Source organism: Nocardioides sp. NPDC004968, from assembly GCF_040608935.1.
Classification (GTDB): Bacteria; Actinomycetota; Actinomycetes; order Propionibacteriales; family Nocardioidaceae; genus Nocardioides.
Genome location: NZ_JBEXJF010000016.1, coordinates 1 through 56,374 on the forward strand (window position 1 = coordinate 1; position 56,374 = coordinate 56,374).

At 68.6% G+C, this 56,374-nt stretch carries 54 protein-coding genes (1 of these 54 cut by a window edge); 18 read left to right on the top strand and 36 right to left on the bottom strand.

Translation table 11 applies throughout. The annotated features are described in order from the left end of the window. Nucleotides 1-118: 118 nt before the first annotated feature. Nucleotides 119-1,633: a hypothetical protein gene (locus ABZU72_RS16200; RefSeq protein WP_355019864.1), complete on the bottom strand. Its 1,515-nt coding sequence runs from the start codon at nucleotides 1,631-1,633 to the stop codon at nucleotides 119-121. 132 nt (nucleotides 1,634-1,765) lie between these two features. On the opposite strand from ABZU72_RS16200, the gene ABZU72_RS16205 reads away from it, so the two are divergent. Next, a complete protein-coding gene (locus tag ABZU72_RS16205; RefSeq protein WP_355019865.1) occupies nucleotides 1,766-2,434 on the top strand; it encodes a DUF305 domain-containing protein in 669 nt (222 codons plus the stop codon). Between the two features lie 19 nt (nucleotides 2,435-2,453). Continuing rightward, entirely contained in the window at nucleotides 2,454-3,203 is a 750-nt protein-coding gene (locus ABZU72_RS16210; protein ID WP_355019866.1) for a GH25 family lysozyme, read from the top strand. Between the two features lie 83 nt (nucleotides 3,204-3,286). Here ABZU72_RS16210 and groL read toward each other — a convergent pair whose 3' ends face one another. The 3 genes from groL to ABZU72_RS16225 form a co-directional block, all read right to left on the bottom strand. After that, nucleotides 3,287-4,906: a chaperonin GroEL gene (gene groL, locus ABZU72_RS16215; RefSeq protein WP_355019867.1), complete on the bottom strand. Its 1,620-nt coding sequence runs from the start codon at nucleotides 4,904-4,906 to the stop codon at nucleotides 3,287-3,289. Between the two features lie 92 nt (nucleotides 4,907-4,998). Further along, nucleotides 4,999-5,292 (bottom strand): co-chaperone GroES, encoded by a 294-nt coding sequence (groES, locus tag ABZU72_RS16220; protein WP_008362423.1) that lies wholly within the window; start codon nucleotides 5,290-5,292, stop codon nucleotides 4,999-5,001. Between the two features lie 187 nt (nucleotides 5,293-5,479). Further along, the gene (locus ABZU72_RS16225) at nucleotides 5,480-6,256 is read right to left on the bottom strand and encodes a hypothetical protein (RefSeq protein WP_355019868.1); all 777 of its coding nucleotides are present in this window, start codon (nucleotides 6,254-6,256) and stop codon (nucleotides 5,480-5,482) included. Between the two features lie 81 nt (nucleotides 6,257-6,337). Between ABZU72_RS16225 and ABZU72_RS16230 the strand changes: the two genes are divergently transcribed. Further along, nucleotides 6,338-7,495 (top strand): class I SAM-dependent methyltransferase, encoded by a 1,158-nt coding sequence (locus ABZU72_RS16230; RefSeq protein ID WP_355019869.1) that lies wholly within the window; start codon nucleotides 6,338-6,340, stop codon nucleotides 7,493-7,495. Between the two features lie 28 nt (nucleotides 7,496-7,523). On the opposite strand, the gene tsaD is transcribed toward ABZU72_RS16230, so the two are convergent. The 10 genes from tsaD to glmS form a co-directional block, all read right to left on the bottom strand. Then, complete coding sequence (tsaD, locus tag ABZU72_RS16235; protein WP_355019870.1) at nucleotides 7,524-8,570, bottom strand: tRNA (adenosine(37)-N6)-threonylcarbamoyltransferase complex transferase subunit TsaD; 1,047 nt, start codon at nucleotides 8,568-8,570, stop codon at nucleotides 7,524-7,526. A 177-nt stretch (nucleotides 8,571-8,747) separates the two neighbouring features. Continuing rightward, a complete protein-coding gene (locus ABZU72_RS16240) occupies nucleotides 8,748-9,281 on the bottom strand; it encodes a hypothetical protein (protein WP_355019871.1) in 534 nt (177 codons plus the stop codon). A 74-nt stretch (nucleotides 9,282-9,355) separates the two neighbouring features. Beyond that, nucleotides 9,356-9,802 (bottom strand): ribosomal protein S18-alanine N-acetyltransferase, encoded by a 447-nt coding sequence (gene rimI, locus ABZU72_RS16245; RefSeq protein ID WP_355019872.1) that lies wholly within the window; start codon nucleotides 9,800-9,802, stop codon nucleotides 9,356-9,358. After that, a complete protein-coding gene (gene tsaB / locus ABZU72_RS16250; protein WP_355019873.1) occupies nucleotides 9,799-10,449 on the bottom strand; it encodes a tRNA (adenosine(37)-N6)-threonylcarbamoyltransferase complex dimerization subunit type 1 TsaB in 651 nt (216 codons plus the stop codon). Before tsaB ends, rimI begins: the two co-directional genes overlap by 4 nt. 10 nt (nucleotides 10,450-10,459) lie before the next feature. Then, nucleotides 10,460-11,404 (bottom strand): tRNA (adenosine(37)-N6)-threonylcarbamoyltransferase complex ATPase subunit type 1 TsaE, encoded by a 945-nt coding sequence (gene tsaE / locus ABZU72_RS16255; RefSeq protein WP_355019874.1) that lies wholly within the window; start codon nucleotides 11,402-11,404, stop codon nucleotides 10,460-10,462. Further along, nucleotides 11,401-12,498 (bottom strand): alpha/beta hydrolase, encoded by a 1,098-nt coding sequence (locus ABZU72_RS16260; RefSeq protein ID WP_355019875.1) that lies wholly within the window; start codon nucleotides 12,496-12,498, stop codon nucleotides 11,401-11,403. The genes tsaE and ABZU72_RS16260 overlap by 4 nt, the downstream gene beginning before the upstream one ends. Then, a complete protein-coding gene (alr, locus tag ABZU72_RS16265; protein ID WP_355019876.1) occupies nucleotides 12,495-13,682 on the bottom strand; it encodes an alanine racemase in 1,188 nt (395 codons plus the stop codon). The genes ABZU72_RS16260 and alr overlap by 4 nt, the downstream gene beginning before the upstream one ends. Before the next feature lie 20 nt (nucleotides 13,683-13,702). Then, nucleotides 13,703-15,058 carry an NAD(P)H-hydrate epimerase gene (locus ABZU72_RS16270; protein WP_355019877.1) on the bottom strand — a complete coding sequence of 452 codons (1,356 nt, stop codon included), beginning with the start codon at nucleotides 15,056-15,058 and terminating at the stop codon, nucleotides 13,703-13,705. A 112-nt stretch (nucleotides 15,059-15,170) separates the two neighbouring features. After that, nucleotides 15,171-15,524 (bottom strand): holo-ACP synthase, encoded by a 354-nt coding sequence (locus ABZU72_RS16275; RefSeq protein WP_091051775.1) that lies wholly within the window; start codon nucleotides 15,522-15,524, stop codon nucleotides 15,171-15,173. 13 nt (nucleotides 15,525-15,537) lie between these two features. Next, a complete protein-coding gene (glmS, locus tag ABZU72_RS16280; RefSeq protein WP_355019878.1) occupies nucleotides 15,538-17,382 on the bottom strand; it encodes a glutamine--fructose-6-phosphate transaminase (isomerizing) in 1,845 nt (614 codons plus the stop codon). 70 nt (nucleotides 17,383-17,452) lie between these two features. On the opposite strand from glmS, the gene coaA reads away from it, so the two are divergent. Then, a complete protein-coding gene (coaA, locus tag ABZU72_RS16285; RefSeq protein WP_355019879.1) occupies nucleotides 17,453-18,418 on the top strand; it encodes a type I pantothenate kinase in 966 nt (321 codons plus the stop codon). Nucleotides 18,419-18,540: 122 nt separating this feature from the next. Here coaA and glmM read toward each other — a convergent pair whose 3' ends face one another. The 5 genes from glmM to ABZU72_RS16310 all read right to left on the bottom strand — a co-directional run bounded on the left by glmM (nucleotide 18,541) and on the right by ABZU72_RS16310 (nucleotide 23,011). Further along, nucleotides 18,541-19,896, bottom strand: coding sequence for a phosphoglucosamine mutase (gene glmM / locus ABZU72_RS16290; protein ID WP_355019880.1), 1,356 nt, complete (start codon nucleotides 19,894-19,896; stop codon nucleotides 18,541-18,543). 104 nt (nucleotides 19,897-20,000) lie between these two features. Next, nucleotides 20,001-20,501, bottom strand: a complete 501-nt coding sequence (rpsI, locus tag ABZU72_RS16295; RefSeq protein WP_183541754.1) for a 30S ribosomal protein S9 — start codon at nucleotides 20,499-20,501, stop codon at nucleotides 20,001-20,003. A gap of 14 nt (nucleotides 20,502-20,515) precedes the next feature. Next, the gene (rplM, locus tag ABZU72_RS16300; RefSeq protein WP_355019881.1) at nucleotides 20,516-20,959 is read right to left on the bottom strand and encodes a 50S ribosomal protein L13; all 444 of its coding nucleotides are present in this window, start codon (nucleotides 20,957-20,959) and stop codon (nucleotides 20,516-20,518) included. Between the two features lie 430 nt (nucleotides 20,960-21,389). Beyond that, on the bottom strand, nucleotides 21,390-21,611 hold the full coding sequence (locus tag ABZU72_RS16305; RefSeq protein WP_355019882.1) for a hypothetical protein: 222 nt from the start codon (nucleotides 21,609-21,611) through the stop codon (nucleotides 21,390-21,392). Beyond that, nucleotides 21,608-23,011 (bottom strand): hypothetical protein, encoded by a 1,404-nt coding sequence (locus tag ABZU72_RS16310; protein WP_355019883.1) that lies wholly within the window; start codon nucleotides 23,009-23,011, stop codon nucleotides 21,608-21,610. The genes ABZU72_RS16305 and ABZU72_RS16310 overlap by 4 nt, the downstream gene beginning before the upstream one ends. Nucleotides 23,012-23,249: 238 nt before the next feature. Between ABZU72_RS16310 and rocD the strand changes: the two genes are divergently transcribed. Beyond that, nucleotides 23,250-24,488: an ornithine--oxo-acid transaminase gene (gene rocD / locus ABZU72_RS16315; protein WP_355019884.1), complete on the top strand. Its 1,239-nt coding sequence runs from the start codon at nucleotides 23,250-23,252 to the stop codon at nucleotides 24,486-24,488. Between the two features lie 106 nt (nucleotides 24,489-24,594). On the opposite strand, the gene ABZU72_RS16320 is transcribed toward rocD, so the two are convergent. The 5 genes from ABZU72_RS16320 to ABZU72_RS16340 form a co-directional block, all read right to left on the bottom strand. Further along, nucleotides 24,595-25,665, bottom strand: coding sequence for a nitrate- and nitrite sensing domain-containing protein (locus ABZU72_RS16320; protein WP_355019885.1), 1,071 nt, complete (start codon nucleotides 25,663-25,665; stop codon nucleotides 24,595-24,597). After that, nucleotides 25,662-26,186: a SigE family RNA polymerase sigma factor gene (locus ABZU72_RS16325; protein ID WP_355019886.1), complete on the bottom strand. Its 525-nt coding sequence runs from the start codon at nucleotides 26,184-26,186 to the stop codon at nucleotides 25,662-25,664. The genes ABZU72_RS16320 and ABZU72_RS16325 overlap by 4 nt, the downstream gene beginning before the upstream one ends. A gap of 72 nt (nucleotides 26,187-26,258) precedes the next feature. After that, entirely contained in the window at nucleotides 26,259-27,515 is a 1,257-nt protein-coding gene (locus ABZU72_RS16330) for a hypothetical protein (RefSeq protein ID WP_355019887.1), read from the bottom strand. After that, nucleotides 27,515-28,111, bottom strand: coding sequence for an RNA polymerase sigma factor (locus ABZU72_RS16335; RefSeq protein WP_355019888.1), 597 nt, complete (start codon nucleotides 28,109-28,111; stop codon nucleotides 27,515-27,517). Before ABZU72_RS16335 ends, ABZU72_RS16330 begins: the two co-directional genes overlap by 1 nt. Before the next feature lie 149 nt (nucleotides 28,112-28,260). Further along, on the bottom strand, nucleotides 28,261-28,851 hold the full coding sequence (locus tag ABZU72_RS16340; protein WP_355019889.1) for a TetR/AcrR family transcriptional regulator: 591 nt from the start codon (nucleotides 28,849-28,851) through the stop codon (nucleotides 28,261-28,263). Between the two features lie 48 nt (nucleotides 28,852-28,899). Here ABZU72_RS16340 and ABZU72_RS16345 point away from each other — a divergent pair, with 48 nt between their 5' ends. The 3 genes from ABZU72_RS16345 to ABZU72_RS16355 are packed head-to-tail and all read left to right on the top strand — an operon-like array spanning nucleotide 28,900 to nucleotide 31,789. After that, nucleotides 28,900-30,414, top strand: a complete 1,515-nt coding sequence (locus ABZU72_RS16345) for an NAD(P)/FAD-dependent oxidoreductase (protein ID WP_355019890.1) — start codon at nucleotides 28,900-28,902, stop codon at nucleotides 30,412-30,414. Continuing rightward, on the top strand, nucleotides 30,411-31,247 hold the full coding sequence (locus ABZU72_RS16350; protein ID WP_355019891.1) for an SDR family NAD(P)-dependent oxidoreductase: 837 nt from the start codon (nucleotides 30,411-30,413) through the stop codon (nucleotides 31,245-31,247). The genes ABZU72_RS16345 and ABZU72_RS16350 overlap by 4 nt, the downstream gene beginning before the upstream one ends. Before the next feature lie 17 nt (nucleotides 31,248-31,264). Continuing rightward, nucleotides 31,265-31,789, top strand: coding sequence for a DUF402 domain-containing protein (locus tag ABZU72_RS16355; RefSeq protein WP_355019892.1), 525 nt, complete (start codon nucleotides 31,265-31,267; stop codon nucleotides 31,787-31,789). Here the strand turns inward: ABZU72_RS16355 and ABZU72_RS16360 are convergent. Further along, nucleotides 31,784-33,124 (bottom strand): threonine/serine exporter family protein, encoded by a 1,341-nt coding sequence (locus ABZU72_RS16360; RefSeq protein WP_355019893.1) that lies wholly within the window; start codon nucleotides 33,122-33,124, stop codon nucleotides 31,784-31,786. The two genes, ABZU72_RS16355 and ABZU72_RS16360, sit on opposite strands and share 6 nt — an antisense overlap. Nucleotides 33,125-33,206: 82 nt before the next feature. Between ABZU72_RS16360 and ABZU72_RS16365 the strand changes: the two genes are divergently transcribed. After that, complete coding sequence (locus tag ABZU72_RS16365) at nucleotides 33,207-34,334, top strand: glutamate--cysteine ligase (RefSeq protein ID WP_355019894.1); 1,128 nt, start codon at nucleotides 33,207-33,209, stop codon at nucleotides 34,332-34,334. Here the strand turns inward: ABZU72_RS16365 and ABZU72_RS16370 are convergent. Genes ABZU72_RS16370 through ABZU72_RS16385 form a run of 4 tightly spaced genes read right to left on the bottom strand, consistent with a single transcriptional unit; the run spans nucleotide 34,331 to nucleotide 37,989 of the window. Continuing rightward, nucleotides 34,331-35,446 carry an FUSC family protein gene (locus tag ABZU72_RS16370; protein WP_355019895.1) on the bottom strand — a complete coding sequence of 372 codons (1,116 nt, stop codon included), beginning with the start codon at nucleotides 35,444-35,446 and terminating at the stop codon, nucleotides 34,331-34,333. The two genes, ABZU72_RS16365 and ABZU72_RS16370, sit on opposite strands and share 4 nt — an antisense overlap. Nucleotides 35,447-35,478: 32 nt before the next feature. Continuing rightward, nucleotides 35,479-36,129, bottom strand: a complete 651-nt coding sequence (locus tag ABZU72_RS16375) for an HNH endonuclease family protein (RefSeq protein WP_355019896.1) — start codon at nucleotides 36,127-36,129, stop codon at nucleotides 35,479-35,481. Nucleotides 36,130-36,179: 50 nt separating this feature from the next. Continuing rightward, on the bottom strand, nucleotides 36,180-37,427 hold the full coding sequence (locus ABZU72_RS16380; protein ID WP_355019897.1) for a site-specific DNA-methyltransferase: 1,248 nt from the start codon (nucleotides 37,425-37,427) through the stop codon (nucleotides 36,180-36,182). Between the two features lie 10 nt (nucleotides 37,428-37,437). Beyond that, nucleotides 37,438-37,989 (bottom strand): hypothetical protein, encoded by a 552-nt coding sequence (locus ABZU72_RS16385; RefSeq protein ID WP_355019898.1) that lies wholly within the window; start codon nucleotides 37,987-37,989, stop codon nucleotides 37,438-37,440. Between the two features lie 77 nt (nucleotides 37,990-38,066). Between ABZU72_RS16385 and ABZU72_RS16390 the strand changes: the two genes are divergently transcribed. Beyond that, entirely contained in the window at nucleotides 38,067-38,642 is a 576-nt protein-coding gene (locus ABZU72_RS16390; protein WP_355019899.1) for a mismatch-specific DNA-glycosylase, read from the top strand. Between the two features lie 4 nt (nucleotides 38,643-38,646). On the opposite strand, the gene ABZU72_RS16395 is transcribed toward ABZU72_RS16390, so the two are convergent. Together ABZU72_RS16395 and ABZU72_RS16400 are read right to left on the bottom strand one after the other, a co-directional pair. Next, nucleotides 38,647-39,804 carry a hypothetical protein gene (locus ABZU72_RS16395; RefSeq protein WP_355019900.1) on the bottom strand — a complete coding sequence of 386 codons (1,158 nt, stop codon included), beginning with the start codon at nucleotides 39,802-39,804 and terminating at the stop codon, nucleotides 38,647-38,649. Between the two features lie 139 nt (nucleotides 39,805-39,943). Then, nucleotides 39,944-43,990 carry a carboxypeptidase regulatory-like domain-containing protein gene (locus ABZU72_RS16400; protein WP_355019901.1) on the bottom strand — a complete coding sequence of 1,349 codons (4,047 nt, stop codon included), beginning with the start codon at nucleotides 43,988-43,990 and terminating at the stop codon, nucleotides 39,944-39,946. 330 nt (nucleotides 43,991-44,320) lie between these two features. Here ABZU72_RS16400 and ABZU72_RS16405 point away from each other — a divergent pair, with 330 nt between their 5' ends. From ABZU72_RS16405 to ABZU72_RS16415, 3 genes are all read left to right on the top strand, one after another. Further along, nucleotides 44,321-46,159, top strand: coding sequence for a hypothetical protein (locus tag ABZU72_RS16405; protein WP_355019902.1), 1,839 nt, complete (start codon nucleotides 44,321-44,323; stop codon nucleotides 46,157-46,159). A gap of 108 nt (nucleotides 46,160-46,267) precedes the next feature. After that, complete coding sequence (locus ABZU72_RS16410; RefSeq protein WP_355019903.1) at nucleotides 46,268-47,029, top strand: DUF2975 domain-containing protein; 762 nt, start codon at nucleotides 46,268-46,270, stop codon at nucleotides 47,027-47,029. Next, nucleotides 47,029-47,265, top strand: a complete 237-nt coding sequence (locus ABZU72_RS16415) for a helix-turn-helix transcriptional regulator (protein WP_350663721.1) — start codon at nucleotides 47,029-47,031, stop codon at nucleotides 47,263-47,265. The genes ABZU72_RS16410 and ABZU72_RS16415 overlap by 1 nt, the downstream gene beginning before the upstream one ends. Before the next feature lie 6 nt (nucleotides 47,266-47,271). On the opposite strand, the gene ABZU72_RS16420 is transcribed toward ABZU72_RS16415, so the two are convergent. Next, nucleotides 47,272-47,811 (bottom strand): TOPRIM nucleotidyl transferase/hydrolase domain-containing protein, encoded by a 540-nt coding sequence (locus ABZU72_RS16420; RefSeq protein WP_355019904.1) that lies wholly within the window; start codon nucleotides 47,809-47,811, stop codon nucleotides 47,272-47,274. 74 nt (nucleotides 47,812-47,885) lie between these two features. Between ABZU72_RS16420 and ABZU72_RS16425 the strand changes: the two genes are divergently transcribed. Both ABZU72_RS16425 and ABZU72_RS16430 read left to right on the top strand, forming a co-directional pair. Further along, on the top strand, nucleotides 47,886-48,635 hold the full coding sequence (locus ABZU72_RS16425) for a helix-turn-helix transcriptional regulator (protein ID WP_355019905.1): 750 nt from the start codon (nucleotides 47,886-47,888) through the stop codon (nucleotides 48,633-48,635). After that, complete coding sequence (locus tag ABZU72_RS16430; protein ID WP_355019906.1) at nucleotides 48,632-49,414, top strand: hypothetical protein; 783 nt, start codon at nucleotides 48,632-48,634, stop codon at nucleotides 49,412-49,414. Before ABZU72_RS16425 ends, ABZU72_RS16430 begins: the two co-directional genes overlap by 4 nt. Nucleotides 49,415-49,417: 3 nt before the next feature. Here the strand turns inward: ABZU72_RS16430 and ABZU72_RS16435 are convergent, their stop codons facing one another. The 3 genes from ABZU72_RS16435 to ABZU72_RS16445 form a co-directional block, all read right to left on the bottom strand. Further along, nucleotides 49,418-50,029, bottom strand: a complete 612-nt coding sequence (locus ABZU72_RS16435; protein WP_355019907.1) for a nucleoside/nucleotide kinase family protein — start codon at nucleotides 50,027-50,029, stop codon at nucleotides 49,418-49,420. Nucleotides 50,030-50,192: 163 nt separating this feature from the next. Next, a complete protein-coding gene (locus ABZU72_RS16440; protein WP_355019908.1) occupies nucleotides 50,193-51,728 on the bottom strand; it encodes an alpha-N-arabinofuranosidase in 1,536 nt (511 codons plus the stop codon). Nucleotides 51,729-51,981: 253 nt separating this feature from the next. Beyond that, complete coding sequence (locus ABZU72_RS16445; protein WP_355019909.1) at nucleotides 51,982-53,004, bottom strand: LacI family DNA-binding transcriptional regulator; 1,023 nt, start codon at nucleotides 53,002-53,004, stop codon at nucleotides 51,982-51,984. 137 nt (nucleotides 53,005-53,141) lie between these two features. On the opposite strand from ABZU72_RS16445, the gene ABZU72_RS16450 reads away from it, so the two are divergent. After that, nucleotides 53,142-53,393, top strand: a complete 252-nt coding sequence (locus ABZU72_RS16450) for a helix-turn-helix transcriptional regulator (RefSeq protein WP_355019910.1) — start codon at nucleotides 53,142-53,144, stop codon at nucleotides 53,391-53,393. Beyond that, a complete protein-coding gene (locus ABZU72_RS16455) occupies nucleotides 53,393-54,418 on the top strand; it encodes a YDG/SRA domain-containing protein (RefSeq protein ID WP_355019911.1) in 1,026 nt (341 codons plus the stop codon). The genes ABZU72_RS16450 and ABZU72_RS16455 overlap by 1 nt, the downstream gene beginning before the upstream one ends. A gap of 113 nt (nucleotides 54,419-54,531) precedes the next feature. Here ABZU72_RS16455 and ABZU72_RS16460 read toward each other — a convergent pair whose 3' ends face one another. Then, on the bottom strand, nucleotides 54,532-55,203 hold the full coding sequence (locus ABZU72_RS16460) for a helix-turn-helix domain-containing protein (RefSeq protein WP_355019912.1): 672 nt from the start codon (nucleotides 55,201-55,203) through the stop codon (nucleotides 54,532-54,534). Between the two features lie 360 nt (nucleotides 55,204-55,563). Here ABZU72_RS16460 and ABZU72_RS16465 point away from each other — a divergent pair, with 360 nt between their 5' ends. After that, a protein-coding gene (locus ABZU72_RS16465; RefSeq protein WP_355019913.1) for a DUF5919 domain-containing protein crosses the window boundary here: on the top strand, nucleotides 55,564-56,374 show its 5' portion. The gene runs 68 nt beyond the window's last position; 811 of the gene's 879 nt are visible here — the first part of the coding sequence; it begins with the start codon at nucleotides 55,564-55,566; the stop codon falls past the right edge of the window.

Sequence of the window (56,374 nt, forward strand, 5' to 3'; positions counted from 1 at the left end):
GCCGGAGAGGTCGGACCTGACCTCGGCAGCAAGCGAAGGAGCGACGGCGATGGCGCATTTCGTAGGTCTGGACTTGTCGGTGCAATCCCGCCCCGGGATGCGCCGACTCGGCGATCACTCAGTAGGAGGGCTGAGCCTGGACGTTCAGCTCATCGAACCTGACCCGCTTCGCCGAGGCGACCCGGGGGTCGCGCAGGTCGAAGACGTCGAAGCCGCGCTGGATCTCGTTGGAGTAGATGTAGCCGTTGTAGTAGTAGGTCGACCAGGGTCCGGCGATCGTCGAGGTGTCCTCGAACGGACCACGGTCGAACCAGGCGATCTCCTTCGGGTTGGCCGAGTCGGTGAAGTCGTAGACCGACACACCGCCCTGATACCAGGCCTGGACCATGATGTCCTTGCCCTTGACCGGGATCAGCGAGCCGTTGTGGGCGACGCAGTTCTCGGTGTTGGACTGGGTGCGCGGGATCTTGTAGTAGGACTTGAAGACGAGCTGGCCGCCCTCGATGTCGTAGATGCCGTTGGCGCCCTTCTCCATTCCGGTCTCCGGGTTGCAGGTCGGCGCACCGCCGCCGCCGAGCTCATCGGTGAAGACGACCTTGGTGCCGGTGTTGTTGAAGGTGGCCGAGTGCCAGAACGCGAAGTTCGCGGTGTCGGTGACCTGCTCGGTCACCACCGGGTTCTCGCGGTCGGAGATGTCCATCAGGATGCCGTCGCCCATGCAGGCGCCGGCGGCGATGTCCTTGGACGGGTAGGTGGTGATGTCGTGGCAGCCGGCGGTGTTGGTGTATCCGCCGTCGGGGAACAGCACCGGCTCGTTGACCACCGCAGCGCGCTCAGGCGCCCGCTTGGGGATCTTGACGATGCTGATCTTGTCGTGCGGAGGCTGGCAGTCGGGGTACTCCGCACGCGGACCGTAGGAGGAGACGTACGCGTAGACGTCCCTCCCGTTCTTGCTCGGTGCCAGCGAGTGGGTGTGGGAGCCGCACTTGGTCTCGACCGCCGCGACGTACTCCGGGTCTCTCGGGTTGCTGATGTCGAAGACGCGGATGCCTTCCCACGACTCCTTGATCGCGGCCGACTGCGCCACGTTGTCGCAGGTGTTGTTGCTGCGGCTGGAGTCGACGGAGAGGACCAGCAGGTCGTCGTAGACGGAGATGTCGTTCTGGGACCCGGGGCAGGCGTACTGCTTGACGAGCTTCGGCTTCTTCGGGTTCTTGATGTCGATGACGTTGAACCCGTTGTAGTTGCCCGCGAACGCGTAGTGCCCCTGGAAGGCGAGGTCGCTGTTGAGGGCGTTGGCGGGCGTGAAGGCACCCGACTTGGGGATGTTGGCGATCAGGTGCATGTTGGGTGTGCCGTCGGACTCGCCGGCGGGCACGACCGGATTGTTGGCGCCGAGGTTGGCGAGGTCGTTGCCGGCGACGCAGGCGGAGGCGAAGTTGTCACCGAGCTTGGTGATCGCCTGCTTCTCCTCGGCGGTGCAGCTCGTCTGGGCCTCGGGAGCCTCGGTGGTCTCGGTGCCGTGGGTGTGGGACTCGTCTGCGGAGGACGGGGCGGCGACGGCCAGCCCTCCTGCGACAACCATGACCACCGCGATGGGGGCCAGGTATTGGGTGGGTCGTCTAAGCCTCATGTTCGCAAGCCTTCCGAGTCGGCCGCCGTGGGGTGGCACGGGCAGGACCACTCAACTTTAGTAAAAGTCGTACACGAGAGGCAGGGAATATGAATAAATTGTTCACCTCTGCGGGATCTCGGAAGGAGACACGTGCGCGGTAGGCGGTTGGGTGTCATCACATCGGGTGTCGTGTTCGCGGCGATCTCGCTCGGCGGGTGCGGAGGTTCCTCGGACGACGCGCACGGCGAGCACGCAGGTCACTCGCCCAGCCCGGAGGCGGCCGCCCAGTCGGCCCCCGTGGTCCAGGGCGGAGCGCCGGGTGAGGCCGCGGCGACGATCTCCCCCTCAGCTGCTGCCACGGACCCGTGGACCCAGACCGATGCCGACTTCGTGACGATGATGATCCCGCACCACGCCCAGGCACTGGAGATGACCCGGCTGGCGCGCGAGCACGGCGTCCACCCCGAGGTCGTCTCTTTGGCCAAGCGCATCGAGTCGGCCCAGGGCCCCGAGATCGTGGCGATGAGTGGTTGGCTCAACACCCGCGGGCTGCGGGTGCCGCGTGCCTCTGACCCCGCACACACCATGGCCGGCATGCTCACGCCGGATCAGATGAGCGAGCTCGCTACGGCCCGTGGCGAGGAGTTCGACCGGCTCTTCCTGACCGGGATGATCCAGCACCACCAGGGCGCTCTGGAGATGGCCGAGCCGATGGCCTCCAAGGGCAGCGACGCACTGGCGCTCGAGATGGCGACGGACGTCGAGGCCACCCAGTCGGTCGAGATCGACATCATGGAGAAGCTGCTCGAAGAGCTGTGAGAACCGGTACGGTTCCGCGGTGCCCCTCGCCCCCGCCCGCCGTCGACGCGTGCTGATCGGCTCTGCCGTCGTCGTCTGCCTCGCCGTGATCATGACCGCGCTGGTCTACACCGGCGTCGTGATGCCGACCCGTCTGTTCGCGGCCAAGTACGACGTACGCGGCATCGATGTCTCCCACCACAACGGCACCGTCGACTGGCCCCGGGTCGCCGAGCAGGACATCGACTTCGCCTGGATCAAGGCGACCGAGGGCTCTGCGCACGTGGACACGCGTTTCGCCGCCAACTGGGCCGAGTCGCAGCGGGCCGGGATCGCGACGGGCGCCTACCACTTCATGAGCTTCGAGAGCCCGGGCGCCGACCAGGCGCACAACATGATCGCCACCGTGCCTCGCGTGGCCGGCACTCTCGCCCCGGTCGTCGACCTGGAGCCCTATGGCTCCTTCAAGGGGAACCTGCCGCCCGCCACCGAGGTCCGCGCCATCCTGGACCCTCTGCTCGCCAAGCTCGAGGCGCACTACGGCATCGCGCCGGTCATCTACACCACCCCGTCGGCCTACCGCGCCTACCTGGTCGACCTCTACCCCGACAACCCCATCTGGTTCCGCTCCGTTGCCTGGCCGCCCCGAGTCCCCGACGGACGCGACTGGACCGTGTGGCAGTACTCCAACCGCGACCGGCTCGACGGAGTCGGCAGCGCGGACGAGGCGTACGTCGATATGAACGTGCTCTCGGACGACGTCGATCTCGACTCGCTGATCGTTCGCTGAAATCGCCGAGTCGGCGCATCCTGACCCTCTCGCTCGCTTAGCTTCGCGAGGTACTGGTCAGGATGCGCCGACTCGGCTTTGAATCAGTGGCCGTGACCGTGGCCGTGACCGGCCGCGGGCGCCTCTTCCTCTTCCGGCTTGTCGACGACCAGGGTCTCGGTCGTGAGCAGCATGCCCGCGATCGAGGTGGCGTTGATCAGCGCGGAGCGGGTGACCTTGACGGGGTCGATGACGCCCTGGGCGACCAGGTCGCCGTACTCACCCGTGGCGGCGTTGAAGCCCTGGCCGACGCCGAGCTCGCGGACCTTGGTGGTGATGACGTAGCCGTTGTCGCCACCGTTCTCGGCGATCCAGCGCAGCGGCTCGTCGGCGGCCTTGCGGACGACGCGTACGCCGACCGCCTCGTCGCCCTCGAGGCCGAGGTCCTTCTCCAGGACGGAGACGGCGTGGATCAGCGCGGAGCCACCGCCGGCGACGATGCCCTCCTCGATGGCGGCGCGGGTCGCGGAGACAGCGTCCTCGATGCGGTGCTTCTTCTCCTTGAGCTCCACCTCGGTGTGAGCGCCGACCTTGATCACGCAGACGCCACCGGCGAGCTTGGCGAGGCGCTCCTGGAGCTTCTCGCGGTCCCAGTCGGAGTCGGTGCGCTCGATCTCGGACTTGATCTCGTTGACGCGACCCTCGACCGCGGCAGCGTCGCCGCCGCCTTCGACGATCGTGGTGTTGTCCTTCGTGACCGTGATCCGGCGAGCGGTGCCGAGCACCTCGAGGCCGACCTGGTCGAGCTTGAGGCCGACCTCCTCGGCGACGACCTGCGCGCCGGTGAGGATCGCGATGTCCTGCAGCATGGCCTTGCGGCGGTCACCGAACGCGGGCGCCTTGACGGCGGTCGCGTTGAAGGTGCCCTTGATCTTGTTCACGACCAGGGTCGAGAGGGCTTCGCCCTCGACGTCCTCGGCGATGATGAACAGCGGCTTGCCGGCAGCGATGACCTTCTCCAGCAGCGGCAGGAGCTCCTGGATGGAGCTGATCTTGCCCTGGACGAGCAGGATCAGCGGCTCGTCGATGACGGCCTCCATCCGCTCCTGGTCGGTCACGAAGTACTGAGAGATGTAGCCCTTGTCGAACTGCATACCCTCGGTGAACTCGAGCTCGGTGCCGGTGGTGTTGGACTCCTCGACGGTGATGACACCGTCCTTGCCCACCTTCGCGAAGGCCTCGGCGAGGATCTCGCCGATCTTCGCGTCGCGGGAGGAGATGGTGGCGACCGAGGCCATGTCGGACTCGTCGACGACCTCGCGGGCGGCGGCACGCAGGGCGTCGCCGACGGCGGCCGCGGCGGCGTCCATACCGCGCTTGAGGCTCATCGGGTTCGCACCGGCGGCAACCGCGCGCAGACCCTCGTGGACCATCGCCTGAGCGAGGACGGTCGCGGTGGTCGTACCGTCACCAGCGATGTCGTTGGTCTTGGTCGCAACCTCCTTGGTGAGCTGAGCACCAAGGTTCTCGAACGGGTCGTCCAGCTCGATCTCACGCGCGACGGTGACACCGTCGTTGGTGATGGTCGGAGCGCCCCACTTCTTGTCGAGGACGACGTAGCGGCCCTTGGGGCCCAGCGTCACCTTGACGGCGTTGGCGAGGGCGTCGACGCCACGCTCGAGGGCGCGGCGGGCGTTCTCGTCGAACTCCAGGATCTTCGGCATTAGTATTTACTCCCTAGTACGCAGAACGCGGCCGGGGCCCAGGACTTGATAAACCCCGTCGGCCCGGCCGCGTTGATGCGAGACGGATGACGTCAGGCGATGACCGCGAGGATGTCGCGAGCCGAGAGGATGAGGTACTCCTCGCCGGCGTACTTCACCTCGGTGCCGCCGTACTTGCTGTAGATGACCTTGTCGCCCACGGCGACGTCGAGCGGGACGCGGTTGCCCTTGTCGTCGATGCGACCCGGGCCGAGCGCCAGGACCTCGCCCTCCTGGGGCTTCTCCTTGGCGGTGTCCGGGATGACCAGACCGGAGGCGGTGGTCTGCTCGGCCTCGACGGCCTTGACGACGATCCGGTCCTCAAGAGGCTTGATGTTGACCGACACTGTGTCGACCTCCCCATTTCTTTTCTACGGAGTCAGACTTCGGTGGGTGTTGCTACGTCTGTGCTTGCGATCTGCCACGTACGCCGTCGCGGGGGTCGCACCTGGCTCGCAAGCGCTGGCACACTCAGGGGGAGAGTGCCAAAGCAGACGTTAGCACTCGACTGCAATGAGTGCCAGCAAGGCCGCTCTATCGACGCCTGTCGCTGCCCGGGAGCCTCACCAGGAGCGCGATCACGCCGGCGAGGAGACCGACGATGATGATGCCGCCGGCAACCACGAGCGATCGCAGATTCTCCTCGTCGCCCTCGTCCTCGAACTCCTTGACCGAAGTGATCTGGAGCTCTTCACCGTCGCTCAGCGCCGGCATCCGCGATGAGTCCTCGGGCAGCGCGGAGATCTCGACAGAGGGCTTCCGACTCGGCTTCTGCTCCTTCTCGGTCGCACTGGCCGACGGCGCGCGCTCCTTCTCGGGCTTCTTCGCCGCCCCCGCCTCATCGTCCTCTGCCGCGGCGCTCTGCTCCGCTTCGGCCTCAGCCGTCTGGCCCGCCTCGTCGTTCTCGCCCTGCCCGCCTTCGGCTTCCTCCTCTGCCTCGGACTCGTCCTCTTCCTCGGGCTCGTCCGACGAGGGGACCCGGGTGTACTCCACCGAGTAACCCTCGATCGGGCGCCCGTCGCTGTGCCAGACAACTGTGGTGCGTTGCGGCGTGGACAGGGTGCGCACCTCCGAGCTGCCTCGCCTGCCCCGGCCGTCCACGCAGTAGGACACGATCAGATAGCCCTCGGGCGCAGTCACCACGCTTGAGGAATCACCGTCAAGCTCGCGGTAATCGTCACCGCGCATGCAGTGACGCACCGGGGTCACCGTGTCAGCGGATGCGGGCGTGGCGAACAACAACGACAGCAGAGTCATGACGCCCGCGAGCGCCCAGAGGCTCACCAGAACTCGACGTGGGGGTCTACGCACCCGGCGGATCCTAGATCACAAACACCCGGTGGGGTAATGGAGTTTGCCCAGACCGGAAACCGGCCTGAGAGGATCGGATGCATGGATCTCGACGCCTTCTCCTGGTTGCTGACCGATGACGGGCAGCGGCTGCTGGCGCGGGCCACCGAGATGACGGGGTCGGCCCTGGCGGTGCAGACCGCCCTGCGCAAGGACGAGGCGGCCGAGCGCGTGGCCGTGGCGATGACCCAGGTCGACCTGCGCCGGAAGGCGGCCGCCAAGTTCGGAGACCTAGCGCCGAAGATGTACTTCACCCCCGACGGCCTCGAGCAGGCCACCCGCCTCGCCGTCGCCCACCACCGGGCGGCGCGGCTGCGTGCCTTCGACGCGGCGAGCGTTATCGACCTGGGCTGCGGGATCGGCGGTGACCTGATCGCCTCCTCGCGTGCCGGGCTCACCGCCGCCGGGGTCGACCACGATCCGGAGCGGGTCGCCGTCGCCCAGGCGAACCTCGACGCCCTCGGGCTGCCCGGTGCCGTCACCGTCGCCGACGCCACAGGTGTCGACCATTCCCCCTTCGACGTCGCGTACGCCGACCCGGCACGCCGCGGCGCCAAGGGCCGGGTCTTCTCCGCGGAGGGGTGGACGCCGCCGTGGTCGTGGGTCGAGACGCTCTTCGCGCGCGACGCGTGCGTGAAGGTCGCCCCCGGGATCCCGCACGATCTCGTACCCGACAAGGTCGAGGCCGAATGGGTCAGCGACCGCGGCGAGGTCAAGGAGGCCGCGCTGTGGTCGGGTTCGCTGGCCAGTACCCACCGCCGGGCCACCGTGATCGGCGAGCGCGGCCTGGCGACGCTCACTTCCGAGGACGATCCCGGTGCCGAGGTCGGCCCGGTCGCCGAGTTCCTCTACGAGCCCGACGGGGCCGTGATCCGCGCGGGGCTGGTCACCGCCGTCGCCGCCGGGGTGCAGGGCCACCTGATCGACGAGCACATCGCGTACGTCGCCTCCTCCGCCTCCTTCGAGACACCGTTCGCCCGCGGGTATCAGGTGCTCGAGGAGCTTCCCTACCGGGACAAGCAGCTCAAAGCGGCGCTGCGCGAGCGCGGGATCGGGAAGCTGACCATCAAGAAGCGCGGCGTACAGGTCGTCCCCGAGCAGCTCCGCAAGCGGCTCGCGCTGTCCGGCACCGAGGAGGCCACGATCGTGCTCACCCGTGTCGCCGGCGAGGGAACGTGTCTGTTGGTGCGGCCCTTCTGAGGGTGGTCTCGACAAGCTCGACCACCGGTTAGACCAGGACGGTTGTGATCGGCTGGGAGGAGTCCGCCGGGAGATCAAGCGCCGAAGGCGTACGTCCCCTGGCCACCATCTCCGCCCCCAGAGCCGCCACCATCGCTCCGTTGTCGGTGCACAGGCCCGGGCGCGGGACTCGGACACGGATGCCGAGCTTGGTGGCGCGCTCCTCGGCGAGCACCCGGAGCCTGCTGTTGGCCGCGACCCCGCCGCCGATGATGATGTCCTCGATGCCTTCTGAAGAGGCTGCGTCGAGCGCCTTGCTCACCAGGACGTCGACCACGGCCTCCTGGAAGCTGGCGGCCACATCGGCAACCGGGACGGGTTCGCCACTGCGCTCCTTGGCCTCGATCCAGCGGGCGACCGCGGTCTTGAGGCCGGAGAAGGAGAAGTCGAAGCGGTGACGCTCCAGGTCGCGGCGGCCGGTGAGCCCGCGAGGGAAGTCGATCGCGATCGAGCTGCCCGCAGTGGCGGTCCGGTCGATCACCGGGCCGCCCGGGAAGCCGAGGCCGAGCAGGCGGGCGACCTTGTCGAAGGCCTCGCCCGCGGCGTCGTCGATGGTCGCGCCCATCGGGTCGACACCCTCGGTGATGTCGGTGATTTTGAGCAGGCTGGAGTGGCCGCCGGAGACGAGCATGGCAACGCACGGCTCGGGAAGCGGCCCGTGCTGCAGCTGGTCGACCGCGACGTGCGAAGCCAGGTGGTTGACACCGTAGATCGGCTTGTCGAGGCCGAGGGCGAGTGCCTTGGCCGCCGCCACTCCGACCAACAGGGCACCCGCGAGGCCCGGTCCCGAGGTGACGGCGATCGCGTCGACGTCGTGGAGCTTGATGCCCGACTCCTCGCAGGCACGCTCGATCGTCGGCACCATCGCCTCCAGGTGCGCCCGGCTGGCGACCTCCGGCACGACCCCGCCGAACCGGGCATGCTCCTCGACGCTGCTCGCCACCGCGTCTGCCAGCAGAGTGTGCCCGCGCACCACCCCGATCCCCGTCTCATCGCACGACGTCTCGATCCCGAGCACTAGCGGTTCATCGGCCATAGGTGCATTCTGCCGTGTCACCGTCGAGTCTCCTTGAATCGGTCCGGTCGAGGCACTGGTCTCTCCGGTGAAAGAAAATTTTCTTTCACGCGCGGGGCCACGAACCAGAGGGGACGCTGCAGTCCGTCACCGCGTCGAGCGCAAGGGCACTTCTCCGTCGTGAAAGAAAGCTTTCTTTCACATGCGCCCAGCTTGGTTTCCAGGTACAACAGCGTCGGCCCACATCCGAGCAGCTTCATCGAGGTCCATGGGGGCGTGACCGTCGCAGATGCTCACCCAGAGCCCCCGAAGGACCACCGCCTCGCGCACGACGTCCGATCGCCGGATCGCGTGGCCGAGGATCAAGTGCAGCTCCCGCCAGGCCTCGGCGACCTGCTCCGCAACGGAGTCGTCGGAACGGCCGATCTCCTCGAATGCCAAGAGCGTCCTGATCGGGAGAAACTCATTGTCCCTGCACGGCATGAACCCTGCTGCGCCCCTGGCACCCGAGCGGTCACGCATGACGTCGAGGATGACGCCCAGATACGCTCCCGCCGCCCAAGCGAGCTTCCCTTTGCCACCGCCGAGCCATCGATGAACTGTCGGGACGCTGGCGCCCATCGTTTCACCGATCTGCTTCAGAGATGGCGTCCGCAGCCCGTGCAGGGCGATGGCACGTGCCAGCCCCAGACCGGCCTCCCGTGCGTTCGAATCTGTAGCGAACTGAACCATGGCGGCAGCAGATCATGGATCGGAAATCTCCGTCGAAAGTTATCCACAGCTGCCCGTAGACGACCGACCGGGACTCAGCCGAGCTCCATGGCCAGAACGATCCCAGTCGCACCGTCGCGGTAGTAGCGTTCGCGGCGGTCGATCTCGATGAATCCGGCCTGGTGGTAGAACTCGATGGCCCCGACGTTGCCCTCACGCACCTCGAGGAGGAGCCGCTCGGCTCCCTCGCTCCGAGCGAGGTCGATCGACGCAGCGAGGAGCGCCCCACCGATCCCGCGGCGGCGCTGCTCCTCGGCCGTCGCGATCCGCTGGAGCTCGGCGATCTCGTAGACGACGCTCACCAGCGCATGGCCGATGATCGTTCCCGCATCATCGACGGCGACAAGGATCCTGACAGTCGGCATCTTCCCGTCGATCGCCACCTGCAGGTACTCGGGCGTCCAGGCGTCGTCGGGGAACGCCTCAAGCTCGAGGGCAGCGATTGCGTCGACGTCGTCCGGGCCAGCCGGGCGTACGTTCACTGGGAAACCTTCTTCTGAACCTTCTTCTGGGCAGCCTGCTCCACCGCATCAGGCCTGCGCAGGTAGAGCGGCTCGGGATCCATCAGCTCGACCTGCTCCTCGGCGACCGCCCGGGCCAGCCAACCGGCGGACGGGCGTACCGGGCCGAGCGGCGTCGGGAACGCGTCGGGATAGAGCAACGCCCCCTCCCCGACGACCGGCGCCGAGGTGGCGACCTCGGCGGGGCGGGCGACGACAGGGCCCTCGAGGCGTACGCCGTCGGGGTCGTAGGAGGCCAGGTAGACCTCCTTGCGCCGCGCATCCGTGGCCACGAAGAAAGGCCCGCCGACCCCGGAGGCAACGGCCTCCACCGCCAGCACGTCCAGCGTGCAGGCCGCATAGACCGGGATCTCCAGCGCGAACCCGAGCGTCCGGGCGGTGACCAGCCCGACCCGCAGGCCGGTGAACGGCCCGGGGCCTGCGCCAACGGCGATGGCGGTCAGATCCTGGCGTACGATCCCGGCCTCCGTCAGGACGTCGGAGATCAGTGGCGCAAGCTGCTCACCATGCTTCATGGTGCGGTCGGAGACGACCTCGGCGACTACGTCGTCCCCATCGTGGAGCGCCACAGTCACTTGGGGCGTGGCGGTGTCAAAGGCGAGAAGCACAACTCACACCCTAGAGCGCGCTGAGGTCCACGCCGCGCCAGCGGGCCCCGACAGGGACGATCTCCACGCGTCGAGGATCCGCACCGTCGGGCGCCTCGACCAGATCCAACGGAGCCTCGTCTGCCTCGGCACGTACGATCCGGATTTCCAACCGGGACTCGGAGAGCCCCTCGGCCAGGCCCTCGCCCCACTCCACGACCGTCACCGCGTCGTCGAGATCGGTGTCCAGGTCGAGGTCGTCGAGCTCCTCGATCCCGCCGAGCCGATAGGCGTCGACGTGGACGAGCTCCGGGCCGCCGACGGTGGAGGGATGCACCCGGGCGATCACGAAGGTCGGCGAGGTGATCTCGCCGCGCACCCCGAGCCCAGCCCCGAGGCCCTTGGTGAAGGTGGTCTTGCCGGCGCCGAGGCCGCCGGAGAGGACGAGTACGTCACCGGCTGCGACCAGGCCGGCCACCCGCCGGCCGAGCTCGAACATGGCGTCGGCGTCGAGCGCCTCGACGACGTGCTCGTTCAGCGGACGATGAAGGCGCACAGCGGGAGACTCACGGGAGATCTCCCGAAACCCTTGCCGCACCCAGAACCGCAGCGTCTCCGGAAGCTCCTCGCGCGCGATCACCGCGAGATCGTCGAAACCCTCGGAGACCGCGACGCCGGCGGCGTACGTCACCATCTTGTGCGCCACCCCATGACCCTGCTGATCAGGCAGAACAGCGAAACGACGCAGCCACAGGGTCGAGTCCGCGGGATCCATGAGGACGGCCCCGACGCCGACCCCGTCCAATCGCGCCACCACTCCGCCGAAGCCGGAGAGGCGTTCCTTCATCGACCCCTCGGTCTCCCCGAGCGCATCCGCGGGCGGATCCAGCGGCGGGCGAGCGGAGAAGGCCGCCCGGACGATACCGAGCACCTCGGTCGCGGCCTCCGGCCCGACCCGCTCGAAGACGAGCGTCATGCCGAAGCCGCATCCCGGGTGGCCGAGGCGAGCAGCTGGTCGAGCTCGGCGTTGACCTGACCGTGCCGCTCGAGGATGACCATGTGGCCGGCCTTCTCACACTCGACCAACCGGGAGCCCGGGATGTAGGAGTGCAGCTTGCGGCTGTGGCCGATCGAGGTCAGCCGGTCGGCGGTGCCGCAGATGATCGTGGTCGGCACCCTGCCGAGCGTGGTGATCGACGCGAACTTGTCCAGCGCCCGGAAGCTCGGGAAGAACTCCGCGACGACCTCGAACGGCGTCTGAGAGAGGAGTCCGTCCACGAAGTCGACGTACGCCTCCGGCACCTCGTCCCCGAAGGCGAACACATCGGTGAAGACGGTCGCCACCGAGGCCCCCATCGCGCGGAACCGGTCGACGATCCCATGTCCCCTGGCCAGCGTCCGTATGGTGCGGTTGGCGATCCCGCCGGACAGCTTGGCCGGGAGCACCGGGATCAGCAGCCGGCTCGGGTCCAGTCCACCGGCGGTCGTCGAGATCAGGGCGGTGCCGATGATGCGGCCACCCTTGTCGTACGGCGCGAACAGCTCGGGGTGGTCCTCGGCGAGCGCGGCGATCGTCATCCCGCCCATCGAGTGGCCTACCAGGATCACCGGACCCTCCGGCACGACCGCGTCCAGCACCCGGAGCAGGTCGTCGCCGAGCTGATCGATGGTGGCGTTGCCGAGCGAGGAGCGGCCGCTGCGGCCGTGGCTGCGCTGGTCGTAGAAGACCGACCGCACCAGGCCCCGGTAGGCGGCGCGCTGGAAGTGCCAGCAGTCGAGGTTGAGGCAGTAGCCGTGCACGAAGACGAGCGTCACCCCGTTCGCCCCGCCGGGGTGCGAGTGAGCCGGGTCGACCTCGTCGACCTCGACATGAAGAGGTACGCCGTCGGAGGTCACCACGGTGACCGGGCAGGACCGCAGCGTACCGAGCGGGGTCCGGTCCTCGGGGCGTTCCTCGATCGCGCGGCGGTGCTTCCTGACCACCACTGCGCCGCGGGCCGCGGCAGCGACCGCCGCCGCTCCCAGAGTGCCCGCCGCGATCTGGCCGATCCGTGCTGCGATGCTGCTCATGTGTCGTCTCCCTGCTCGGTGTCGACGTCTGTGTCAACATAACGGCGCTTCATCCGTCCTCCGATTCTGGTGACGACCTCGTAGGCGATGGTCTCGCTCGCCTCGGCCCAGTCCTGGGCGGTCGGCTCGCCATCGGCACCGGTGCCCCACAGGAGCACCTCGGCACCGCGTTCGACCGAGGCGTCCCCGAGATCGACGACGATCTGGTCCATGCAGATGGTGCCGCGCACGGGGTATCGAGCTCCGTCGATCCACACCTCGGCGCGATTCCCGGCACGACGCTGGATGCCCTCGGCGTAGCCGACCGGGATCAGCCCCACCCTCGTCGGCTCGTCGGCCACCCAGGTGTGGTTGTAGGAGACACCCGCACCGGCCTCGATCGGCTTCACCAGCGCCAGCTCGGCCCGCACGGTCATCGCCGGGACGAGTCCGAGATCGGCCCACGGCGATCCCTCGACGCCAGGCGCCGGGTCGACGCCGTACGTCGCGATCCCTACCCGCACCAGGTCGAGCCGCGCACCGGGGCGCAGCAGCGCTCCCGCGGAGTTGGCCAGGTGACGTACCTCCGGCCGGAGGCCGGCCTCCTCGGCGACCGCGAGCGCCTCGGCGAAGACCTTCTCCTGGAGGGCGCTGGCTGGGTCGGCGGTGTTCTCGCTGGCGCTGAAGTGCGACCAGATCCCGGTGACCCGGATCGCTCCCTCGGCCTCCAGGATGCGCGCCATCCCGACCAGCTTCGACCAGTCGGCGAAGGCGGCGCCGCCCCGGCTGAGTCCGGTGTCGACCTTGAGCTGCACCCGAGGCGTACGGCCCAGGGTGTCGCCGGCCGCTGCGAACTTCTCCAGGTCGGCGATCGTGTAGGCGGTGACATCGATGTCCGCAGCCACGAGCTCCTCGGCGGGCTCGCTGGGCATGATCAGCCAGGCCAGCAGCCTGCCCTCGTCGCCGGCTGCGCGCAGCGCGAGCGCCTCGTCGGCCGAGGCCACGCCGAGCCAGTCCGCGCCGCCCTCACGAGCGGCCCGCCCGGACTCGACCAGGCCGTGCCCGTAGCCGTCGGCCTTGACCACGGTCATGATCGGCGTACGCAGGTGCTCCCGCAGCCGCGAGACGTTGTGACGGATCGCGGCGAGGTCGATGACGATCTCGGCTCGCCGAAGCGGAGCCCGAGGCGCTGGGCTCGGTGACATGGTGTCAAGGATAGTTCGTGCTAACTGGAGACAGCAGGAAGGGACCGGATAACGGCGGGTATCGCGGCGGCGACGCCGCTCGCCGTGACCGGCCCGCCGGCGCTGGCGAGAGTGGCGGCCGCGCCGTGCAGCCAGGCGCCCGCGGAGGCGGCGTCGATGGGAGCGAGACCGGCGGCCAGCAGCGAGCCGATCAGTCCGCCGAGCACGTCCCCCGAGCCGGCGGTGGCCAGCCAGGAGGTACCTGTGGTGTTGACCCGTACCGGTGTGTCGGGGTCCGGTGAGGCGATCGTGGTACGCCGCCCCTTGAGCAGCACCACCGCGTCGAACCGCTTGGCCGCGAGCCGTGCGTAGTGCAGCGGACGAGCCTCGATGTCGCCGCGATCCTCACGGATCAGCGCCGCGAGCTCGCCGGCGTGCGGAGTCAGGATCGCGGGCAACCCGAGCGGCCCGTTCAGCGCACGCAGGCTGTCGGCGTCGATGACCAGAGGTACGCCGCTTGCCCGGGCGAACGCGAGCGCGCTGTTGGCGCCGTCGGCGCTGCCGGAGCCGACCACCCAGGCCTGTGCCTGGCCGTCGCCCACGACCTCCGGGTTGTGTCGCTTGACCCACTCCGAGGCGGTGCCGACGTAGCGGACCATCCCGGCCAGCCCCGTGTTGGCTCCGGAGACGGCCAGCAGCGCGGCTCCGGGGTAGGTGGCGCTGCCGACCCTCAGCCCGACCACGCCGCGGGAGTACTTGTGCCCGTCCGGCGCGGGACGCGGCACCAGGTCCGCCACATCGGCGGCCTCGAGGCTCTCGATCGCCGGGGTCGGGAGCCGGAGGCCGATGTCGACCAGCTGCACCGTCCCGCACGCCGACGCGGCCGGGTCGAGCAGATGACACGGCTTGTGAGTTCCGAAGGTGACCGTCAGGTCAGCGGTCACATGGGCTCCGTCGACCTCCCCGGTGTCTACGCAGACCCCGCTCGGCGTATCGACGGAGACGACCGGGATCCCGGCGAGCAGAGCCAGCGCCGCCTCGGCGTCCGGCCGCAGCCCGGGCTTGCCCCCGATCCCCACGATCCCGTCGATGACGACCGAGGGTTGTGAACCTGAGCGTGGCCTATAGCCCTCGCTGAGCTTCACAACCCTGCCCCCGGCGGCCTTCAGAGCCACCAGACCACCGGGGTGGGCCTTGTCGGAGAGCAACCACGCCTCTACCTGCGCACCGCGGCGCGCGAGAAGCGCACCGGCGTACAACGCATCTCCGCCGTTGTCCCCGCTCCCGACGAGCAGCACGATGCGCTTCCCGTAAGCCCCCCTCAAGAGGTCGATGACCGCGTAGGCCAGCCCGGCCGCCGCACGCTGCATCAGGGCACCTTCTGGCAGGCTCGCCATCAGGGCCTTCTCTGCCGCTCTGACCTGCTCAACCGAGTGCGCACGCCGCATGGCCCAAGCCTACGCGCCAATGCACTGGCGGGGTTGGGCCGAAGGGCTCGAACAAGCCCCGTCAGTCCTCCAGGACGACCATCGCCGAGGCGATGCCGGCGTCGTGGGAGAGCGAGAGGTGGACGGTGGCGACACCGAGCTTCGTGGCCTGCGCCAATACGGTGCCACGGAGCTCGAACCGAGGCTGCCCGGAGGACTCCGAGATCACCTCGGCGTCGTGCCACTCCATTCCCTGCGGCGCGCCGAGCGCCTTGGCGAGCGCCTCCTTGGCGGCGAACCTGGCGGCCAGCGAGGCCATCGGCTTCGTCGCCTCCGCGGGCGTGAACAGGCGCTCGCGCAGCCGCGGCGTACGCTCCAGCGACTCCTCGAAGCGCTCCAGGTCGCAGACGTCGATGCCGACGCCGAGGACAGCCATCAGTGGACCGCCATCACTCGACCGTGACGGACTTGGCGAGGTTGCGCGGCTGGTCGACGTCGTAGCCGAGCTCGGTGGCGAGCTGGCAGGCGAAGAGCTGCATCGGTACGACCGCGACGAGCGGCTGCAGGAGCACCGGCACCTTGGGCAGCCGGATGATCGTGTCGGAGACCGAGTCGACCGAGTCGTCGCCCTCCTCGACCAGGGCGATGGTGCGGGCGCCGCGGGCGCGCACCTCCATGATCCCGGAGCGCATCTTGTCGTGCAGGAAGTCGCGGCCGCGCGGGGGCACGATGCACCAGATCGGCAGGCCCTCCTCGACCAGCGCGATCGGACCGTGCTTGAGCTCTCCGGCGGCGAACCCCTCGGCGTGCAGGTAGGCGAGCTCCTTGAGCTTGAGCGCACCCTCCAGCGCCACCGGGTAGCCGGCGTGGCGGCCCAGGAACAGGAAGGCTCGGCGGTCCGCATACTCACGCGCCAGGTCGTAGACCTGCGGCGCGGTCTCCAGCACCTTCTCGACCGCCGCGGGCATCGCCTCGAGCTGGGTCATCACGCCGTCGATCTCATCGCCGTACATGGTGCCCTTGACCTGGGCCAGGTAGAGCGCGAGCAGGTAGCAGGCGACCAGCTGGGTGACGTACCCCTTGGTCGAGGCGACCCCGATCTCCGGGCCGGCGTGGGTGTAGATGACCGCGTCGGACTCGCGCGGGATCGTGGAGCCGTTGGTGTTGCAGATCGCCAGCACCTTGGAGCGCTGCGAGCGCGCGTGCCGGATCGCCTGCAGCGTGTCGGCGGTCTCGCCGGACTGCGAGATCGCCACCACCAGGGTGGAGTTGTCGAGGATCGGGTCGCGGTAGCGGAACTCGGAGGCCAGCTCGACCTCGACCGAGATCCGGCACCAGTGCTCGATGGCGTACTTCGCGACCATCCCCGCGTAGAACGACGTCCCCGCGGCGATGATGATGATCTTGGTGACCTCGCGCAGCTCGTCGTCGTCGAGCCGCATCTCGTCGAGGTGCAGAGACCCCGAAGGCGTACGCCGCCCCAGCAGCGAGTCGGCGACCGCACGAGGCTGCTCGAGGATCTCCTTGCGCATGAACCAGTCGTGGCCGTCCTTCTCGGCGGCGGCCAGGTCCCAGTCAACGTGGAAGCGGCGGCCCTCGGCAGGGGTGCCGTCGAAGTTCGAGACGGTCGCGCCGTCGCGGGTGATGGTGACGACCTGGTCCTGGTCGAGCTCCATCGCCTCGCGGGTGTGCTCGATGAAGGCGGCGACGTCGGAGCCGAGGAACGACTCCCCCTCGCCCAGACCGACCACGAGCGGGCTGTTGCGCCGGGCGGCGACGACCCGGGACGGGTCCTGGGCGTCGATCGCGACGAAGGTGAACGCACCTTCGAGGATCGAGCAGACCTTCTGCATCGCGATGGTCAGGTCGGCTCCGCCGACGACCTCGCGCTCGAGCAGGTGGGCGGCGACCTCGGTGTCGGTCTGCGACGTGAACTCGTGTCCGTCTGTCTCCAGCGAGGCCCGCAGCTCGGCGAAGTTCTCGATGATGCCGTTGTGCACGACCGCGACGCGGCCGGTGCGCCCGACGTGCGGGTGGGCGTTGCCGTCGGTCGGGCCGCCGTGGGTCGCCCAGCGAGTGTGGCCGATCCCGGTCGTCGACGCCGGCAGCGGCGTGCCCGCGATCGCCTTCTCGAGGTTGGCGAGCTTGCCGGCCCTCTTGTCCACCGCAAGCTTCTGGTCCGCGATCAGGGCGATCCCAGCCGAGTCATAGCCGCGGTACTCCAACCGCCGCAGTCCATCGATCACGACGTCCTGCGCCGACCGGTCTCCGACGTACCCAACGATGCCGCACATGGCGGATGATCCTACGGCTCTCGTGGACCCCAGCAGGAAGCGGCGGCGCATGTGCGTAACAATCGTTGCCATGTCACACCCCGGGCCACACGGCGATGACCGCGGCTCCTCGCCCTACGTCGAACTCGACCGTAGTGCGTGGGCCGAGCTCGCGACCGAGACCGAGAGTCCGCTGACCGAGGCCGAGATCGAGTCTCTGCGGGGCCTGGGCGACCAGATCGACCTCAAGGAGGTCGAGGAGGTCTACCTGCCGCTGAGCCGGCTGCTCAGCCTCTACGTGAGCGCCTCGGACAAGCTCCACGACCAGCAGGAGCTCTTCCTCGGCAAGACGATGCCGGAACGTACGCCGTTCGTCATCGGCGTTGCCGGATCCGTCGCCGTCGGCAAGTCGACCACGGCTCGTGTGCTGCAGCAGATGCTCGCCCACTGGCCCGAGCACCCCAACGTCGCCCTGGTCACCACCGACGGGTTCCTCTACCCCAACGCCGAGCTCGAGCGTCGCGGACTGATGGAGCGCAAGGGCTTCCCGGAGTCGTACGACCGCAAGGCCCTGCTCCGCTTCCTCGTCGACCTCAAGTCGGGTGAGGACGAGGTGCGCGCGCCGATCTACTCACACCTGACCTACGACGTCACCGACCAGACCGTGTTGGTCAAGAAGCCCGACATCGTCATCCTCGAGGGTCTCAACGTCCTGCAGCCCTCCCGGGTCCGCGCCGACGGCACCATCGCCCTCGCCCTCTCGGACTTCTTCGACTTCTCCGTCTTCGTCGACGCCGACTCCCGTGACATCAAGCAGTGGTACGTCGAGCGGTTCCTGCGGCTGCGCGAGACCGCCTTCCGCGACCCGTCGTCCTACTTCACGAAATATGCGGCCCTGTCGCACGACGAGGCCATCACCCGCGCCACCGAGATCTGGAACGAGATCAACGGCCCCAACCTCCGCGAGAACGTCCTCCCCACCCGCTCCCGCGCCACCCTCGTGCTCCGCAAGGACCGCGACCACTCCGTCCGCTACGTGCGTCTGCGGAAGATCTAGGGTCGGGGCGGTTGGGATACCCGGTTAACCGGGGATCCCTGCACTTAATGGGTGTTGCATTGCCCGAGAAGTGCAGGAATACCCTGTTAACCGGGTATTCCTGGGGCCAGTGTGACGAATGATCAGAGAGCGAGCCGCGCGCGTACGACGTCAGCAAGCCGCTCGGCACAGGCCTCGGCCTCGTGATGGGTGGGGGCCTCGACCATGACGCGTACGAGGTTCTCGGTGCCCGACGGGCGCAGCAGGATCCGGCCGGAGCCGGCGAGAGCCTTCTCCTCGGCGGCGACGGCATCGAGGAGGCCGTCGTCGGTCTTGCAGCGGGCCTTGTCGACGCCCTTGACGTTGAGCAGGACCTGCGGGAGGCGGGTGACGACGGAGGCGAGGTCGGCGAGGGTGCGCCCGGTGAGGGTCATCCGCTGCAGGACGTGCAGCGCGGTGAGGATGCCGTCGCCGGTGGTGGCGTGCTCGCTCATGATGATGTGGCCGGACTGCTCGCCACCGATGGCGTAGCCGCCCCGGCGCATCTCCTCGAGCACGTAGCGGTCACCCACGGCGGTCTGCTTGACGTGGACGCCCGCGGCGTCCATCGCCTTGACGAAACCGAGGTTGCTCATCACGGTGACGACCACGGTGTCGTCCGGGAGCCGGCCGGCGTCGTGGAGCCCGAGGGCGAGGATCGCGATGAGCTGGTCGCCGTCGACGAGGTTGCCCTCACCGTCGACGGCCAGGCAGCGGTCGGCGTCGCCGTCCCAGGCGAACCCGACGTCGGCGCCGTGCTCGAGGACCGCCTTCTGGAGCATCTCCGGGTGGGTCGAACCGACCCCGTCGTTGATCGAGAGGCCGTCGTTGACGTCGTTGATCGCGATCACCTTCGCCCCGGCCTGGTCCAGGGCCAGCGGACCCGCGGCTGCGGCCGCGCCGTTGGCGCAGTCGACGACGACGGTCAGCCCGTCGAGGCGGCGCTCCAACGTGGAGATCAGGTGGGCTGCGTACGTCTCCACGGGGTTCTCGTGGGACGAGATCCGGCCCACCGAGGCGCCGGTGGGGCGGTCCCAGGGCTCGTCGAGGTGTGCCTCGATCCGGTCCTCGAGCACGTCGTCGAGCTTGTGCCCGCCGCGCTGGAGGAACTTGATGCCATTGTCGGGCATCGGGTTGTGCGAGGCCGAGATGACCACACCGAGGTCGGCCTGGAGGGCCGCGGTGAGGTAGGCGACCCCGGGCGTCGGCAGCACGCCGACGTCGATCACGTCGCACCCGGCCGAGGCCAGACCGCCGGCCACCGTGGCCTGCAGGAACTGCCCGGAGACGCGCGAGTCGTTGCCGACCACCGCCAGCGGCTTGCGTCCGCTGCCGGAGTCGCGCAGCTCCTCGGTCAGGACCAGTGCCGCCGAGGTCGCCAGGTTCTGGGCGAGCGAGGCGGTGAGGATCTCGCCGTTCGCGAGACCACGAACTCCGTCAGTGCCGAAAAGGCGTGCCACGTCCGTGTGACCTTCTTTCGTACGTCGGCCCCCGCCCGAAAAATGAGTCGGGGTGCCTCGGCGAGCCGAGGCACCCCAACAATGCTAGGCGATCTGCTGGGCGATCAGCGCTTGCTGAACTGCGAGGCCTTGCGGGCCTTCTTGAGACCGGCCTTCTTGCGCTCCACGACGCGGGCGTCGCGGGTCAGCAGACCGGCCTTCTTCAGGGTCGGGCGGTTGGCCTCTTCGTCAACGATGTTGAGCGAGCGGGCCACGCCGAGACGCAGCGCGCCGGCCTGACCGGCGATGCCGCCGCCGTCGATGCGGGCGATCACGTCGAAGCGACCCTCGAGCTGCAGCGCGGCGAACGGCTCGTTCGCGATCTGCTGGTGCAGCTTGTTGGGGAAGTAGTCCTCGATGGTGCGACCGTTGATGGTCCACGAACCGGTGCCCGGGACGATCCGGACGCGGGCCACGGACTCCTTGCGGCGGCCGGTCGCGGCGGCCGGGGCGATGGTCGCCGGGCGCTCGGGGGTGTCGGCGGACGGGGCGCTCTCGGAGGTGAAAGCAACGCCCTGCTCGTCGGTCTCGAAGGTCTCCTCGACCTCTGCGGTGTTCTCAGTCATGTTCTGGTCCTGGCTCACTGGGCGATCTGCTTGATCTCGAACGGAACGGCCTGCTGCGCGACGTGCGGGTGCGTCGGACCGGAGTAGACCTTGAGCTTCTTGAGCATCTGGCGGCCGAGCTTGTTCTTCGGCAGCATGCCCCACACAGCGGTCTCGATCGCCTTGCGAGCGTCCTTCTCGAGGATCTCGCCGATCGGGGTCGCGGTCAGACCGCCCGGGTAGCCCGAGTGGCGGTAGGCCAGCTTGGTCTTGGCCTTGTTGCCGGAGAGGGAGACCTTCTCGGCGTTGATGACGATGACGAAGTCGCCGGTGTCCGCGTTGGGCGCGAAGATCGGCTTGTGCTTGCCGCGCAGGAGCTCAGCGGTCTGGACAGCGAGACGGCCGAGACGGACGTCGGTCGCGTCGATCACGAGCCAGGCCCGCTCGATGTCGCCCGGCTTGGGAGCGTAAGTACGCACTTGTGCCTTCTTAGTTCGTTGGACCCGGCGCACGGATGCGCACCGGGATGGTGCTGCGTGGCTTCTGACGAACACGGCCCGGCTTGCCCTGTCCTCTGGGTGGTCCCAGCGGCAGTCATCCGGATCTGCGCCCCTGACCGTGCGAAATGATCAGGACGCGGCAGGAGTCACGACCTCACAAGGTTACGAGCCCCCGCACGGAGGAGACAAATCAAGACGTACGCCGCCGGTCGGGGAGCCGGGCGGCGTACGCGATCTTGGAACGGGTCAGCTCGCCTGACCCTGGTTTCCAGTGTCCGTCCGGTTCCTGTGATGAGGCTGTGACGGGCCTTCAGCTCTGCTGAAAACCACAGACGTACGCCGCCGGGACCGTGCCCGGCGGCGTACGTCTCATTCTGCTCGTGTCGACTAGTGGTCGGCTAGTGGTCGGCTAGTGGTCGGCGCCGACCTCACCCTCGGGGGCGTACAGGTCGGTGACCTCCTCCGGATCCGGGGCCGAGCGCTCCTCGGGTCCCGGAGCGGCCGGCTGGTTCTTCTCGACGACGGGTCGCTTCGGCTCCTCCTCGCCGGTGAGGGCGAGGACGCCGCCGAACGCGCCGGCGGCGACCAGCACCGCTGCGACGGCCAGCATCAGCTTGCGTGCCATGGTCACGCCAGCACGCGGTACTGGATGCCGACCGAGTACTTCCAGATGTCGTAGCGCGAGCTCGAGTTGAGCCCGGCGGTCCACCACACGGCGGGGCAGTACTGCGTCGACGTGCGGCTCTGGATCAGGCTGTTGGGCGAGGCGACGGACGCCATCGTCTTCCACTTGACCGAGTTGCCGAACTGGTGCTTCTGGAGGCTGGCCCAGTCGGACGGACGCAGGACGGTGGAGACCATGTAGACGTTCTTCGTGTAGCCCTTCGGACGACCGCCGTAGTGCTTCAGCGACAGGTTGCGGTAGTTGCCGTCGACCGACTTCGGCAGGCACTTGACGTTCTCGGTGTAGACGGTCGCCTTGGAGCTGGTGCCGGACGCCTTGCAGCGTACGTTCGAACGCAGGCCGCGGGACTCGGACCAGTCGCTGCGAGCGGGCGCCTTGAGGGTCGAGCAGGAGCCGACGTACTTGTAGTTGAGGGCGTCCGCGGCGGTGACCGTCCTGCTGTAGGTCTTCCAGGTCAGCTTCTTGGCGGACGCGGCGACCGAGATCTGGGCGGCGGTGGCGTTGCCGGCCCTGTCCTTGGTCTCGACGCGGATGTAGTAGGTGCCCGAGACCCGGGTGTCGGCGTTGTTGTAGCCGTTCCACGCGTAGGACGTGGTGCCGGAGAAGCTCGAGGACGAGCCCAGGGTGCGGACGAGGGTGCCGCCGGCGGTGACCACCTTGGCGGTGAAGCCGACGGTCTCGTTCACGGTGAACTTCGCCGTGACCGTGTCGCGGTAGCCGTCCTTGTAGGGGTAGAAGGTCGTCAGGTTACGACTCAGGGTGACGACCGGCTTGGTGGCATCGACGGCCCCGAGGTCGGCGGTGACGGAGTCGGTCGCGCCGCTCTCGCCCTCGATGAACGCGGTGATCCGGTAACTGTCGGTCGCGGTCGGCATCGTCGCCTGGACCGTCCCGACGCCGTCAGCGTCGAGCGTGATCGGCGCCGACTGCGGGCCGCTCGGCGAGGTGCCGTTCGAGCCGGTGATCGTCCAGTTGGCCACCGGGTTCGCCCCGAGCGCCTCGACGTTCTCGACGTCGTACGTCACGGGGAAGGTCGCGCCCCCAGCTGGGGTCGTGGCGGGGACGGTGATCACGACAGTGGTCACCAAGGCGGCGGTCGGCTCCTCCGCCACGCCCTCCGTGGCGGGCTCGGTCTCGGTCTCGGGCTCGGGCTCGGTCGCGGGCCCCGTCTCCGGCTCGGTCACGGTTTCCGTCTCGGCCTCCGTCCCGGGATCGGGCTGCGACGGGTCGGCGGGGGCCGTCTCCGACGGGTCGGTGGTGGTCGACGGGGTCTCCGTCGCGAAAGCCGGCACCGCCGGCACGATCAGGGCGACGGCAGCAGCCGCCACCAGTGCGCGGATGCGCATCTGTGGTTCCTCCGAGTCTCTTACCCGAGATGGTCTGGGTCGCTTCGCTGCCAGAGAACGCGAGGCGGGCGGACGGAACCTATACCCCCAGACGCACCGTTCGCACCGGGATTTACCGCCGTGTTACCGACCGGGAGACAACGATGAGACATCTGGCGTAGCCTGATCGTAGGATTGTCTGACAATCAGATGATCTTGGCTCAGATCACCGAGAACGCCCCACAGATGGAGGAGTGCGATGACCCTGCTCAACGAGGCTCAGGCCACCGCTGCGACCAGCTTGACCCCCGCCGCCTTCGCGGCCGCCGAGGCGCACTCCGCGCACAACTACCACCCCCTCGAGGTGGTGATCAGCCACGCCGAGGGCGCCTGGGTGACCGACGTCGACAGCCGTCGCTGCCTCGACATGCTGGCCGGCTACAGCGCGCTGAACTTCGGTCATGGCCACCCCGCTCTGCTGTCGGCGGCCCGTGAGCAGCTCGACAAGGTCACCCTGACCTCGCGTGCGTTCGTGCACGACCAGTTCGCCGAGTTCACCGCCCGCCTCGCCGCGATGTGCGGCAAGGACATGGTGCTGCCGATGAACACCGGTGCCGAGGCCGTCGAGACCGCGATCAAGGTCGCCCGCAAGTGGGGCTACGACGTCAAGGGCGTCCCGGCCGACCAGGCCGAGATCATCGTGATGGCCGGCAACTTCCACGGCCGCACCACCACGATCGTCGGCTTCTCCGACGACGCCGACGCGCGCGACGGCTTCGGCCCGTTCGCCCCCGGTTTCGTGATGGTCCCCTACGCCGACCTCGCCGCGATCGAGGCCGCCATCACCCCCAACACGGTGGCCGTGCTGGTCGAGCCGATCCAGGGCGAGTCCGGCGTCGTCATCCCCGGCGACGACTTCCTGATCGGGCTGCGCGAGGTCTGCACCCGCGAGAACGTGCTCTTCGCCGCCGACGAGATCCAGGCCGGCCTGGGCCGCACCGGCTACACCTTCGCCTGCGACCACGCCGGCGTGAAGCCGGACATGTACATCCTCGGCAAGGCCCTCGGCGGCGGCATCGTCCCCGTCTCGGCCGTCGTCGCCGACCGCGATGTGCTCGGCGTCATCGGCCCCGGCCAGCACGGCTCCACCTTCGGCGGCAACCCGCTCGCCTGCGCCGTCGGCACCGCCGTCGTCGACCTGCTCGAGACCGGCGAGTTCCAGGCCCGCGCCGAGGCGCTCGGCCAGGTCCTGCGCGACCGGCTGCTGGCCATGGTCGGCAAGGGCATCGTGGGCTTCCGCTCCCGCGGCCTGTGGGCCGGCGTCGACATCGACCCGGCCATCGCCAGCGGTCGCGAGATCTGCGAGCGACTCCTGGCCCGTGGCGTACTCGCCAAGGACACCCACGGCTCCACCATCCGCCTCGCGCCGCCCCTGGTGATCGCCGAGGAGGACCTCCACTGGGCCCTCGACCAGCTCGAGGCGGCAGTCTCGGCCTGACCCAAGCGAGCCTGCAGTTCTGGCAGGCCGAATCTGTAGTTGTGGGCGACGAAGCTCTACTTTCGTCGCCCACAACTACCATCTCGGCCGTTTCGCCGTGCCGGGCTCAGTCGACCTCGGCGAGGTCGTCGATGAGCTCGTTCGCCGCCGCGACGGCCAGGTTCTGCAGCCCGCGGAACAGCTCGGTGCAGGACGCCACATGCTGGTCCGGCGTCATCGTGACCCGGTCGAGATTGCCGTTGGCCAGGACCTGGTTGACCGCCCGTTGCGCGGGAACCCCGACGGCCCCGTTGGCGGCAGTGTTCTTGGTGATCTCGTCGAGGGAGTCGCGCTGAGGTTCCGAGCTCGACGTGTAGAGCGCCGAGAGCGACAGGCGCCACTCAGCCTCGGCCCGAGCAAGCTCGGCGAGCTCCTGCTTGCTGAGAGCATCCGCGCCCGCAGCGCCCGCACTCTGCATGGCCTCACGCTTGGCGAGTGCCGGCATCATGATGTTCCGCTGCGTACCGAGCGACCGGAAGACCGGGCCCAGGTGGCCGAGCGCCTCGATCTCGTCGTCGATCTCGGCGTCACCGACATACGGCACGAGCGTCGAGATCGTGAGGAGGCCGTCGGAGAGTGCCGACAAGGCCAGTGCCCCCTGCAGCCGAGTCTCCTCCGTACGCATCATGGATCGCGTCTCCGGTAGGGCGGCCAACGACTGCTGGATCTCGGAGACGAGGTCAGCGAGCTCCTGGTCCCCGCCGTCGATCTTCTCCGCTTTCGCGGTCCAGGTCACGACGGCCTCGTCGGTCTGCTCCTGGATCGGCTTCATCACCACGTCAGGGACGTCCGCGAAGGCAGCGTCGCGCTCGAAGATCAGGTTGATCGCCAGGCCGAACGTGCTGGGCAGCGCCTGCGCGACCGACTCGGCCCGGCGCACCGACGAGGAAGATGTGGAGGTGGGCGACACGGCCGGGTCGGTGGCCCGATCCGCAACGAGAGGCCGCAGCGCGACCCCGGCGATGGCGATGATCCCGGCGGCCATGATGGTCCCGGCGGCGGTGAGCAGTCGCGCCGAGCGCACGCGGCGGCGGCCGCGGCGTACGTCCTCGGAGGGGTCCGGGAACGGGACCGGAACCGTGGCGCCGATGCGGTAGAGGCGCTCGGTCAGCAGGGTGTCGTCGTCGAAGGTGTTCATCGCCGGCCTCCTCGGGCAGCGTCGGGGGCAACGTCGGGGACAGCGAGGCCGGGACGGAGGGCGCGGCGCAGGCTGGCCAGGGCGGCCGAGGTCTGGCTCTTGACCGTCCCGGTGCTGATGCCGAGGTCGGCAGCGGTCTCCTCGACCGACAGACCCCAGTAGTGACGGAGCACGACGACTCGCCGCTGACCTGCGGGAAGCGCACGCAGCGCGGTCCAGAGCTCGTCGAGGTCCTCGGTGTCCGGGCCGCTCGGCGCCGGCCGGTCGACGATCTCGCCTGCCCGCTCACGCCGCCACGGGCGACGGCCCTCGTCCAGGTGGCTGTTGACCAGCACCCTGCGTACGTAGGCATCGACGCTGTCGGCCTTCCGCACCTTTCGCCATGCCGCGTACACCTTCGACAGCGTCAGCTGCACGATGTCCTCGGCGCGATGCTCGTCACCGCACAACAGGTACGCCGCGCGGTACAGGTGCGCGCGTCTGTCCCTGACGTAGGCGGTGAACTCCTCGTCCCTGCTCAACGTCTCTCCTCCTCCGATTCCAACCCCCGACGCCCTATTGACGTAACCGGTCGCCGATCGGTTGGGGGCGCCTCAGCCCTTCGGCTGCCACCGCTGATCGAGTACGAAGTCGATGGCGCGGTCCACCGGGATCGCCCCGTCGCCGTACACGCTGACGGTATAGACGGGGCCCTGGAAGACGACGAGGTTCACCGGGGCAGCGGGCTTGCCCATCCAGCGGCGCTTCTTGCCGAGCCCGATGAAGACCTCGTTGCCATCGACGGTGCGGATGATGCAGCGCTTGTAGACGGCGCGGTGGCACGCCTTGTCCATCTGGATCGGGCTGAGCGTCTCCTCCAGCCGCACGTCGACAAGGCCCGGCTCCCCACTGGAGGAGCCGTTCGCCATGTCCTTCTTGACGTCGGTCAGAACGACGGATCCCTCGTGGTCGAAGCGCGTCGGCATGCCGTCGTACCACTTTGCCGGGGTTCCGGGCGGGACCAGCGCCTCCAGCGCGGTCCTGCCCAGCTCCTTGGCGTCGACGTCAGGCGGCAGATCCAGCTCCGGTACGACCAGCCGGGGGTCGGCTGCGGCCGCCATGACCTCCTTCTCCCCGAGGTCGACATCGGAGACGGGGATCGTCGAGTTGTTGCCGAACAGCGAGTCGAGCGTGATCGTGACGACCGTCCCGTCGGATCGCTCGACGGCATAGGTGCGTGCGCCACCATGCGTCGCGATTCTCGCCACCTTCGCCCCCGGGTGGTTGACGCCCTCACAGGTCCATCCGGGGTCATCGCACAGAAGGCCGGCTCCATCCCAACCGGGCCCGACGGCCAGCTGAACCATCCCGAGACCGTCCTCGCCTTCGACCGTCCACCCCAGCTTCGTACCGATGGTGCGCCCGCTGCCGGCGTCACCGCTTTGCATGTTGGAGACGGCCTTCTCGAGATGCTCCCCGGTGGGATCCAGGTGCTCGGCGAGGACGTCTCGGTACTTCTGAAGCACCGGGATGTCGCGAGACCACGCGACTCCGTTGCCGTTGAAGGCCGCGGGCCACAGCACCGTGACGTCGCCCCCGGGGACCTTCACCGGCCCTACCACCCGGTCGGGCACCGGCGACGGCTTCGCCGACGTCTCCAGCGGCCCTGCGATCTGCTTGTCGCTGCTCAGCAACGACGTTCTCTGGGCGACCACGACGCCACCGGCCGCCGTGACCGCCACCGCGGCGGCAGCCGCGACGGGCACCATCCACCTCTTCGTGCGACTCTCCTGCGAGATCGCCTGCATCAGCTCCGCCTCTCGCCGCGCCTTCACATGGGGGCGCAGACTGCGTTCAGGAATTCCGGTCATCACTTCTCCCCCTCACCCATCAGCGCGGCGACCCGCTTGCGTGCGCGGGAGAGCCGGCTGCGTACGGTCCCGACTGGGATGTCGAGAGCCTGGGCAACTTGCAGATAAGAGAGGCCGTCCCAGGCGATGAGCATCAGGATCTGACGGTCCTTGCGGCTGAGCCGGTCGACAGCCACGAGGAGCTCGGACATCCGACGCTCCTCGTCGAGGCGGCGTACGACTCCGTCCGCGTGGTCCTCGGCGTCGTCGAACCGCACCAGCTGCAGCCTGCCCGCCAGCGCGTTCTGCCGGCGGACACCACGGGTGGCGTTGCGGCAGACGTTCTCGGCGACCGTGAAGAGCCACGGCATCAGCGAGCCGTCGTAGGCCACCGCCCGTTCGCGCACCCGCCAGACCTCCAGGAACGCCTGGGACATCACGTCCTCGGCGAGGTTCCAGGAAGCCACGCGGCGGAAGCAGAAGTTGTAGACCGGGTCCGCATAGCGCCCGAACAGCTCCGCCATCGCCTCGTGGTCGCCCCGGCGCAGACGCTCCGCCAGACCGCTGTCGTTCTCCGTCACCACGAGTCCGAAGCTCTGGGACTCACTACCTCTCACGCACCCTCTATGTCCGGTACGCCCAGAGAGGTTCCAACTCCAGACGTACCTTTGTCAGGCCCCCATCTGCGTGCCGGGAGCCGTGTAACACGTCGTTCGTAGGACTATTCGCCCTATCAGAACGACCAGATAGTCCTACGAACGACGTGTTACAGCTCCCCCGACCCGAGCAGCTCCAGCAGCACCGGCAGCGACCCCGCCAGCAGCTCCAGCAGCTCCTCACGTGACAGCCCCGCGGGATCGGCCTTCCACGACAGCACCAGCTCCTCGGACATGGCCTGCCATCCCCTGACGATCAGGCGCGCAGCGGGGGTGTCGGGCACGAAGGCGGGGGCGGCATCGAAGATCCGGAGGCCGAGGGCACCGAAGGCGTCGTCGTAGATCTGGCGCAGGACGGGGTCGCTGGCGGCGCCGCGGACCATGGAGACGTACCCCTCGTAGTTGGCGTCGACGAAATCCACATAGGCGGTCATCGACGCCAGCAGGCGCTCGACCGGCTCGCCGGTCTCGGGCGGGGCGGTCTGGGCGACGAGCGCGTCGGCGGCGCGGCGTACGACCGCCTCGCGGAAGGCCATCTTGTCGCCGAAGTAGTGGTAGAGCAGCCCGCGCGAGATGCCGGCCTCACGCGCGACCACGTCGATCGATATCTCGTCGAGGGAGTGGTTCGCGAAGAGGCGAATGCCCAGGTCGAGCAGCTGCTCGCGGCGTTGCTCGGGCGTCAGTCTCGTCCGGTGGCTCATGCCGACCATTCTATTGACATCTGTTCAATAGGCAAGAATACTCTCGGTATGACCACTGCTGACCTCACCCATGTCGACCACCTGATCGTCGGTGCCGGCTTCGGGGGCCTGTGCGCGGCGATCAAGCTCGAGGAGGACGGCGAGCGCGACTTCGTCGTCGTCGAGAAGGGCTCCGGCGTCGGCGGCACCTGGCGCGACAACACCTACCCCGGCGCCGCCTGCGACGTCCCCAGCCAGCTCTACAGCTACTCCTTCGCACTGAACCCCGACTGGTCGATGAGCTTCTCGCCGCAGCCGGAGATCGAGGCGTACATCAAGAAGGTCGCCGAGCAGTCCGGCACGCTGGACCGCTTCGTCTTCGACACCGCGATGACCGCCGCGACCTGGGACGAGAGCCGGCAGCGCTGGCTCGTCGAGACCGAAGGCAAGGCCGGGAAGAAGACGTACGCAGCGACCACCGTCATCGCCGGCCCCGGCGCGCTCTCCGAGCCCAAGCTCCCGGACATCGCGGGCATCGACACCTTCCAGGGCGAGATCTTCCACTCCGCGCAGTGGAACCACGACGTCGACCTCACGGGCAAGCGTGTCGCGGTGATCGGCACCGGCGCGAGCTCGATCCAGATCGTCCCGGAGATCCAGAAGAAGGCCGCTCGCCTCGACGTGTACCAGCGCACCGCGCCGTGGGTCCTCCCCCGCAACGAGCACCGCTACTCCAAGCTCGAGAAGGCTGCCTTCCGCCACGTCCCCGGCGTCCAGCGGCTCGCCCGGGCGGCGGTCTACTGGGGCCTCGAGGTCCGCGTCCTCGGCCTCGCCGTGCAGCCCAAGCTGACCCTGGCCCACGAGCTGATGGCGAAGAACAACATCCGCCGCGGCATCAAGGACCCCGAGCTGCGCCGCAAGGTCACCCCCGACTACACGCTCGGCTGCAAGCGCACGCTGATCTCCAACGCCTACTACCCGGCACTGGCCGCCGACAACGTCGACCTGATCACCGACGGCATCGCCCGGGTGAGCGAGAACGCGATCGTCGCCAAGGACGGCACCAGCCGCGAGATCGACGTCCTCGTCGTGGCGACCGGCTTCTACACCACCGACCTGCCGATCGCCCACGCGATCACCGGCAGCAAGGGCCGCACCATGGCCGAGCGGTTCGCGGAGGTCGGGATGAGCGCCTACAAGGGCACCACGGTCCCGGAGTTCCCCAACCTCTTCTTCGTGGTCGGACCCAACACCGGCCTGGGCCACTCGTCGATGGTCTACATGATCGAGTCGCAGGTGGCCTACATCCGCGACGCGATCCGCACCATGCGCACCCACTCCTACGCCACCGTCGAACCCACCGAGGACGCCACCTCCGCCTGGAACGACGATCTGCAGCACAAGATGGACAACACCGTCTGGTCCGAGGGCGGCTGCGCGTCCTGGTATCTCGACGAGCACGGCCGCAACACCACCCTCTGGCCGAGCTTCACCTTCCTGTTTCGCCACCTGACCAGCAAGTTCGACGTCGACAAGTACGCCGTCACCGCCGCCACCACGACCAAGGAGAGTGTCCCCGCATGAAGTCCTTCGACGACAAGGTAGTCGTACTCACCGGAGCCGGCTCCGGGATCGGCCGCGCCCTCGCGGTCAACCTCGCCGGCCGCGGCGCCCGGCTGGCGCTCTCCGACGTCAACGAGGCCGGTCTGGCCGAGACCGTCGAGCTCGCCAAGCAGGCCGGGGCCCGCGAGATCAAGGAGGACAGGCTCGACGTCGCCGACCGCGAGGCGTTCAAGACGTACGCCGAGGGCGTCATCTCCCACTTCGGCCAGGTCAACGTGGTGATCAACAACGCCGGGGTCGCGCTGTCAGGCCGGGTCAACGACCTCGACTGGGACGACATCGACTGGATCATGGGCATCGACTGGTGGGGCGTCGTGCACGGCACGAAGTTCTTCCTGCCGGCCCTGATCGAGTCCGGCGACGCGCACATCGTGAACATCTCCTCGCTGTTCGGGCTGGTCTCGATGCCCGATCAGGCCTTCTACAACGCGGCGAAGTACGCCGTGCGCGGCTTCACCGAGGCGCTGCGCGAGGAGATGCTGATCGACGGTCACAACGTCGGCGTCACCTCGGTCCACCCCGGTGGCATCAAGACCGCGGTCGCCCGCAGCGCCCGCGTCTCGGCCAAGGACGACCAGGCCGCGACCGCGAAGTTCTTCGACGAGAAGCTCGCCAAGATGGAGCCGGCTCGCGCCGCGGAGATCATCGTCAAGGGCATCGAGAAGAAGCAGGCCCGCGTGCTGGTCGGCCTCGACGCCCACGTGATCCACAACTTCGGCAAGTTCACCGGCTCGCGCTACCAGGACCTCATCGCCCTGGGGGCCAAGTACGTGATGCCGAAGAAGAACGGCTGATCTCTAGACTGAGCGCCATGCGCTTCGAGGCCGGTCACCCTGTTCGTGTCGAGTTCACGAAATGGGGTGGCCGGCCTCATTGGTCCTTCACGGGCCTCTACCTCGGCGAGGACGAGCACGGCGAGTGGATCGGTCACCCCGTTGGCACCGAGTTCGCCCGCCCCGGTCATGGCTGGGTCGCCGACTGGGAGTCGGTCAGCCTGGTCCCCCACCACGACGCGGCCCACTTCCCCGCGTTCAACCGGCCCAACGATCGGGTGAGCTCGCAGATATATGTCGACATGTGCACCCCGCCGGTCTGGCAGGACTCGACGGTCACCTGCATCGACCTGGACCTCGACGTGGTCAAGAAGTTCGACGGCTCGGTCTACATCGACGACGAGGACGAGTTCGAGCACCACCAGCTCGAGTACGGCTACCCGCCCGAGATCATCTCGATGACCGAGGGCTCCGCCGAGCGCGTCTTCCTCGCGGTCAAGGAGAGCCAGGCACCGTACGACACGACCCCCGAGCGCTGGTTCGAGGTGCTGAGCGGCCTATGAGTCGGTCTCGGCGACAGGCACCGGGGCTCGGTCCTTCCGCAGCGGACCGACCAGGCGCGGCCCGGACAGGCGCGTCTCGATCCGCCACGACCGGCGACTGAGCGGCTGGGCGATGAACTCGCCCAGGTAGACGCCGGAGGCGAGGGCGAGTGCGACCGAGGCGGCGGTGAAGAGGGCGACCAGGCCGACCGAGGTGGTCGCCGGCGTCTCCTGGGCGAGCATCGTGAGACCGCGGTAGATCGAGTAGCCGGGCAGGAACGGCACCACCGAGGAGACCACGACGACCAGCGGCGGCACCTTCAGCCGGGTGGCGACCGAGTAGGCGATCAGACCGATGAAGAGGGCGGCCACGGCGACCCGCCAGGTGCGCCCGACGTCACCGGGTACGACGATCGACAGGATCACGGCGACGCCGGCGATGACCGCGATCGGAGCGAGCGTCCGCTTGGGTGCGTACGCCGCGTAGGCGAAGGCCGCGGCGCCGACCGCGCCGCCCGCGGTGGCGAGGGTGATCGACTGCAGCGAGCTGACGTTGCTCGCCACCCCACCGTGGATCGGCACCCCGACCGCGCCCGCGAAGACCAGACCGCCGGTGACCCCGGCGATGATTCCGGCCGTCGATACCAGCGCCTCCATGATCCGCGCGCTGGCGGTGACATGGAACCCGGTCAGAGCGTCCTGGAGGGCACCCATGAAGCTGATCCCGGCCAACATGACGGTGATGTTGGCGGTGATCGAGGTGGAGACGTCGAGGTCCAGCGGCAGCGCCGCGGCGATGACCGCGAGCAGCGTGGCCAGGCCCGCACCGGCGACCTGCAGGTAGAAGAGCGGCAGCCGCCAACGGCGGTGGAGGAAGTGCTGCAGCTGGTCGATCGCGGCGCCGGAGATGAAGGAGAGGACGATCACCCAGAGCTCACCACCGACGTAGACGGTGAACGCGGCGGCCATCACCGCCATGCCGAGCGTCACCGCCCAGCGCGGCCGGCGGTGGCCGCCGGAGATGATCCGACCGAGCGCGATCCGGGCGCCCTGGAGGTCCACCTCGTCGCGTACGACCTGGCGGACCAGGTGGTCGACGGCGGTGAGGTGGTCGTAGTCGATGGTGCGGTTCTTGACCTGGCGAGTGGTGTGCACCGGGATCGCCTCGGGATCGGCCTGATAGCTCATCGAGAGGCTGGTGTAGGTGACGTCGACCTCGGCCTCGCGAAGGCCCAGATGTTGGGCGAGCGACCTCATCGTCGCGGTCACGTCAGCGGCCCCGGCGCCGGTCGAGATCAGCAGCTCACCGACGCGGAGGCAGAAGTCCAGAGTCAGGTTCACCTCACGCGCGTCCACCGTCACAGGGTGCCATCGGGCCGGTGAACGACAGGCATTCACGATGCTCGACAAACGGGCCCGTGCAAGGAACGCTCAATACATGCGGATCGACTTCCATCCCTCCCCCCGACCGACGCTCGGCGTCGAGTGGGAGCTCGCGCTCGTCGACCGCGAGACCCGGGATCTGGTCAACGTCGCGGACCATCTCTTCGCCCGGGCCAAACCGCGGGTTCCCCACCCGGGGCGGATCCACAAGGAACTGCTGCGCAACACCGTCGAGGTCGTCACCGGGGTCTGCGGGACGGTCGAGGAGGCCATGGACCAGATCCGTGAGACGACCGTCGGCGTGGTCCGTGCCGGTGACGATCTGGGCGTGGATCTGTTCGGTGCCGGGACCCATCCGTTCGCGTCCTGGACCACGCAGGAGCTGTCCGCGGGGCATCGCTACCAGGAGCTGATCAACCGCACCCAGTGGTGGGGCCGGCAGATGCTGATCTGGGGCGTACACGTGCACGTCGGGATGCCCGAGCGGGATCGGCTGCTCCCGGTTCTCAACGGGCTGCTGACCTACTACCCGCACTTCCAGGCGCTGTCGGCCTCCTCACCGATCTGGGCGGGCGTCGACACCGGCTACGCCTCCAACCGGGCGCTGATGTTCCAGCAGCTGCCGACCGCCGGGCTGCCGTTCCAGTTCACGACGTGGCAGGAGTTCGAGGCGTACGTCTCGGACCAGTCCGTCACCGGCGTGATCGAGGACATCAGCGAGATCCGCTGGGACATCCGGCCCTCGCCCCGGATCGGCACCATCGAGAACCGGATCTGCGACGGGGTCTCCACGATCCAGGAGCTGGCCGCGATCGCCGCGCTGGCGCACTGTCTCTGTGTCGACCTGGACTCCCGGGTGGCGGCCGGGGAGCCGGTCGCGACGATGCCGCCGTGGCACGTCCAGGAGAACAAGTGGCGTGCCGCGCGCTACGGCCTGGACGCGATCGTGATCCTCAACGACGCCTCCGAGGAGCGGCTCGTCACCGACGACCTCGCCGACCTGCTGGTGCGCCTGGAGCCGGTGGCCGCGCGCCTGGGTTGCGAGAAGGAGCTCGCCGGCGTGCACGACATCATCCACAAGGGTGCCTCCTACCAGCGACAACGCGCCATCGCGGCCTCCACCGAGGGCGACCTGGTCGCGGTCGTCGACTCGGTCGTACGCGACCTGCGCGGGTCGCTCTAGCGCGACGGCAGCGGCGGCAGGGCGTCGGTCGCCTCGAACTGCCCCATCCCGGTGACCCCGAGCAGGTCGACGATGATCGACCTGATCTGGACGAGGATGACCTCGGCGTTGAGCGATTCCGTACGCTCCACCTCGGCCGAGTGCTCGCCGACGGCGAGCAGCACCGACCTGGCCTCCTGGCTCAGTCCGTCCGGGCTGCGGCCAGCGCGGAGCTCGGCCTCGACGACGTCGACGGCGTCGGCGAGACCGAAGGCCAGCTGGTAGTAGCTCTCCGGCACCACGTCCCCGCGGTAGGCCGACACCGCCGCCCTTCGCACCAGCACCCGGGTGCTGCGCAGGGCACGGTCGAGCGGCTCGACGAGCTCGGCCATGCGATGTACGTGGCTGCGATGTCGGAACCGGAAGGGCGAGACGGCCAGCACCGACATGCCCTCGTCGGAGGCGTCCTGCAGCTCGCGGATCAGCGGGTCGGTGGCGCGCGCGTCGGCGAGCACCTTGAGCCCGTGGACCGCGTCCGCGTCGAGCATCACCTGGCCGGCGGCGCGCAGCAGCGAGGCGATCTTCTTGGCCACCACGGCCGCCTGCTCACCGGGCCGTCGCAGCGGCGCGGCGGGCACGATCGAGGCGGCCACCAGCGCGACCGCACCGCCGATCAGCGCGTCGGTCCAGCGCGTGAACGCCGCGCCGGGCGTCGGCAGCAGCCCCATCACGAAGATGGACTGCACCGCGGCCTGGTTGCGGAAGACCTGACCCGAGGAGATGAAGATCCCCACCGCCATGGCCATCGCGACGACCAGGGTCATCTGCCAGGCACCGTCACCGATGACCTGCACCACGACGTCGCCCAAGAACACCCCGAGCGCGACCCCGATGGTCACCTCGGTCACTCTCCTCAGCCGCTGGCCGTAGGAGGTGCCGAGGCTGACCACCGCCGCGATCGGCGCGAAGACGGGTTGGGCGTGGCCGAGCAGGGTGGCCGCGATGAACCAGGCCACCCCGGCTGCCCCTGCGGCCTGCAGCACGTGCCACCGCTTCGACTTCAGCCGCGCCAGCCGGCGGCGTACGTCGGACTCCACCTGGTCACGTGTGACCCTGGGAGTGGAGAACGCCATGCGCAGATCCTAGGGCAGCCGGGCGCCCGGGATCAGCGCGCGCGGGTCACCGAGACGGACTGGCTGCCGCAGCCGTTGGCGGAGGTGAGGTTGGTGAGGGCGGACTTCTCGGTGCTGTCGACGGAGAGGCGCCAGCGGATCTTCACCGAGACGTACTCCTTCAGGTAGCGGCACTTCTGCAGGTCGGGCATCCACTCGGCCGGGTCGGCGTCGGACTTCTCCTGGTTCTCGTTGTCGGTGACGCCGACGAGGGAGCCGTAGTAGCCGAGGTCGTTGGCGTAGTCCCGGCGCTCGGTCGAGGTCCAGGTGCGGGCACCGGAGTCCCAGGCCTCCGCGAGCGGGACCATGTGGTCGATGTCGATGTCGCTGGTGGCGGTCCAGGAGAGACCGTCGTAGTAGGAGTACCAGCGGCCGCCCGACAGCGAACAGCTGGAGCCGACCGTGGGGGCCTCCTCGGCCTCCGCGATCAGCACCTCGTAGCGGGTGTTGCAGCCGTCGCCGTCGGCGTCGATCCAGTGCTGGAAGAGGTCGCGGCTGTAGCCGGTGCGGTTCTCGGCTGCGACCGTGAGGTCGCCGATGGCGGTCGAGAGTGGCTGGGAGTAGGTCTCGGCGTGTGCTGCCGCCGGAATGGTGAGCGGCACGAGGGCGCCGCAGGCGAGGATGAACAGGCCACGGAGTTTCATGGGGGTCTCCCGAGGTGAGGTGTTCGGTCGCCCCCTGACGATGCCGCGTTTTACGCGCCTCGTGTAACCCGGTTACCAGATGTTTCGAGAAGTTCACCCAGGTCGCGCTCGACCAACGCCTTCGCGCCGCCGTTCCCGTGGGCCGCGACCACGGCCCCCAGCCGCGCGCGGGTGACATCGGAGACGTACGCCATCTCGGCCTTGGCCGCGTTCGACCCCGGCCGGGTGGTCTCGGCGATCTGGACCGACCAGCACGTACGCCGCGCCCCGTCCTCCACGTTGGCCAGCGCGACCGCGTGGCCGGTCGTGCCGGAGCCGGCGAAGAAGTCGAGGACCCTCGCGTCGGTCGGCATCGTGGCCAGGATCCGCCGGATCAGGCCGGTCGGCTTCGGCGACTCGAACAGCGGCCCCACCAGGGACTTCAGCTCCGCGACGGCGGAGTCGGTCGAGCCGATCTCCTCGGCCATCCAGATGGTGGTGAGCTTCTTGCGCCTCGCCTCACCGGAGGCGTCGCGGGAGAGCCAGTCGCGCTGGTAGACGTCGACCCGCTCCCCCAGCTTCCCGCGTACGCGACGGCACATCAGGTCGTCGGGACGGGCCGCGATCAGCGGGGCGCTCCACCGCCAGACCGCGGGACGACCGTCACCGAAGACCGGCCAGATCTCCTGGCCGCCGGCGAACGGCTCGACCGCGACGCGACCGGTGTCCGGGTCTCCCCACACCGGGAAGTGGAGGGTCCTGGCGGTCGCCGGGTTGAACTTCTTGTTGGTGTTGCGCAGCGGCAGCCGCCGGTAGTGGCGCCCGTCGTCGGTGACGAGCGGGAAGTCCTGCTCGTTGACGGCTTCGGGGATGCTCGACTCCAGCGCGCAGGCCCGGGCGTCCTTGGCGTAGACCAGCAGGTACTCGTGGGACGTGGCGAACCCGTTGCCGAGTTGGCGGCCCTTGGGGTTGAGGTTGACCACGATCTGCGCGAGCTGGTTGCGCTCCTCGAAGACCTCGTCCATCAGCACCTTGAGGTGGGCGGCCTCGTTGTCGTCGATCGAGACGTAGATCGCCGCGCGCTCCGACATGACCGTGCGCGCCGCCTGCAGCCGGGGCCTCATCATCGCGACCCAGGCCTCGTGGCGACCGGCCCGCCGGCCGTCCTCACCGCGCCGGTCGTCGTGGTAGGCGAAGAGGCTGCCGGTGTTGTAGGGCGGGTCGATGTAGATCAGGTCGAACTTCTCCCCAGCCACCGAGAGCGCCCTGAGAACGTCGAGGTTGTCGCCCTCGACGAAAGTGTTCCACGGCTCCCCCACGCGGGGAACGTTAGCCGACCGGGATCTCGGTGCTCAGCAACGCGACCGATCGCTCGGCCACCAGGCACTGGATCTTGGTGCTCTTCGGCGGCGTGACGCTCAGGACCACGTCATCGCCGGTCCTGCCGGCGGCGATCGTCGCCGGGTCCGGAGTCTCGCAGCCGTCGTAGACCGTCTGGGCATAGAGCCGCTGGCCCGACGGCACGTGCGCGAGCAACCTGGTCGCCTGGGTGGTGAAGGGCGCCTGCAGCGAGGTGCCGAGAGTGGCTGCGTACGCCTTGATCGCAGCTTCGTCCGGGAGGGGCGTCGCGGTCTTCTCCAGATCGCCGTTGGCCGCGCCGCCGGCGGAGACCAGGCCGCGTACGGGCTTCTCCGAGCTCGGCGGGCGGGACGGCTCGGGCGGGGGCTTCGGCTTCGCCGAACCAGTCGAGGACTGTGGGGTTGCGGAAGACGAGGCCGACGGGCTCGAGGCCGGGTCGGTCGCTTCATCGGCGGTGCCGCAGGCGGAGACCAGAAGCGCCGTCGCAGCGAGTGCGAGTGGGAGAAGACGCGTGGGGTGCATATTTCACATACTCCCCACGGCACCCTGCTGTTGCACCCCCGACCGGCACGTCGTTACTGAGATGGAAGGATCACGCCGTGGCCCGCTTCACCCAGGCCGAGCTCCAGACCTACTACGGCGCCTCGGTCCCCGACCTCCTTCCGGCAGACGACCAACCCCTGCGCCTCCTCTTCGTCGGCATCAACCCCGGCCTGTGGACGGCAGCGACCCAGACCCACTTCGCGCACCCGCTCAACCGCTTCTATCCGGCGATCTTCCGGGCCGGGATCACCACCCGTCCGATCGACGCGTCGGCAGGGATGACGCCGGAGGACCGCGACTACTTCCGGGCCCGGGGCATCGGCTTCACCAACATCGTCCCTCGCGCCACCGCGAAGGCCTCCGAGCTCAGCAACGCCGAGCTCAAGGAGGGCGGCGCCGAGCTGTTCTCCCTGGTCGCACGGAGGAAACCGGCAGTGGTCGCGATCGCCGGGATCACCGCCTACCGGACCGCGTTCAACCGCCCCAAGGCCAAGCAGGGCCTCCAGCCGGAGCCGCTGGCCGGCGCCGAGCTCTGGGTCGTACCGAACCCGTCGGGCCTCAACGCCCACGAGACCGTCCCGACCCTGGCCGCCGCCTACGCCGAGGCTGCCCGCGCCGCCGGCCTGATCTGAGACGTCAGAAGCCTGTCGGGGCTTCCGGCAGGTCAGGGACGCCTAGTTTGGCCAGTAGCGCCACCGCGTCGTCGGCCGAGACCCGCGACGACTGGGAGAGGAGCATGTCGTCGACGGCGAGGTCGACCTCGCCGGTGAGGCAGACGAGCACGTCCTCACCCTCAGCCTCGGCAGGCCCCTGGAAGGCGAGCACGGGCAGGTAGGCGAGGTCGAGCGAAGCGGTCTTCTGGAGGAGGCGTACGGCGGCGAGCACATCGGCACGCGGATCGGCGACCTCCAGCGGGCGGCCGTCGACGGAGGCCGCGCCCGAGGCCGGCACCTCGACCATGCCCGCGGTCGAGGGGATGTCGTGCTGCTCGATGACCGCGACCCCACCCGGATGCACCACGACCGCCTCGAGCTCCCGCGAACCGATGCTCACGTTGAGCACGACCAGCGCCGACTCGAGTTGGCCGAGCGACTGACGGAGCTTCTCCTCGCCGAAGGTCTCCGGCGCGCCGAGGTCGAGCATCCAGCCGCCCGCGGCGGTGGCCACCCACGAGGCGGTCTCCTGCTCCTTCAGCGCCACCAGCTTCTCGGCCTCCTGCCGCAGCCGGTCCCGCTCGAGGGCCGCGTCGTGGGCACGGCGCCGCTCGTCGTCGAGCTCGGCGCGCAGCATCGCGACCTCGCTCTCGGCCAGCTGCTGCAGCTCGCGGCGCCGCTCCGCCTCCCGGGCACGCTCCTCGGCCCGCTGCTTCTCGGCCCGCAGCCGGGCGACCTCGAAGCGGCGTACGCCCTCCTCGAGCAGCCCGAGGGTGCGGTCGGAGACCGCGACATCGGCGCCCGACTCGAGCCGGTCCCGCAGCGCACCCCAGTTGACCTCGGGGTGGTCGGTCACCAGCGCGTCCAGCACCTTCACGAGTACGTCACCCTCGACCCCCACACGCGAAGCGAGTGAGGCCTGGTTGAACCGAGCCGGCGCGGGCGCCGCGGTCGGGGCCGGAGCCAGGCTCCACTGCCCCGGCGGCCCCTCGACGAAGCCGCCCGAGTTCAGCACGCCGAGCAGCTCCTCCTCGGTCAGCAACACCCGCTTGCCCTTCAAAGCGGCGCGCAGAACCTGCAGGCTCAACGGAGCCCGCAGGCGCAGGATCTCGGCGACGGCCGGCATGGAGGAATGAGGCATAGGGGCTGGTTAAGGGGTTGTTCTCGCAGGCGCGGCGATCGTACACCGGAGCACCGACATTCGAGCCCCGCCAGACCCGTTCCGAACAAACACGCGAAGGCCCCGGACACCGGCTGGTGCCCGGGGCCTCGCTGCGAAGCTAGTCGAGCGGCTTCAGGTCGAAGTCGTAGACAGTCGTCTGACCAGCCACGATCTGCGCCTTCTTGGTCGCCGGGACGAACCCGTCGGCCGCGACGACCACCTGGAGCGGCGCGTTGGACTTCTGCATCCAGTACCCGTAGGTGCCGTCCGCATCAGTCCGAAGCGTCACGTCGTACGACACGCCGTCGAGGGCCACCACAGCACCCTCGAGCGCCTCACCCGAGCCCGTCACCGTGCCCGTGATCTTGCCCCAGCCCGCGGGCGCCTTCACGATCATGGTCGCCGGGACCGGCGCCACGGTGTAGGGCGTGTTGTTCCCGATGACCACGTCGGCCGTGTAGGTGCCCGGCTGGTCGACCGTGGCGGCGAACGTGGCGACCGCGGTGACCGACTTGCCCGGCGCCAGGGTGAACGACGGCGGCTGGACGTCCAGCCACGCGATGCCACCGCCGCCACCGGCCTCACCGGTCACATCGAGGATGATGTTGGAGTCGGGGAACCCGAGCTCCGCGGCGTCGGTCGGCTCCGGCGTACCGCAGGCGTCGGAGGCCAGGTAGGTCGGCGACGTCTCGGCGGCGGGGTTGCCGCCGAAGTAGACCGCACCACCGGCGACGGAGACGACCAGGATGTCGTCCGGAGCGATCTCCGCCGACGCCGCGATCGGCACCGTGTAGGTCGCCCCGAAGTCGCCGGTCACCGTCGTCGTACCCGAACCGATCGGGGTCAGGTTGGCGAAGGTGAACGCCGCGCCCTCCGGCAACGTGTAGAGCGTCGCCGTCACCGGCGTGCTCCCGTTCGCCGACTCCTGGACCGCGAAGCTCACGCTGGTGGGCGTGAAGCCGCCGGAGATCCCGAAGTCACCGGGTGAGTAGGTGCGCAGGATCGTCGTGGTCCCCGAGGGGCACGCGACCGAGCTGGCCTGCACGACCTCGTGCGAGCTCGAGTGGGACAGGGTCGTCTCACCCGCGGGAGTCGGCGCGAGGGCGGTCACCGACGGCTGACCCGAGGTGCCGAGCTTGCTGCCCGACTTCGACGAGGTCAGGCCCGACGCCTTCGAGCCGGCGCCCGGCTTGGTCTCGACCGCGGTGGCCTTCTTGGTGACGCTCTTGGTGACACCGGCCGAGGCGGTCTTGTCGCCCAGGATGACGACCTCCTCGCCGCTGGCACCCAGATCGACCTCGGCGGGCGCGGACCCGGTGTTGGTGATCTTCAGGTTGCGGGAGACCGAGCCACCCATCGCGAGGCTGGCGTTCAGCGCCGTCTGGGTGACGGCGAGCCGGCCTGCCTTGAGCTGGGCGTTGGATGTGAGCGTGGTGTCCTCTGCGACGGTGAGGTTGCGGCTGATCGGGTCGTAGTCGGGCGCGGTGAAGCTCACGCCGTACTTCCCGGTCACCAGGTCGACGCTGTAGGAGCCGTCGGCGCCGGTCTCGACCGTCTTGACGGACCCGCCGGCGGTCGGGGTCAGGGTGACCTCGGCGCCGTCGATGCCTGCCTTGGTGTTGTAGTCCTTGACGACACCGGAGACCGTGCCCATCGGGGCCAGGTCGAAGGTGATCGACTTGTTGTCGCTCAGCGAGGCGGTGTTGAGCGAGAACTGGGTGCCGATCGTGCCGGTGGCGTTCTCGATGCCGATCGTGGCCGAGCTGCCGAGGGCTCGATCCGAGCTGGGCAGGTCCCCGTAGCCAAGCTCGACCCGGCCGTCCTCGAAGAGGGTGACCGAGAAGTCGAGCAGCTGGTCGGCGCCGTTCAGCGGGAAGACGTCGCGCCACTCGATGACGAACGCGTCCACACCGTCGACCGTGGTCGCTGCGGTGAACACGTCAGCCGCACCTCGGGCGTCGAGGTCGTCCCAGAACGGGTAGATCGCCGCGTTCGGCACGGCCGTGGACGGGATCGCCCCGTTGCCGTAGGCGGTGCTGGACGCGAGGAAGTTCACGTGACCGTTGGACGCGACGTACGCCTTGGCGTAGCTGCCTCCGTAGAGCGGGAAGCTGAACGGCAGGTCCACCGAGGCGGCCGCGTCGTCACCGTCCAGCCCGAGCGCGGTGGTGCCGGAGCGTACGCCGCTCGAGCCCTCCGAGCAGAAGTAGCCGTAGTCGTCGTAGGAGAAGACCACCTTGACGTTGTGCGTCTTGGCGCCCGTCACCTCGATCTCGGAGCTCGTGGCCTCGGCACAGCCGGACCCCTCGGTGAAGATCGTGTACGTCCCCTCCGGGACGCCCGCGATCGAGTAGGTCCCGTCGGCGCCCGAGGTCGCGGACAGGTTGCCCGGCGAGAGCTGGACCTCGGCCCCGGCGATCGGGGCGTTGGTGCTGGCGTTGGTGATCGTTCCGCTGACCGTGTGCTTCGGAGCCTCGGCGAGGTCGAAGTCGACGGTCGTGGTGGCGTCCTGGGTGACCGTCGCGGACCCCGTCTCGGTGACGAAGCCGAAGGCGGAGGTGGTCAGGTCGTAGTCGCCGACGAAGACACCGGCCGAGAAGTTGCCCTCGGCGTCGGTCGTGAGGGTGCGGTCGAGAGCGTCACCGTCGAGCTCGACGGTCGCGCCCTCGATCGGCTCGCCGCCGCTGGTGACGGTGCCGGCGACCGTGCCGCCCTCGGCCGGAGCCAGGGCGATCAGGCGCGCCAGGTCGAGGTAGCCCTCGCCGTACACGTTGTTGTTCTCGGCGGTGCCACCGCAGGTGGTGTCGTCGACGTCGGTCGCCGCCTCGTTGAGCAGGCGGCGGGTCTCCTCGACGTTGCCGATCAGGGTCGGGTTGTAGCTCCACAGCGCCGCGACGGCTCCCGCGAGGTGCGGGGCGGCCATCGAGGTGCCGTTGTAGCTGCCGTACGAACCACCCGGGAGGGAGGAGCGTACGTTCACGCCCGGTGCCGCGATGTTGGGCTTGACCAGGCCGTTCTGGCCCGAACCACGGCCCGAGAAGGAAGCGACCGCGCCGGCGGAGTCGACCGCGCCCACCGAGTAGGTGAGCACGTTCGCGCCCGGGGAGGACGTCCCCTGGCACATCGAGCCCGGGTTGCCGGAGGCCCACGAGGAGAACTGGCCGGCTGCGTTCCAAGCGGCGTTCACATCGTCGAAGAAGGAGTCGATGTAGCCGACGCCGTTCCAGCCCCAGGAGTTGTTGATGACGTGCGGGCGCTTGGCGACGTCCGGGTTCTCACCGGCGGCGTCGGTCGGCTCCAGCAGCCACCAGCCCGACTCGAGGAGTCCGGCGTCGCTGCCGCAGCAGCCGTTGGTCTCGATCCACTCGGCGTCGGGGGCGACACCGATCTGGTTGCCGGCGCCGTCGTCGCCGATCATGGTGCCCATGGTGTGGGTGCCGTGGCCGTCGAGGTCGCAGGGACCGCTGGAGCAGTCGCCGTAGGCGTCGTACCAGTTGTAGTCGTGGGTGAAGGTGCCGTCACCGTTGTTGCCGCGGTACTGGTTCACCAGGGCCGGGTGGGTGTAGTCGGTGCCGGAGTCGACGCTGGAGACCACGATGCCGGCGCCGGTCGCGCCCTGCTCCCACGCCTCGGGGGCGTTGATGAAGTCGATGCCCCACTCGATGCCCTGCGGCGCCTTGGTGGCCGTCTCCTCCTTGACCGGCTCCACGAGCGAGAGCTTGGCCCGCTCGTGGACGGTCTTGATCTCCGGGTCGGCGGCCAGCTTCAGCGCCAGGTCCTCGGAGCCGTCCTTCACCAGGATCGCGTTCGAGATCGCGTACGTCTTGTAGCTGACCTTGGCGGAGTCGAGCTCGGCGACCGCGCCGGCCTGAGATGCCTTCGCCGTCTTCTCGAGCGCGTCGACGACGTACTGGCCACGCTCGGTCCAGTCGTCGATGGAGGAGGCCGGGCCGAGGTTGGCCTTGTCGGAGAACCGGAGCCAGAAGTCGGTCGAGTCCGACTTCTCGAACTTCGACTCGAGGGTGGACGTGAGCTTGGCCGCGGGGGCCTTGTCGTCGGCTGCGGGGGTGCCGGCGAATGCGGGGGTGGCGGCAAGCATCGCAGCCGTTGCGGCGAGTATGCCTGTGGCTGCTACGGCCGATCGGCCGAGGCGTGAATATCTCAAGGTGGGTCTCCTTGCGGAAACCGTCGGCAAAACCCGCGAACAGAGATCGTGCACATTTCCCGGGTAATGCGGACGGATCGATTATTGCCACGGGAAAGCGTTCTCTCGATTTGTTACAGCCGCAGTCATTCGGAGCGCTGGAGCGCGGCAGATACCTGCCAATGTCGTAAAAGCGTCACAGCTCTAGACAAGTTGGCGAGGCAAATATGACACGGCTGCGTCATTGACACCCGCCCCCGGTATCGGCGTCAGCCGAATCCTCCGTCAAAGGCCGGGTCGTTGACGTAGGTCCGCTTTCCGTTCGCTGTACGTTTTTGTAAAAGGAGGGGCATGTCTGCGATCAAACGCGTGACGAACACGTCCGAGGCCGAGGCGCTGGCGGCGTTGCTCAACGGCGACTCCCGCACGAAGCCGACCGTGGTGGTGACGGTTGCCTCAGGACACACCGAGCCTTACGCCGACGTCGAGCGGATCGCGGCCGAGATCGGCGACCTCGCCGACCTCTACCTGGTCACGACCGGCGGACACACCTGGGCCTTCTCCAACAAGATGACGCCGGGCACTCAGGTCTACGGCGGCGCCGGACGGGTCTACCCGGTCGGCCTGGCGTGGAACATCGACCTGCTGCAGGCCCCGCTGCGGTTCGCGTGGAGCAAGTCCGAGGGCCGCAAGCTCACCGGGCAGCTCATCGACGACGCCCTCGACATGGCCGCGGCGGCCGGCCTCTTCGACAGCGCCCGCACCGCCTCCACCCGCGAGCGGCGCGCCGGCACGGTGCTCTCGATCATGAGCGAGCGCGCGCTGGTAGACCTCGTTGGTGGCGATATGGCCTCGATCCCGCCCCAGCTCGCCCAGGCCGGGGTCCCGATCGAGCGCGTCCTCGCCCCCGGGATGCACGTCGACGGCGTCCTGGAGAAGAAGTCGCGCTGGCTCGACATCCGGGAGAGCCGCCCCACCGCCGAAGAGGCACTGAAGACGTACGCCGCCGGGGACGTCGTCCCCGCCGAGGTCCGCTCCGTGCTGGCCGGCTCGGCCGACCTGCGGCTGCACCCAGACGTCACCGTCGAGCTCTTCCGCTCGGATGTGACCGGCGACCCCGACGACGACCTCTCGGCCCTCCTCACCCCCGGCGAGGTCGTGCTCGCGCGGGTCGTCGCCACCGGGCCCAAGTGGCGGCTCTCGCTGCGCGAGGTCCGCGAGCACGACACGGCCCGCGAGGCTCTCGCCCTGTACGCCGGCGGCCCGCCCTGGCTCGACCCGGATGCTCCGCCGCCTGCGGTCGTCGAGCATGTCGATCCCGAGCCTGCACCGCCGGAGACCGCTCCGGTGGTCGACGCGGTCGAGCCGGTCGAGCCTCCCGCCGAGTCCGTGGTCGAGGCTCCGGCCAAGCCGGCGATCCCGAGTCCTGCGATGATGCCGCGGCGCAAGGGCGAGCCGGTCCGCGCGATGAAGCCGGCGCCCGCGCCGTCACCCGAGCCCGCGCCGATGCCGGAGAAGGAGCACCCGCCGGCGAAGAAGGCTGCGGTGCAGTCGATGTCGCTGCAGGTCACTGCGATCAAGGCAGAGAAGGCCCATCTCGAGGCCGAGCTGACCGAGCTCCGCGACCAAGTCTCCGGGCTGCGCAACGAGCGCGTGCAGTTCGCCAAGGACCTCGCGCGCGCGGCCCGTCAGGTCGAGACCCGCGACGCCGAGCTGGCCCGGATGCGCTCCCAGCTGCGCCGCGCCAAGCAGCGCACCGCACCGCCCGACGTCGCCCTACCCGTCTTCGCCGACCGCGAGCGCGGCTTCCGTCATCTGGTCGAGGCCTCCTGGGCCCGCCGAATCCCGGTCGGCGAGCAGCCGACCCGGCCGCTGCCGACGTACGCGATCGGCGAACGGTTCCTCGACAGCGTCGACGCACTCGAGGGCATCGCCGTCGACAAGATCGCCGACGTGGTCATGGAGGTGCTCACCGGCCTCGCGGAGCAGTCGACGGGCCGCGAGCTGCACCAGCTGCGTACCTCTGCCGGCGGCAACTCCGCGCCACAGTCCCGCCCCGACGGCGCCGTCTGCTACCGGGTCTCGATGCAGATCCACACGCCCAGCGCCCGGCGGCTGCACTTCTGGAAGTGCCCCGACGGCACGATCGAACTCTCCCGCGTCGTCGTCCACGACGACATGGAGCCCTAAGGTCGGGCTGAGGGTCCGCCCACGCGAGATCGGCAGTTCTCGGGACGCTGGTCGTCGGTCGACCTATATTGTTTCTCGATAAAATTCTATCGAACAACGAGGAGCCCCATGCGCCGCAACCGTACGTTCGCCATCGCCGCCTGGATCGCCTTCTCGGCCGCGGTGTGCACGACCCTGGCGGCGCTGCTGCTGACCGCAGTCGCCATCTCCGGGCTGTCCGGGCGCACCGCGCTGTCCAACCAGATCAACCTCATCCCCGGGACCGATCTGGTGGAGCTGACCTACCAGCCGTCATGGGAGGTCGGCGCGTATACCGACATCTGCCCGCGCATCGATCTCGGCGTCGATCCCACCAACCTGGAGTGCGAGTACGTCCACTTCCGCCACTTTGAGGAGCGCCTGGATGGACATGTTGTGACTCCGGACGAGGTCCGGGCCGTGGGGGTCCTGTTCGAGGGACAGATGTACTTCGAGGCCGAACCGGGCTGGAACCCGCTGATCGCGTCGCTGTATGCGATGGCGGTCCTCAGCCTGCTCATCGTCGCCTTCCTTCTCACCCAGCTGTGGCTGCTGCTGCGCGCGGCCTCGCAGGGCGATCCGTTCACCGACCGGGTCGTGCGACGGCTCCGGATCATCGGGGCGACCCTGATCGCCTGGGAGTTCGTGGAGCCGTTCCTGTGGCTGTTCCTCAGCCCGAAGGCGTGGGACTACAACATCGACACGTACGGCGACGTCAACGGCCTCGAACTAGGCTCCATGGAGCCCGGCATGGAGCTCACCCCGATCGCCTTCGGGATCCTGCTGCTGCTCCTGGCCGAGGTCTTCAGACGTGGCGTACGCCTGGAACACGAACAGAGGCTGACGGTGTAATGGCGATCGACGTCCGACTCGATCATGTCCTGCTCGACCGGAGGATGACCCTCACCGAACTGAGTGACCGGGTCGGGATCACCCTTGCCAACCTCTCCATCCTCAAGACCGGCAAGGCGCGAGCGATCCGCCTCTCCACACTCGACGCCATCTGCCGCGAGCTCGACTGCCAACCCGGCGATCTGCTGATCCATGTCCCGGACGAGTCCAGACTCCCCCGTTCCTCACCACGGTGACCGGCGTCAGCCCCAGCACCAGGTCAGGAGGCCGATGAGCGGGTCCGGGATCGACTCGAGCTCGACGGCCTCGCCGAGGATGGCGCCGTAGCGGATCTTGCGTCCCGACGCGGTGCCGAAGAAGCGGTGCAGCTGGTCGGCGACCTCCTCACCGCGGTGCTCGGGCTGGTTCTGCAGCGTACGGAACTTGCCGCCCTCGCCGTTGGCCTCGAGGATCTCGACGATCCGCGCAGCCCCGATCGCGCGGATCATCTCGTCCTCGAGGTCGCGCCGGCACGCGAAGAACCCCTGCCCGGAGAGGTCCTCGCCGAGCTGCCGGCCGAGAGCGTTGGTGACGAAGTGCTCCTCGGCCTCGTCGTAGAGTCCGCCGACCCGATGTCCCGCCGCTGTCGTCTCCCGGATGAACCGCCCCGCGTTCCCGGCGCCGCCCATGGAGACGACCTCGATCCCGAGCTCGACGAGCTCCACCCCGTAGCGCGGAGCCAGCGCCTCCACCAGAGCCTTGTCGGACTCCCCCTCGACAAGCAGCGTGATCGGTCGCGTCATGGCGCACACCTTAGAAGAAGGTACGCCGCCGCGCCTGTTCCATATATGCAACAAGTCGACCTAGGGTTGCATATATGGAACAGGACGTCGGAAGCCTGGTCGCCGAGTGCATCGAGCGATCGGGGCTCAACGCGCGCCAGGTGGCCGCACGAGCCGGTGTGGCCGCGTCGACCGTCCACCGGATCCTCAACAACCAGGTCAGTCCGTCGGTCGCGACGCTCCACAACATCACCGCCGCCAGCGGCCTCGAGCTGACGCTGAGCACCTCGACGCTGGCCTCCTCAGCAGCCGCCGCGGCGGCACGAGCGATCCTCGACGAGCACTACCCGACCGAGGTGGACGCCGAGATCGAGGAGTGGGCGGGCCGGCTCGACACCTGGGCCGACGGCGACGCGGTTCAGATCATCGAGGAGGCGGCGCGAGCCTCCGGCGTACTCCACCGCGCCGACGCGATCCGGCTCAGCGGGGAAGCCACCGTCGGCCGGCTCGCCTCCGCCGGCGACGCCTCGGGGCAGCGTTGGGCGGTCTCCGGCGCGGCCGGCCTGGACCTCCCCTCCTTCGACGAGGCGATCCCCCGGATCTCGGTCCTGTGGTGCGAAGATCCGAGCGCGATCCGGCCCCTCCTCACCGGCGGCACCCTCCGCCCGGCGTCCGCCCCGCACCGGTCCACCGTGGTCATCGCCGCCGCCGAACCAGACCTGTTCCTCGGCACGTTCGAGCGCGATCGGGTCGTCTACGCGGCCCCGATCCAGATCGCCATCGACGCCATCTCGGTCGGCGGCGACGCCGCGGCCCGCGCCCGCGAGGAGATCCGGACATGGTGACCAAGCAGCCCCGCTGGGCACCCGACCCCGAGACGTACGCCGCCCGCAAGCTGACCACGAACGACACCTACCGGGAGGTCGCGGACCGCGATGCCCAGCTGCGCGACACCGGCGTCTGGTGGACCGAGGTCGACACCGCCCGCATCCTGCCGAGCGACACCGACCGCGCCTGGCGTCGGTTCCGCGCGAGCCTGCCCGAGCTGATCTGGAACGCTGCGAGGCTCGAGGGCAACAGCTTCACCCTTCCCGAGATTCGCTCGCTCCTCGACGGCGACACCGTCGGAGGCCACCGGACCGCGGAGGAGCTGCAGGTGCTGGCGCTGAGCGAGGCGTACGAGACGCTCCGCGATCTGATCGGCTACGGCAGGTTCCATATCGACAAATCGACGTCCGATCGCCTCAACCGCATCGTCGCCCGCCACGAGACGCTCGACGCCGGAAGGTTCCGCGGCGAAGGCACGCTGCGCCGCAATGGCAGCGAGCTGCTCCGAGCCCGCTTCGCCACGTTGCAGGAGCGCCTTGCCGAGACCGGCGACCCACGGCTCCAGGCACTGATCTACCTCTGCTCCGCCACCCGGACCGGGTTCTACGCCGGCGGCAACCTCCGCACCGCTCTGCTGATGGCGAACGGCATCCTGATCTCGAACGGCTTCGACGCCCTCACCGTCCCGTACGTCCGGCGCCTCGAGCTCGACCACGCCCTCGACACCCTCGTCACCACCGACGACGCCACCGAGCTGATGGCCTTCGTCACCGACTGCGCCGCCTCCGAGGTCTGACGGCTACAGCACCAGATCCGCCCGATCCCGGGTCGCCCGCACCAGTGCGGCGTTGCGCAGATCGCTGGCGGCGATCTTCGCCTCCGCCTCCTCCCGCGACCTCCCGCCGACGAGGAACCGCTCCAGCAACCTGGGCACGAGGACGGCGTCCGGGACATCGACGAACCAGGCCTCATCCAGCAGCCCGCGTACGTCCTTCCACGGCCCCTCATCCAGCAGCAGGTAGTTGCCTTCGGTGATCACGATCGGCTCGTCCTCGATCACGACCCCGGCGGGCACAGGCTCGTCGGTGATCCGACTGAACGTCGGCCACTCGACCCGTCCCTCACGCACCCGCCGCAACGCGGCCACATACCCCGCAGCGTCGAAAGTGTCGGGCTCGCCCTTCCGCCCACGCGCCTCCATCGCGTCCAGCTCCGCGTTGCTCCGGTGGAACCCGTCCATCGGCGCCACCACCGCGACGCGCCCGGACTCGTTGAGTACGTCTCGAAGCCGTTCCGCCAACGTCGACTTCCCCGCCCCCGGCGGCCCGACGACGCCAAGGACGAACCGGGCGCCCGCCTTCTCCTTGAGCTGCTCCGCCAGCCGAACGAGTCCGTTTCCACTGAGGGTCAAGGCAAACCTCCACGACGCGCGCCGGGTAGCCCGGCAATCGGGCCTTTTACTAGACGATGACACTTTGTGAACGGTTCACAGAGTGTCATCGTCTAGTAAAAGCATGGCGGAACGCCGCTCACGCCGTGTGATCCCGGCCAGGCATCGAGTTACGCCCGGGCCGTCACGACACCGCCACCTCGAGCTCGACGACCGACCAAGACAACGGCGGAAGGTTCAGCCGCACGGCGCCGTCCTGGACACCGACGTCGCGAAGCGGCACGAGGCCCACTCGGTCGGGCGCCGACTCCACGTTGGACGTGTGCCGGTCGCCGCCCTCGGGGATGGTGAGGACCTCGGCGCTCGCGATGCGCGCCACCCCGAGCCCGCGCAGGTCGACGGTGACATCGGAGGCCTCGTCGAGGCCCCGGTTGGCGACGAAGAGCGCGACCCGGCCGTCCGCCTCGGACCACGTCGCGGCGGCGTCGATGACGTCGACGTCGCCGAACTTCTCGGTCGGGATCTGGTCGGCCGAGACGGCGAGCCGCAGGATCTGCCCGCGAGCCAAGGAAGCCATCCGGGCGAACGGCCAGAAGATCGTCTGCCGCCAGGCCGGTCCGCCCTCCTCCGAGCGGATCGGGGCGATCACGTTCACCAGCTGCGCCTGGTTGGCGATGCGTACGCGGTCACCGTGGCGCAGCAGGCTGTTGAGCAGGGTGCCGACGACGACGGCGTCGGTGACCGAGTACTCGTCCTCGATCAGCCGCGGGTGCTCGCGCCACTCCTTCTTCACCTGATCCGGCTGGTCCTCGGAGTCGAGGCCCTCCATGTACCAGACGTTCCATTCGTCGAAGGAGATGTCGACCTGCTTGGTGTGCTTGCCGGCCGCCTTGACGGCGTCGATCGTCGCCACCACGCCGTCGATGAACGCGTCCATCCCGACCGCCTCGGCCAGGAACGACGCGGCATCGCCCGACCTCTCCTGGTAGTACTCGTGCATCGAGATGTAGTCGATCTCGTCGTACGCGTGGGTCAGCACGGTGTGCTCCCAGCTGCCGAACGTCTCCATGTAGCGGTTCGAGGAGCCGACCGCGACCAGCTCGATCGAGTCGTCGACGAGCTTCATCGCCTTGGCCGTCTCCTGCGCCAGCCGGCCGTACTCGTGTGCCGTCTTGTGGCCGATCTGCCAGGGCCCGTCGAGCTCGTTGCCGAGACACCACAGCTTGATGTCGAAGGGCTCCTCGGCTCCGTTCTTCCGCCGCAGATCCGACCAGTACGTCCCACTGGGATGGTTCGCGTACTCCACCAGCGCCCGCGCCTCCTCGACCCCACGCGTACCGAGGTTGATCGCCTCCATCACCTCAACATCGGCTTCCCGGGCCCAGCTCATGAACTCGTGCAGCCCGAACTCGTTGGTCTCGATCGTGTGCCAGGCGCCGTCGATGCGGCGGGGCCGGTCCGCGACCGGTCCGATGCCGTCCTCCCAGCGATAGCCGGAGACGAAGTTTCCCCCGGGGTAGCGCACCACCGTCGGGCCCAGCTCCCGGACGAGCTCGAGCACGTCCTTGCGGTAGCCACGCTCGTCGGCGGTCGGATGGCCGGGTTCGTAGATGCCGGTGTAGACGCACCTCCCCATGTGCTCGACGAACGACCCGAAGAGACGTCGGGGTACGTCGGCGATCGTGAAGTCACGGTCGATGGTGATACGTGCGCGGGTCATGGCCCGAAACTATTACATCGTTGTAATGACGCTGGCAAGAGTCTCCGCCTCCCCTATTCGGTGGATCCCTTCCGTCCCCGACCGGCCACGCCTCGATCACGAGTGCAATGGGAAGCATGAAGTCCCGAAGGTCACGCTCCCGATGAGTACGACGCTGCTCATCGCCGCGGGTATGGGCTACCTGCTGGGCATCCTCGTCGGCGTCTGGATCGCACACGGCCGCTGGACCGCGCACTAGACCGCCGCGGCCGGGCTACCGCGTCGTGCTCCCACGGACGACCAGCTCGTGCGGGATCGCCACTGCGCGAGGACGGCTCGTCCGGTCCCCGATCCGGGTCAGCAGCAGGTCGACAGCCGCCTCGGCGAAGGCGTGCCGGTCCAGGGCGATGGTGGTCAGCGACGGGTTCATGAACCGGGCGTGCTCGACGTCGTCGAATCCGGTCATCAGTACGTCGCCGGGCACCGAGATCCCGCGCTCCTGGAGCACGTGCATCGCGCCGAGGGCGATCGAGTCGGTGAACGCGACGATCGCGTCGAAGCCGGTATCTCGGGCCAGCAGCTCGGCCGCCGCCTCGGCACCACCCGCCATCGACCACTCCTCGACGTACACCTCCAGGCGCAGGTCAGGCTCGATCCCGTGCTCCCGTAGCGCCCGGTGATAGCCCTCCAGCCGCTGGATGCTGGTCGCCGACGTACCGGTCGCGCCCGTCTTCCCGCCCAGCGCCGCCACCCGTCGCGCTCCGCGCTCGAGCAGGTGCGTTGTCACCTCATACCCGGCTTGCCGGCTATCGATCAGCACCCGGTCGACCTTGTGCTGCTCGACCTCACCGATCAGCACCACCGGCGGCAGCTGATCGTCGTGGACGACGATGCTGTCCTGGAGCCGGATCGGATTGAGGATCAGCCCGTCGATCTGGTGCTCGCGAGCCCGCGAGACCAGGTCGTACTCCCGCTTCGGCTCGGCCCCGGTCTCCTCGATCTGGACCGCCATCCCGCGCTCGTGCGCCACCTGCACCACCCGGTGCACCAGGTCCGCCGAGAACGCGGTCGCCAGATCCGGCAGCGCGAGCGCGATCACCCCCGTCCGGCCGTTGCGCAGGCTCCGGGCACTCAGGTTCGGTACGAACCCCAGCTCCTCGACCGCCGCCAGCACCTTCTCCTGCGTGTCGGGACGTACGAACACCGTCCCGTTCATCACGTTCGACACCGTCTTCGGCGACACCCCCGCCAACGCCGCGACATCCTTCACCGTCGCCCGCCGCGGCCCCCTGGTCATGGGATCAGAGTATGCGAGCACACCCTCTGCACCCTGCGGGACGCGGAGCTTCGGCCAGACGAGAGCGCCCAGCAGCCAGCCTTGGACAGAACTTTTATGTTCTCGTCTGGCGAATGCATGTTGACCAGTGTTGACGCGTGTCGAAAACCAAGGCCGGAACCCACCGGCCTCTCCCCACAACCACAGCACAGACTCTCGCTTCACGCCTGCGTTATCTCCGCGAACAAGCAGGACTCACTCAAGAGCAGGTGGCCGGCTCCGCCGACGTTTCCGTCCAAATGGTTCGACGCCTCGAAGCTGGCACCGCCAATCCCACTCTCGGAACGCTCCACGCTGTTACAACCGCGCTCGACATCGCGTGGACCGATCTCTTCATCGAGATCAAGTAATGGCCGAGTACTTCTTCGGGGAAATTTCAGGGCAGCCCGTCGGCACCTCGTACGCCCGCCGTCGCACCCTGGCCGATGCCGGTGTCCACCAAGTCCTTCAGCAAGGCATCGCAGGAAACCGCCATGTCGGGTGCGCCTCCATCGTGATCTCAGGGGGCTATGAGACTGATGAAGACTACGGACACGAGATCTTCTACACCGGCGCAGGCGGACAGGATCGCGAAACTAAGGCCCAAGTCGAGGACCAATCCCTCGACAAGAATGACAACGCCGCCCTCGTACGCTCGCAGGAGACTGGTCTCCCCGTCCGTGTGGTTCGAGGCAAGGCATCGGACAGTGTATACGCGCCCGACGTTGACTATCGATACGACGGCCTTTACAAGGTGGTCCACCACTATGAGAACTACCCCGACGACGGTTTTCGTCGCTGGATGTTCCACCTGGTCCAACTCGCCCCCGCCGAAGCCGCTCCTTACACACCCGCGGAGAACCTTTCCGCAAACAGTCGTGCGTTTGACGAACTTGGCCTCGGCTCGGAACCCCGCCGCCCTGCCACCACGCCCCCGACGGAGCCATCCCGAGTCGACCCGTTCTACGACAAGCCGGTCGAACTCATCCTCCCACCAGGCAAGACTGATCCCGGCACGAAGACCGTCATCAGCCAACGAGTTATCCGAGACACGAAGGTCACTGCCATGGTGAAAGCCATGTACGCAAACATCTGTCAGGTCTGCGGGGTCCGGATCGAAGTTAGAGCCGGCGGGTACTCAGAAGGTGCGCACATCCGACCCCTCGGCAGGCCGCACCACGGTCCAGACACCATGAACAACATCCTCTGCCTCTGTCCGAACCACCATGCGGCCTTCGATAAGGGCGGGCTCTACTTGGACGACAGCCTGACCGCTTACACCGCGGACGGATCGGTCCTTGGCACGTTATCGCTACACGATGACCACGACATTGACCTGAACAACGTTCGCTACCACCGCAATCACCACAGACAAGGCATCAACGAACAAACGTGATCCCGCCAGCCGGTACCTGCCCTGGTGATCCCATTGGGCCCAGTCTCTCTCGGATTCTGCTTGCGGCCGCCGACCCACCACCACCGTGACGGGCCAGCGGCCAGTTCCTGGGATCAGGCCTCCAAAGACCCGATCAGGCTCGCCGACCGCACAGCCGCCTCATCGATACACGCCTGGTCAGCCAAACAGACCCGGAGACATGACGCGGCGACAATCGCCTCGATAGCCGGCGTGATCGGGTGCCCGCAAGAGCGCATGCCGATGACGACCTCGACTAACTGGAGCAGCAGCATGCCGAGGAGGTCGCGGTCGGGAGTCATCGCTGCTGAACGATCGGCGGTGATCTGTGTTCCCAGACGCGCGTACGCATCTCGGAGCTCGCCGCGTGCGGAACCGAACGGTTCGAAGACATCCTTGCGCTGCACCTCCGGAAGGCGGCTCAGCACCCCTGCGTTGCGCGGCGCGGCGGCGAGCGTACGCACGTCCAGCACGACCAGCACGTGCAGCAGCACGTCCGGCCCGGCGCCGGTCTCAGCAGCCAGAGCCTCGATCCTCTTTATCTTGTCGACCGTGGGCCGGATCGATCGCTGGAGAAGCTCGCCCAAGATCTCTTCCTTGTTGGCGAAGTGGAAGTAGAGCGACGCTTGCCGGATTCCCACCGCCTCCGCGATGTCCCTGGTCGAGGTCGCGGCGAATCCCCGGTCCACGAACAGGCCCGCTGCGATGTCGAGGATCTCCTCTCGTGGCTCGATCCGCGGTAGCCCGCCCGCGACCTGAGGCAGCACGCGAGGACGTCCCACCCGGCGAGCGACCATCGCTCCGCGCTGGATGCCTGCCACATCGGCGCCCCTCATCGCTGGGCGCCGTCCGGCCCCAGGGTGCGGAGGCCATCGAGAACCGCCCGCAGCAGATCGGGTGAGGCAGCCATGTCAGCGGACGATCTGGCTCTGGCCAGGAAGAGGCGCCCAGCGGACGCTTCGGCAGCACTGCCAGCGGATGCGCGACCTGGATCGCTGCCGGCCTCATGCCGCCGCACCGAGAACATCGTGGCAATTGGTCATGTCTTCACGCTAAGTGCGGGTTTGTCTCGTGCTAGTCTCACTTCGTCTCATATTGGTCCGGTTTTGGTCTCATGGAGTCTCATCATGCCAACGAAAGCGGCTCACTCCGCGCAGGTTGATCAGCCGACTACGGTGCTCAAGGCGTTGCTGGAGCGGACTCATAGTGCGCAATACGCGGTCTTCGTGCGCGACTACAACCGCCACGCTCGGACCGCCTCTCCGGAGATGAAGGCGCCCAGCCGAGCGACGTTCTACCGCTGGCTCAACGGTGACCTCGGCACCCGTCCCCACCCCGGCCACCGCAGGGTGCTGGCCAGCATGTTCCCCGGTTGGGAGGTCGCGGAGCTCACCCAGATCTGGGAGCCAGGGATGCCGTTGGTGCGCGAGCGCAGCGACCGGCCGACACCGGCGACCGTGGGGGATCTGGCTGGGGTTACCCATGTCTTCCAGAACCGACCGGCGTTCCTTCGTGAGTTCTCCACGAGCCGGCTCTTCGACGCCGCCACAGAGGTCGACGGGTTGGGGCTCTCCCACAACCTGCTGTGTCAGCAATACCCCGACAGCGACCTTGCGGACCTGCTCAGTCGTGCCCGTGTACGCCTGCTGTTCTTGGATCCTGACGGTGAGGCGATCCGGGCCCGTAACACCGAGGAGGGCCATGCCGAGGGGCACCTGTCGGAATGGACCCGGGCGAACCTTCAGGTCATCGCCAAGCACCGAGCCGGACTATCGCCCGAGGCGGCCGATCGTGTCCAGGTCCGGCTCTATGACGAGACCATCCGCTTCCAGGTGTTGCTCATCGACGGCAACCTGGGGATCGTGCAGCCCTACCTGCCCCGTGGTCGCGGACTCGACAGCCCGACGTTCGTGATGCAGTCCCTCGCCGGGGCACCGT

Coding starts and splice junctions, on each gene's coding strand:
- ABZU72_RS16200 (WP_355019864.1), bottom strand. CDS start 1,633: ATGAGGCTTAGACGACCCACCCAATACCTGGCCCCCATCGCGGTGGTC.
- groL (WP_355019867.1), bottom strand. CDS start 4,906: ATGCCGAAGATCCTGGAGTTCGACGAGAACGCCCGCCGCGCCCTCGAG.
- ABZU72_RS16230 (WP_355019869.1), top strand. CDS start 6,338: ATGGATCTCGACGCCTTCTCCTGGTTGCTGACCGATGACGGGCAGCGG.
- tsaD (WP_355019870.1), bottom strand. CDS start 8,570: ATGGCCGATGAACCGCTAGTGCTCGGGATCGAGACGTCGTGCGATGAG.
- ABZU72_RS16240 (WP_355019871.1), bottom strand. CDS start 9,281: ATGGTTCAGTTCGCTACAGATTCGAACGCACGGGAGGCCGGTCTGGGG.
- tsaE (WP_355019874.1), bottom strand. CDS start 11,404: ATGACGCTCGTCTTCGAGCGGGTCGGGCCGGAGGCCGCGACCGAGGTG.
- ABZU72_RS16260 (WP_355019875.1), bottom strand. CDS start 12,498: ATGAGCAGCATCGCAGCACGGATCGGCCAGATCGCGGCGGGCACTCTG.
- alr (WP_355019876.1), bottom strand. CDS start 13,682: ATGTCACCGAGCCCAGCGCCTCGGGCTCCGCTTCGGCGAGCCGAGATC.
- ABZU72_RS16270 (WP_355019877.1), bottom strand. CDS start 15,058: ATGGCGAGCCTGCCAGAAGGTGCCCTGATGCAGCGTGCGGCGGCCGGG.
- ABZU72_RS16275 (WP_091051775.1), bottom strand. CDS start 15,524: ATGGCTGTCCTCGGCGTCGGCATCGACGTCTGCGACCTGGAGCGCTTC.
- glmS (WP_355019878.1), bottom strand. CDS start 17,382: ATGTGCGGCATCGTTGGGTACGTCGGAGACCGGTCGGCGCAGGACGTC.
- coaA (WP_355019879.1), top strand. CDS start 17,453: ATGTCACACCCCGGGCCACACGGCGATGACCGCGGCTCCTCGCCCTAC.
- rpsI (WP_183541754.1), bottom strand. CDS start 20,501: ATGACTGAGAACACCGCAGAGGTCGAGGAGACCTTCGAGACCGACGAG.
- ABZU72_RS16310 (WP_355019883.1), bottom strand. CDS start 23,011: ATGCGCATCCGCGCACTGGTGGCGGCTGCTGCCGTCGCCCTGATCGTG.
- rocD (WP_355019884.1), top strand. CDS start 23,250: ATGACCCTGCTCAACGAGGCTCAGGCCACCGCTGCGACCAGCTTGACC.
- ABZU72_RS16320 (WP_355019885.1), bottom strand. CDS start 25,665: ATGAACACCTTCGACGACGACACCCTGCTGACCGAGCGCCTCTACCGC.
- ABZU72_RS16330 (WP_355019887.1), bottom strand. CDS start 27,515: ATGACCGGAATTCCTGAACGCAGTCTGCGCCCCCATGTGAAGGCGCGG.
- ABZU72_RS16340 (WP_355019889.1), bottom strand. CDS start 28,851: ATGAGCCACCGGACGAGACTGACGCCCGAGCAACGCCGCGAGCAGCTG.
- ABZU72_RS16345 (WP_355019890.1), top strand. CDS start 28,900: ATGACCACTGCTGACCTCACCCATGTCGACCACCTGATCGTCGGTGCC.
- ABZU72_RS16350 (WP_355019891.1), top strand. CDS start 30,411: ATGAAGTCCTTCGACGACAAGGTAGTCGTACTCACCGGAGCCGGCTCC.
- ABZU72_RS16355 (WP_355019892.1), top strand. CDS start 31,265: ATGCGCTTCGAGGCCGGTCACCCTGTTCGTGTCGAGTTCACGAAATGG.
- ABZU72_RS16365 (WP_355019894.1), top strand. CDS start 33,207: ATGCGGATCGACTTCCATCCCTCCCCCCGACCGACGCTCGGCGTCGAG.
- ABZU72_RS16370 (WP_355019895.1), bottom strand. CDS start 35,446: ATGGCGTTCTCCACTCCCAGGGTCACACGTGACCAGGTGGAGTCCGAC.
- ABZU72_RS16375 (WP_355019896.1), bottom strand. CDS start 36,129: ATGAAACTCCGTGGCCTGTTCATCCTCGCCTGCGGCGCCCTCGTGCCG.
- ABZU72_RS16385 (WP_355019898.1), bottom strand. CDS start 37,989: ATGCACCCCACGCGTCTTCTCCCACTCGCACTCGCTGCGACGGCGCTT.
- ABZU72_RS16395 (WP_355019900.1), bottom strand. CDS start 39,804: ATGCCTCATTCCTCCATGCCGGCCGTCGCCGAGATCCTGCGCCTGCGG.
- ABZU72_RS16405 (WP_355019902.1), top strand. CDS start 44,321: ATGTCTGCGATCAAACGCGTGACGAACACGTCCGAGGCCGAGGCGCTG.
- ABZU72_RS16410 (WP_355019903.1), top strand. CDS start 46,268: ATGCGCCGCAACCGTACGTTCGCCATCGCCGCCTGGATCGCCTTCTCG.
- ABZU72_RS16415 (WP_350663721.1), top strand. CDS start 47,029: ATGGCGATCGACGTCCGACTCGATCATGTCCTGCTCGACCGGAGGATG.
- ABZU72_RS16420 (WP_355019904.1), bottom strand. CDS start 47,811: ATGACGCGACCGATCACGCTGCTTGTCGAGGGGGAGTCCGACAAGGCT.
- ABZU72_RS16425 (WP_355019905.1), top strand. CDS start 47,886: ATGGAACAGGACGTCGGAAGCCTGGTCGCCGAGTGCATCGAGCGATCG.
- ABZU72_RS16440 (WP_355019908.1), bottom strand. CDS start 51,728: ATGACCCGCGCACGTATCACCATCGACCGTGACTTCACGATCGCCGAC.
- ABZU72_RS16445 (WP_355019909.1), bottom strand. CDS start 53,004: ATGACCAGGGGGCCGCGGCGGGCGACGGTGAAGGATGTCGCGGCGTTG.
- ABZU72_RS16455 (WP_355019911.1), top strand. CDS start 53,393: ATGGCCGAGTACTTCTTCGGGGAAATTTCAGGGCAGCCCGTCGGCACC.